Raw genomic sequence first — 57,671 nt, 5'->3', positions numbered from 1 at the left:
GTAAAGACCGTTTGGGTGTCCTGATGGGTAATATTTTAAGCAAACGTCTAACCATAAAAGGCTTTATTATCTTTGAAGAATACGGCGATCATTTCCCAGAATTCTTAGCTACGATGAGCAAATGGCTTGAATCAGGTGATGTTAAAACCAAAGAGCATCAAGTCGATGGTTTAGCCCAAGCACCACAAGCTTTCTTTGACATGCTTGATGGCAAAAACTTTGGTAAGACAGTGATTAAAGTGGCTGACGTTCAATAACGGATAGCTAACATAAAAAATCATGAAAATAACCAGTTAACAACATAACTTGTTAAGACAGCTACTGAAAGTCATTCTTAAAAGATGAATACTGTCAGCAGTCGGTTTTTTAGCGTTAATAATTTTCAATACCGACTGCAACACAGTACTGATAGGCTTTAATAATAAACCTCAATAATAACTTTCAACAATAAACAGGGACAATTATGAATATTTTAATGGTACTAACTTCACACGATAAATTGGGCGATACTGGTAAGAAGACTGGCTTTTGGCTAGAAGAATTTGCCGCGCCTTACTATGCTTTTTTAGATGCCGGTGTCAATATCACGATTGCCTCTCCTGCAGGCGGTCAACCACCACTTGACCCAAGTAGTGACACGCCGGATGCTCAAACCAAAGATACCAAACGTTTTAAAGAAGATTCTGAAGCCCAAGAACGCCTAGCAACGACTAAAAAATTGGCAGATATGAAAGCGGAAGATTTTGATTCAGTATTCTATCCTGGTGGTCATGGTCCAATGTGGGATTTAGCCGTTGATAAAAACTCGATTGAATTAATTGAGACGTTTATCAAACAAGATAAGCCCGTTGCTTTTGTCTGCCATTCTCCTGCCGCGCTCAAAAACGTTAAAATCGATGGCGAGTATCTGGTCAAAGGCAAAACGGTCACAGGCTTTAGTAATACTGAAGAAGAAGCGGTTCAACTCACTGACGTCGTGCCTTTCTTATTAGAAGATGTGCTAAAAGCCAATGGCGGAAACTATGAAAAAAGCTCTGATTGGGAATCGTTTGTGGTCGAAGATGGTTTGCTGATCACGGGTCAAAATCCAGCGTCGTCAGAAGAAGCCGCCAAGCGTTTAATGGCTAAAATACAGGCTTAATAGCATCAAATCCACTGCAAAAAGGCTAACTAAATGATTCGCTTACATCACCTCAATCAATCACGCTCATTACGGACGTTATGGCTTTTAGAAGAATTGGGACAACCTTATGAAATTATTAGCCACCAGCGTGATGCTAAAACGCATCTAGCACCAGATAGCCTAAAAGCGGTACATCCTCTTGGTAAGTCTCCGGTTATTGAGATGGATGGCGAGCTTTATGCAGAGTCAGGTGCGATTACTGAGCTATTGATTGAGCGGTTTGCACCTGATAATCTTCGCCCTGCTATCGATAGCGCAGATTATGGTCATTACTTACAGTGGATTAACTTTGCTGAAAGCTCGCTGATGCTGCCGCTTTTGCTTGAATTATTTACCAATAAAGCAGGTGCTGGTGATAATGCATTTTTAAAAGGGTATATCGCTCAAGAAAAACACAGGCTACTGAGCTATCTAAATGACGAGGTGGCAGGCAAATCCTTTATCGTGGGTAACAAGCTAAGCGGTGCAGATTTTATGCTGTCGTTTGATTTGATTATGCTTCTCAAGCGTGAGGCGTTAGAGGATTATCCTCATATTAAAGAATACGCGCTACAACTGGCAAGCCTTGATAGCTATCAGCGCGCCATGCGTTTGGAAGCAAATTATGATATGACTACTCTGACATAAATTCCACGGTTAAGCGCGTAGATGCGAACGATAATCAAAAACTATGATAAAATAGCTCAAGCTTTTCTTGGGCTATTTTTTCTTATTAGCGCTGATCAGACACCGCCTGATAACTGGGAGCGTTATCATGAATTTACATTATCCGTCGTTACCGATGATAGATAGCCCATGAGTACCGACTATCAGTTTAAGCCTCATGAACAGCCGTTTATGCTGGGCTCTCCTGCCACACCCGATCATCCTACTTATCGGAAAGTATTTTACTTACTAATCGGTATTTTTATCGGTATTACTGCCAGTTTTCAAAACGGTCTATTAGTCGCCAACCTCTCTCAAATTCAAGGTGAGATGGGCTTAACCCCTGTTGAGGGTGGCTGGATATCAGTCGCTTACAATATGACCAATGCCTGTATCACGGTACTGCTCTATAAAATTCGCCAACAGTTTGGTATGTCGTTATTTAGCAAAATCACCCTATTCTTTTTGCTCTCAGCGACCAGTATGCAGTGGTTAGTCAGTAGTCATCTATTGAGCTCAACCACCGGAATTAGCATTGATCCTTATTATTTAGAGCTGATTGCCCGTGGCTTTAGCGGCGTGGTTGCGAGTGCCATGACGGTATTGTCTATCTTTTATTGTTTGCAAGGCATGCCAGCAGCTCGGCGTATTAGTGGACTGATTTTGGGCTTTGGCTTGGTACAGTTTGGGGTGCCTTTATCTCGCATCATCTCGCCTTATCTTGCCGCCGATGGTCAACTTGAAGGCTTGTTTTTATTCCAAGTAGGCTTAGCTTTGATATGCTTTGGCTTAATTAACCTTCTTGAGCTGCCACGCGGTAATATGGAAAGAGTCTTTGAAAAGCTGGATATTGTCAGCTTTGTTTTTTTTGCGACTGGTCTTGCAGCATTGGCAGTGTTTTTGGTACAAGGGCGTATTTTATGGTGGACGACTCCTTGGCTCAGTTATCCACTGATTATTTCCGTCGTCACCATTTCTATTGCGTTGTGGATTGAAACCCATCGTAAAAATCCAATGCTACAAGTACGTTGGATGCGCAGCCGGACGATTATCGCCTTTATGATAACGGGCGCTGTGATGCGTATCTTGCTGTCGGAGCAAAGCGTTGGCGCGGCAGGGTTATTGGCTAACCTCGGTTATGGCAATGATCAGCTGATTGTGTTCTATGCCATTATTTTAGCCGCTAGTGCGCTGGCATTGGTGCTTAGTATTTTTACGACCAATGCGATGGACCTGCGTCGACCGGTTATTTTTGCCGTGGCATTGATTGCGATTGGTGCATGGATAGATACGGGTGTGTCACTGAATTCTACACCTGTCATGTTTTATTTTAGTCAGTTTATCATTGCGTTTGCTGCCGTATATTTTATGGGACCGATGGTATTTGAAGGGATGTTTCGTGCCATTGCTAATGGACCTGCCTATATTATTAGCTTCTCGGTGATTTTTGGTATTTCGCAAACGGTTGGCGGTTTAGCAGGTGCCGCCGGTATTCAAGCCTTTACCACTATTCGCACGCAGATGCACTATGCAGATATGGTCAGCTCGATGACTGCTGGCAACCCTGCTCAAATGACCCAAATGCTGCAAGGGATTCAGCGCCAAGCGACCGTTGCCGCTTATGATGATTTATTCTTTTTAATGGCAGTGAGCGCTACGATTACCGCGATCTATTTATTAATGGTGTATTTCTATTATCTGTATCATAAGCGCAACCCACTTGGTAAAGAGCTTGCCGCGTTAGCAGAAATGATGGGCAAAAAATAGCAGATAGTGCAAATGCTATTGTGTATTCTATAGCGCCTATTCTCCCTTATTATTATTGTAACGTTATCTATTATGTTTATAAAATCCTTTAGGAGTGCGTCATGAACGAAGACAAACCGAACCGCGTTGATGACGCAAGCACACCTAACAAAACAGCTAAAACTGTTGAAAATGCTCAAGCTAGTGAATCACTATCAAATCAAGCGGTTGTGGATACACCATCACAGTCACACATGGCTTCCAATAATGACGCAAATACCAATATAGCAGCCATTCAACCTGAACCGACTATGTCTGCAACTCGGATTCAAACCGACCCTTCTGATGACTTACCTACGAATACCAATGAGCCTATAAACGCCGCTGATACAAATAAAATAGACAGCACTGAGGCAGGCGATGGCAAAGATGATACACCGATGCCACCCACTGAATCTATTCCTGCGCCAGCAGGTTGGTCGCCCAAAAAGAAGTCATTTTTTAATTTAGCCTTACTGATTGCGCTGATTGTTATTGGTGTGGCACTCATTCTCTATGCGTGGAAACTACCACCTTTTACTCCAACCATGCAGCAAACCAATAATGCTTTTGTTAAAGGACAAACCACCATTATCAGTCCGCAAGTGTCAGGTTATGTGACAGAAGTAGCGGTAGAAGATTTTGCGAATGTTGTAGCTGGTGACTTATTGGTAAAAATAGATGACCGTACTTTTCAGCAGCAGCTCGAACAAGCGCGGGCGAATATCGATATTGCGTTAACCAATCGCTCTAGTAATGCGCAAGATACTGGCACCAGCCAAGCACAGATTCAGGCACGTGAGGCAGATGTTTATAGCGCCAAAGTGAGTGTCGACAGTGCCCGAGAGGACGTCAACCGTTATCAGGGCTTGATTGCCATTGGTGCAGTATCAAGTGCAGATGTTGCCCATGCTGAAGCTCAATTAGCAAAAGCACAAGCTGGTGTCCAACAAGCGGAAGCCAATTTACAAGTGGCAGTCGAGGGCAGCAAAAAAACGACGGCTAGCCGCTCTTCATTGGATGCCAATATCAAAAATGCTGAAGCTGCCGCAAAACAAGCACAGATTAACTTGGACAACACCATAATCCGTGCTCCTGAATCGGGACAACTGAGTCAGTTGAGCGTTAAAACAGGACAATATGTCACTGCTGGTACGCAGCTTATGTATATCGTACCAAAAGGCGTATGGATTATTGCCAACTTTAAAGAGACGCAAGTGGCAAATATGACCATTGGTGAAGCGGCCACTATTCATGTGGATGCCTTAGGTGGTACACGGTTTAGCGGACGGGTCAGCAATATATCACCCGCAACAGGCAGTGAATTCAGTGCTGGCGCTGCCAATCCTGCGACAGGTAACTATATTAAAATTGCTCAGCGTATTCCGGTACGCATCGACTTAGACTCTAACCAGCCAGACCTTGCCCGCCTACGTCCTGGTATGTCTGTTTCGGTAGATGTTGATACCAAATAGCTCCACTATTAAAGAAATAAAAAAAGCCACTTTTTTTGCCATATGAATACGACAGGTAAAGTGGCTTTTTTATAAACATGAACTTCTTCTAAGCCCATATCATGCGCTATTGATTACGTTTAAGGCAATAAGCGTTTGGTGCTAAAACTACCATCCGCCTCTTTATGATAGACAATACGGTCATGCATTCGATTGGCGCGACCTTGCCAAAACTCAATCTCATTGACAGTAATCTCGTAACCACCCCAAAACTCAGGCGTTGGTACGGCTGCACCTTCTGGATAGTCTATTTTCAATTGCTCAAACGTCTGCTCCATCACATCGCGATTAGCAACTTCACCGCTTTGTGGTTGGCTAACCCATGCGCCTACTTGGCTATCGTGCGGGCGTTTTTGAAAGTAAGCAGCAGATTTATCAGCATCAATTTTAGCAATACTGCCGCTAATACGAATCTGACGCTCAAGCTTATGCCAAAAAAACAGCGCTTCGACATTAGGATTTTCAGCGATATCTTGACCCTTGGCACTTTCGTAATTGGTATAAAAAACGATACCTTTATCTGTAATCTCACGCAATAGAACAATACGCACGCTAGGCTTATTATCCGCCCCACAAGTCGCTAAGCTCATAGCATACGGCTCTTGCACGTTTTCTTCTATGGCCTGCTGCATCCAAACATTTAACAGCTCAAACGGTGATGCTGGTATTGATTGTTGGTCTAGTTGACCTTTTTCATATGACAAACGCTGATCGCTAAAATCCATACTCATGATTGTCCCTTATTTTGCTATTCTAGTATGTTTATATCAAAGACTATTAACCCAATATGGCTTTTATTTTATCTGCCAAATCATTCGCCATTACATCACACTCTATCTCATCATCTGATTCAACCATGACTCGAATCATCGGCTCTGTACCCGATTGGCGAATAAGCAAGCGACCGCGACCTTCTAAAGTAGCACGAGCTTTATCAAAAGCAACCACTAGCTCTTCATGCTCAAACGGATCTTGCATTTGAGACAAGCGTACATTGACCAGTTTTTGTGGCAATACTTCAAAGCCTTCAGTTAAATCGCTAAGCGCTTTGCCTCTTGCTTGCATGACTGCAAGTATCTGCAAACTTGCAATAATAGCGTCGCCAGTCCGGCTCTTGTCTAAGCATAAAATATGACCTGATGGCTCACCGCCCAATATCCAACCGTTGGCCTCAAGCTCTTGCATCACATAACGATCGCCTACTTTTGCACGTGTAAACTCAATATCAGCCGCTTTTAACGCCAACTCTAAACCCATATTGCTCATTAGGGTGCCAACGACACCTGCCACCTTTGTTTGACCTTGAGTAGCGAGCACATACAAGATACCATCGCCGTCAACCAAATTGCCGGCTTCATCAACCATCACAATACGGTCGCCATCACCATCTAAAGCAATGCCCACATCGGCTTCGTATTTTAGCACTGCTTCTTGCAGACCTTCAGGATGGGTTGAGCCACAATCAGCATTGATATTGATGCCGTCAGGCTTATTATTAATGGCGATGACATTGGCGCCCAGCTCACGCATGACACGAGGCGCCACGCTATAGCCTGCACCATTTGCACAGTCGACGACCACAGTCAGATGATCTAAATCATATTGATAGGGAAAGCTGCCTTTACAGAATTCAATATAGCGACCTTTCGCATCATCGATACGGTTATTTTTACCCAATTGTGCCGGATCAAGAATAGGCATTACGGCATCGTTATTACCGTCGACCGCCATAATAGCGTCCAACTTATCATTGATAGCATTTTGCATTGCATCAGTTAATTTTTTGCCGTCGGCTGAGAAAAATTTGATGCCATTATCATAGTATGGATTGTGTGAGGCAGAAATGACTACGCCTGCATCGGCATTAAAGCTACGGGTCAAATGTGCGATAGCAGGTGTGGGCAATGGCCCTAACATATATACATCGACGCCAGCGGCGTTAAAGCCTGCTTGTAGTGCGCCTTCGATCACATAGCCTGACAACCGCGTGTCTTTACCAATCACAACACTTGGCTTACGCGGCGAATTTTGATTATTTTCTATCAGCACCAATCCTGTGACATAACCCAATTTCAAGATAAAGTCTGGCGTAATTGGCAGCTCACCAAATTTACCGCGAATACCATCAGTGCCAAAGTAGCTCATTATTATTTTTCCTTAAGTCTAAAAGTAAAAGCCCCGACGTGGAAGCAGGCTCAGTAGCTTCAATGATTCACTGTCATCAATGGTTTTGATAAGACAAACAGTTATCAATTATTAGAATAATCTATGATTGTATTTTACAAAAAAAACAGCCAACAATAACAAGGCATTGTTGGCTGTTTGTATCTTAACGTCGCTTGACACTGTACAGCTGCGAGTCATCGCATCCTATAGCGGCAAAGATATAATTAGTCGACTCGATAGTTAGGTGCTTCTTTGGTGATTTGCACATCATGCACATGCGATTCTTTCATACCCGCTGAGGTAACTTTGATGAACTGTGGTTTGCTGCGCATATCTTCAATCGTGGCACAGCCGGTATAACCCATAGATGAGCGCAAGCCACCTACCAATTGGTTGACGATACCAGCGACTGGACCTTTATAAGGTACACGACCTTCGATACCTTCTGGCACCAATTTTTCCACACCGTCTTTGGCATCTTGGAAGTAGCGATCTGATGAGCCGTTTTGACCTGACATCGCGCCCAAGCTACCCATACCGCGGTAAGCTTTATAATAGCGACCTTGGAATAGCTCAACTTCGCCCGGTGCTTCTTCTGTACCTGCCATAAGTGAGCCAACCATGATGCATGATGCACCAGCAGCAATGGCTTTTGCCATATCACCTGAATAGCGAATACCACCATCAGCAATCAATGGAATACTGTCTTGCAAAGCGCTTGCAACACTATCAATTGCAGAGATTTGCGGTACACCGATACCAGCGATAATACGTGTGGTACAGATAGATCCTGGGCCGATACCAACTTTCACGGCATCTGCACCAGCATCACGTAAGGCTTTTGCAGCATCACCTGTCGCGATATTGCCGCCAATCACTTGTACATGCGGGAAATGTTTTTTAATCCAAGATACTTTATCAATAACGCCTTTTGAGTGACCATGCGCGGTATCAACAACGATGATATCGACGTCAGCCGCAATCAAAGCTTCAACGCGTGCTTGAGTATCAGCGCCCGTACCAACTGCTGCGCCCACACGCAGGCGACCTTGCTCATCTTTACAAGCATTGGGATTGTTTTCAGCTTTGGCAAAGTCATTGACCGTAATCAGACCACGCAAACGGAAATCATCATTGATGACAATAACTTTTTCGATACGGTGCTCGTGTAGCAGTCTTTTGATGTTTTCGTTGCTCTCACCTTCTTTAACGGTGACGAGCTGCTCTTTTGGCGTCATGATATGGCTGACAGGCAATGATAGATTGGTCTCAAAGCGCCAGTCACGATGAGTAACGATACCGACTACTTTATCCGTGCCCTTCTCAACCACTGGCACGCCTGAGATATTATTGTCTTGGGTCAGTCTTAATAACTCACCGATGGTCATCTCTGGATGCACAGTAATAGGATCAACCACAGTACCAGCTTCGAATTTCTTGACGCGGCGCACTTGCATTGCCTGCTTATCGATATCCATGCTCTTATGCAAAATACCTAAACCACCAAGTTGTGCCATGGTAATGGCCATCTCAGACTCAGTGACTGTATCCATAGCAGCAGAAATTAGCGGTAAATTTAGCGTGATACTTTTTGTTAGGCGGGTCGTTAGATTAGCAGCTTTTGGCAGTATTTCTGAATAAGCTGGCAATAATAAAACGTCATCAAAGGTTAAGGCTTCATCGACAATTCGCAACATACAGACCCCTAGTAGTGGTTATTTTGATGGGTGGGCAATACAGCATCAAGAAAATCAACGAAAATTCTATCAAAATCATAAGGTTATAAACCTAGCAGAAAATAATAAAACTGTGGGGAACAAATACTAAATACAAACATTCGTTCGGCACATCATCAATTCATCATTGCTCATTAAATCATTGGCTCAGCAGACTGGCTAATACAGCGCCCTTTACCTGCCCCAAAATCTAACTATACAATGCTTAACAACTGAATTATCCCTTAAAAATAACGCCATATTATAACAAATAAGCAAGCAAATCGCATGCTATATTTGTCAATAGGTTTTACCCAAAGCTGTCTATCGATAGTGACGCTGTACATTCAAATTTTTTAAGCGCTAAACCAATAGACATTGACTATTTTTGTCTCAATACAAGGTGCTCAGCTGGTAAATAATGCTTTTGTTCACGGTACAAATAATCAAGCATCTGCTCACGTATCTCACAGGCCAGTGTCCATGCTTCTACAGGGCCTACCGCTGAAACAGCGCCACGCAGTTGAATGGTCTTTTCAGTTACCTCAACGACAAATATTTCAGGCTCAGTCTTGTTGTCCCAAAGCTTGTTGTCTTTCACCACCGAAATAAACTGCTGCCGAATGGCGTCAATATCTGCGCCGTAATCGATATATAAGAACACAGGACAGGTCTGATGTACTTCTGTATGCGACCAGTTCTCTACCATTTCGGTGATCAATTCGCGCATCGGCACGATTAATCGACGTTCATCCCATGTTTTTAGTACCGCATAAGTGTAACGCAGGTCTTCAACGGTACTAAAGTTGCCATCCATTATCACACTGTCGCCAATTCGTACGGGCTGGGTCACTGCTACCTGTACTCCAGCAATGATGTTACCCAATATTGGTTGAGCGGCGATACCAATGACCACGCCAGCAATGCCAGCCGAAGTCAGTAAGGTTTTACCAAAGCCTTCCATGTTGGCAAACTCACTCAGACCTATCCAAATACTGCCCAACACCATGACAAATACGAAGACGCGACGAAATATCGATACGTAAGTTCGACGACGGCGCACTTTGTCAAACTGCTCCTCTCCTAGATTTTCAATCTGCATATCTTGATAGCGGTTGGCAAAAAAGTTGATAACACGTATACCGAGCCACATGGCGCTAAAGACCAATCCAATCCAAATAATCGGACGTATAGAGGAAGCGACTGCATCCAAGTAAGGGAAGCCGCCCGATACCAAGGTAAATACCGATGAGAAGCTGATGGTAAAGGTTAGAGGGACCGTCAGCTTATTGACCAAATCCTCTACACCGTTGTGATGAAGGGTGCCAAGACGGTTGCCTTCTTTATCCATGACATACCAATTGAGGAGCTTGCCAGCGGCAGTACTTAGCAGCCAGCCAATGCCCATGGTAAAGGAGAAGAATATAAATAACGCTAAAAACTCCCAGATAGCAATATTAAAAAGCTTTAGCTTGGTCCAACTAGGCAGATATCGCTCAAACTTTGCCGGATGATATTGTTCATAAAGCTTATCAATATTTGCCACCGTCTGCGCTGAAAATACCCAAAAAGGCGCCCCATTATCAATACGTACACGCTCTAGATGCAAGGGTACTCGGCGCTCGCGATAATCAATATAACCAAGCTGAATAGAACGTCTAGGAATCCCTTGAATGCTGCTCGTACTGCCAAGCGGCGGTTCAATCAAGCCATCAGGACGATCAGGCAACTTATCAAACACATATAGCTGCTTTTCAACCAATAAAAAATCAAGCTGTTTGACCAAATCCATTGCTTGATTCGACTGTGATTCTCTATCAATCAAGTTCATATTTAGTGCATAAGCTGCCAAATCATATTGCTGCTTCATGACTGCCGATTGGAAAAACTCTAATGTGGCAAGTGGGGTTGACAAGTTTGGCGGCTCAGACAAGGGCGGCAAACCTGCATTGAGCTTATCTAACGCATAGTAGTTTTCGCTGTAATCACCAGTGAGACCAGAATCTCCTTGTAGCACACCTGCTTGCTGCACTGTCCTTTTTTCTAGCGGGCTAATTACCTCTGCTGCAACGGCAGAGACAGTCACTCCTTCCTCTTTTAACTTGTCGATTCTTTGCGCAGCATACTCAACCAAATTTTCCGGTTTTGTAGTAACTGTCTCTTCAATATTTCGACTGTCTATTTCCTCAGTACTGCTTGCTGCATAAGCAGAAATGCACGCCATATTTAATAGGATAAATAAGCTGCCAATTATAAAGAGCAGTCGCGATAGAAACTGGGCATGAGACTGTAGAGAGTGAGTCCTGAGAAATCCGAAAGGAGTTTGCATACAAAAACTCTTGCTAATAAGTATGATATTAAGCTAATGCAGAAGACACAAAAAAGCCAGCAGATAGCTGGCTTAATTTATTATTGTTTGTGAATGAACAAGCGTAAAAAACTAATGCTTACATTAAGCACGGCGCCAAGTGGTGCCCGCACGACTGTCTTCAAGCTCAATACCAGCCTCTTTCAACTGCACACGAATCTCATCAGCACGCGCAAAGTTTTTATTGGTTTTGGCATCAGCGCGCTCGATGATTAGCCCATCAATGGCTTCGTCGGTTAAACTATCTTCAGCTACTTCACCAATGACGGCTTGCAAGAACTGCTGCACAGGCTGCTGTAAAATATTAAGCGTTTGCGCCAAAGCTTTTAAGTGCTGCGCTAATTGCCATGCAGTCTCTACATCTTGTGCTTTACTCGCTTTATTGATATCACGCGCCAATCCAAACAGCACACTGATTGCCGTTGAGCTATTAAAGTCGTCATTCATGGCTTTGATAAAGTCTTGTCCCACTGCACTGGCGTAGGCATTATTAATCAAGGCTTCATCGATAATAAGTACTTTACCTTTTTGTTGTTCAGCAACTTTTAATGCTTGATACAACCTGCTTAGGCTATTATGCGATTCGTCCAAGGCACTATCAGAGAAGTTTACTTGACTGCGATAATGACTCGACAATAAGAAGAAACGAACCGTTTCTGGTAAGTATTTTGCCATGACATCACGAATGGTAAAGAAATTCCCCAATGACTTAGACATTTTTTCGCCATCAACATTGATAAAACCAACGTGCATCCAGTTACGCGCGTATTCACAGCCGGTTGCTGCTTCAGATTGGGCAATCTCGTTTTCATGATGCGGAAACTGTAAATCATGACCGCCGCCATGGATATCAAAGGTATTACCAAGGCATTTGGTCGACATCGCTGAGCATTCAATATGCCAGCCTGGACGCCCTTGACCCCACGCTGATGCCCATTGCGGCTCATCCGGTTTCGCCGCTTTCCATAACACAAAATCAAATGGATTGCGCTTGTCGTTCTCGACTTCAACCCGTGATCCTGCCTGCATATCATCAAGGTTACGTTTTGACAATTTGCCATAATCTGCGAAGCTATCGACTGCATAGTAGACATCACCATTATCACCCGCGTAGGCATAGTCATTACTAACCAACGTCTCAATCATCTGCTGCATCTCATCGATATGATCGGTCGCACGCGGTTCTGCATCAGGGGACAAGCAGCCAAGTGCTGTCGCATCTTCATGCATGGCAGTAATAAAACGTTGGGTCAATGTGCCAATCTCTTCACCATTTTCGGCAGCACGGGTGATGATTTTGTCATCGATATCAGTAATATTACGCACGTAATTTACGTCATAGCCCAATTGTGCAAGCCAACGTACTGCCATATCAAAGCCAACCATCACTCGAGCGTGACCGATATGACAATAATCATAAACCGTCATGCCACACACATACATGCCAACTTTGCCCGTGGCAAGCGGCTTGAATGCTTGCTTGCGTCCAGTAAGTGAGTCATAGATGACGAGCTGAGACATCGCGTCTGCAAGAGGTGTGGTCATAGTCATAAAGCCTTTAAATTAAAAGTATAAGAGAAAACAAGCCTAGCAATCATGTACGCTTAGCCAATAAAAAAGCGCTTACATAAGCAAATCATGCATAAATCAAGGGTAAAGAGAACATCAATATAAAACTTAACCCATTATCTTAGCGAAAATGCTCGTAAAATACTACAATGAGCGCGCAAGTAAGACTCTGTAATGATAAAAACATTGATAGTTAAGGATAAAAATATGGGCAATCGTTTAAGCAAAATTTATACGCGTACTGGCGATGATGGCAGTACCGGCATGGCAGATGGTAGTCGCGTCAGTAAGGCGGACAGCCTATTTAGTGTGATGGGTGATATTGATGAGCTCAACTCGCACATTGGCTTGGTACGTGCACAGCTTACTCAAGCGTTAAGTGCGCAAACCAATAATTCAAGTCACAGCCAACAGCTACCTGAACGCTTGCAAACAAAACAAGAAGTCGACTTTGCCCAAGCTTTAGTGATTATTCAACATTTATTATTTAATATCGGTGGTGAGCTTGCTATGCCAGAATATGAAGGCGTAAATACGATTCATATTGATTGGCTTGAGCAGCAGATCGATGCGATGAATACAACGTTACCACCGCTAAAAGACTTTATCTTACCAACAGGCTCATTATTGGTCAGCCAGTTGCATGTGGCACGTACTGTTTGTCGCCGCGCTGAGCGCCAAGCAGTATTACTAAGACAAGCGCAGCCACAAGCCATTCGACCGACAGCGGTCAGCTTTATCAACCGTTTGTCTGATTGGCTCTTTGTCGCCGCACGTTTTTGCACAGACCCTGAACAGGTCTCTGAAGTGTTATGGGACAGCCAAGTATTACAAAAATTCGCTGATAGTTGAGCCATTTAACGAACCATAAAAAAACGCCTGCAATAAATATGTTGCAGGCGTTTTTTTATTGAAAGACTGAATTGAAATATTGAAACGATGCTTATCGATATTTAGTAGCAATAAGATTAATAAGTTGCTTCTTTATCTTCAATAATGACCATATCAATGCTTTCATCTTTAGGCGTTGCTTTTGGTGCTTCTGGAGCAGCAGGTGTAGGAGTTACTGTACTAGGCGCAGTAGTGCTAGGTGTTGGCGCTGACGGAGTGCTACTTGGCGTCTTTGTATTTTGACTACTGTTTTGATTAACAACTGGTGGCTTAGCAGGTTGTGCTGGACGCACAGGCGCAGCTGGCGTTACCGCTCTTGGCTGGCTAGTATTATTATTGCTCTGTGTATTCTGTGCTGGTTCACGGCGGCGTTCAGGTTGCTGAGTGCCACGTTGGGCGCGCTGCTCTTCCATTGCTGACTGGAGCGTTGAGCTGGCGACCACTTCTGATACCACTGTTAATAATGCTGGCTGTCCTGCGATACGTGTACGTACTTGACCGCCTTGCGTACCAACAACATAGGTAAAAGCATCATCAATGAGCATATTGTTATTGATACGAATATTGTCATTGGCTAAGCGCGATTGCAAACTTGGCTGATTATTAGCGGCCTGCACTTGGCTGGCTTGATATAAGTCTTCACTTGGCAGAGTCATGCTGACGCTTGCCTGACAGGTAGTCAGACCATTTTCATTGGTTGCTTGCAACACGGCGGCATTTTGTATATCGATGATAATACCGTTTGCTTTAGTAGAAACCACACCGCTGCCTAAGCCAATCTCTGCATCGTTGGCATAACTGACTGCTAAAGTTTGGGCTTGTTGATTGAGCGTATTTTTCAAAGCGGATTTGAGGCGGTCTTGGACCATAGGATCATCACAGCTCACCGCCGTGGCAGCAGCATTTTCACTAACCTGTGTTTCTTGCTCAGTCACTTCTACCGTTTCGGCATCGTCTTTTTCTGAGCGATCACAACCAGCAAGCGCTAAACCACATACCATGCCGATACCAGCAACTTTATACCATTTGCTCACACTTTTATTTGCTACGCTCATATCTCTTTTGCTCCAATTTACTGATTCGTACCGTCGCTCACGGACAGTATTTGACATTTACACTATAAAACTCAAATCTAGCAGAAACCGGCATTGCGATAGATTTGAAAACCACATTATTATACGGTGTTTGCAGGAGATGGTCATCCATGTAGCCTACTGATGTACAAATAACGTTCAACATTGTGTCCGAAATCTAGCTTTAGTTGCAAAAAAGCTACAAATATATATTTACTTAAACAAATATTAAGATGATGACAGAAAGTTTTATCAGCATAAGATTTTTATAAATGCTCTATTCAATACGCTTTGATACGTGATAGCTTTGGATGCAGTTAATAACAGACGATATAATATTTACATTATAATGCTCAAAATATGTGACGGTCACTGGTTATGATAGATCTTAAGAACACCTTGCTACTTGGTCATCGCGGCGCGCGCGGTGAAACATTAGAAAATACCTTATCAGGTTTTGAATATGCGCAAAATTTGCAAAGCTCTGGCTTAGCAGGTGTAGAGTTCGATGTACAACTTAGCCGAGATGGACAGCTCATCGTTTTTCATGATGAAACGCTTGAGCGCATGTGCGCGCAGCAGTCGCGTCTAGATCAGCTAAATGTGAGCGAAATACAGCGTCATCATCAGTTTGGTCAGCCAATTATCACGTTGCCTGACATTGCTTCTGCTCTAAATACCTATACTTATATTGAGCTTGAGGTTAAAACCCATAGTCGCACTGATTATGCCAAACTCGTAAAAGCCTTGATGCGTGACCTCATTGATAGCCCCCTTGCTAGCCTACCGATTGTGCTAACCAGCTTTGATGTTGAGCTGCATGCCTATTTACAACGCAGTACTTTCATGAGGCATATACCACGTGGGTTGCTTATTCGAGAGCCTAAACTACTGAAACAGGCTCCCAATACTGCCTTACAACTTGGCTGTAAGCAATTAGGTATCCACTATCCGCTTTTGAATCGTGAAGTCATACAGCATTGTCATCGCTATGACTTACCTGTAAGTGCATGGACGGTCAATGATATTGAGACTATTAAGCAGCTTATAAACTGGCAAGTTGATGTGATTATTACAGATTACCCAAGCTATTTATTACTGCCTTAACGCATTACTCCTATTTCTAAAGTCGCTTTGGTGGTGTACATATTTATTGTTTTACTTACATTTTTACCTTATAGCTGATAAGTCACGGCTTATTTGCTATAACACCTACTATAATCCATACAAGTTATTGTTATTTAGCAATATTTTTATAGTGTATAAGTGTTCACTTTACTAAGTATTTAAGGTAATATAGACGCTTAAATTAATACCGTTAGGGATATTATATGATTGCAAAAAAAGCACTTGGCTTACCGCTTAAAGGCTTACGTTTCGCTATCAAATCTGGTGACACATTTGTCAAAAATGCCAGCATTCAAGTCACACGTTTTAAAACACGTTTTGATGAGAATAAAGCAAAAAACTCACTCGATGAGATGCCAGTTGCCAAACGCAACTATGCAAGCGCCTCTGAGCAGACTGAACTGCCTACCGATGTAGACAGTATCGATATGCGTGAATTTGAGTTTACCAAAGCACCGATTAACTGGATTCCAGCAACTATTCTGGTAGCCACGCCTATTGCTGCAGCAATTATTACGCCATGGTATCTGTTCACCCATCAAGTCAGCGCACCGGTTTGGGGCGTATTTGGTGCGTTTATGATTTGGACGGGTATCAGTATCACAGCAGGTTATCACCGTTTACTATCGCATCGTGCTTATAAAGCGCATCCAATCGTCAAAAACTTTTTATTGCTAGGTTCTACCTTTGCGGTACAGGGTTCAGCGTTTGATTGGGTTTCTGGTCACCGTACGCATCATCGTCATGTCGATGATCGCTTAGAAGACCCGTACTCAGCGAAACGTGGCTTTTTCTTTAGTCATATGGGCTGGATGCTACGCAATTATCCTAGCGGAAAATTTGACTATAAAAATATCCCTGACCTGACCAAAGATAGAACGCTGCAAATTCAGCATAAATATTACGGTTTATGGGTCGCTGCATTGAACATCGGTGCAGTCGCCGCGATCGGTTGGTTATTGGGTGATGTTTGGGGTACTTTGGTCATCGTCGGTTTGCTACGTCTGGTACTGACGCATCACTTTACCTTCTTTATCAATTCGCTATGTCATATGTTTGGGTCGCGTCCTTATACCGATACCAACACTGCACGTGATAACTTCTTCTTGGCTCTATTTACGTGGGGTGAGGGTTATCATAACTATCATCACTTCTTCCAGTACGATTATCGTAATGGCGTAAAATGGTGGCAGTATGATCCAACCAAATGGCTCATCGCTGGTTTATCGAAGCTAGGTTTGACTACTGAGTTACGTACTGTTGATGACACCACTATCAAGCATGCTGAAGTACAAATGCAATTTAAAGCAGCGCAGCAGCAGATTGATACGGTCACATCAAGTGGTATTGATATTCCTCATGCCATGAAAAGCTTCCAAGATCGTATTAAGTTTGAATATGATGCCTTTACGCAAACGGTTGAAGAATGGCAAGCATTAAAAGCAAAAACCATTGAGCTGAAAAAGACCGAGTTTGCTGATCGCTTGCATGAAGTTGAAGATGAGTTAAAGCAAGATTATGCCAAGATTGAACAAAAAATATTGGCGCATAACAGCAACCTAAAAACAGCATTTCGCTCTATTGGCGAAAGCGCAAAAGCGGCTTAAGCATTGATCACTGTTTGATTATTTAGTATTTTATTGTGACGTTTCTCCTTCCCTCTATCTGTAAAAGATAGGGGGATTTTTTCGTGCGGTATTAAGTATCATGTCTATTAATAAATAATAGTGTGATAAACAATGATGTGATAATTAATCATGATTTACAAGAGACGGACAGAGTGCAATGCTGCTATATCAAGGCTATGTTATAGTGAGTTTATTCTATTCATATCTTAAATCTCCTCTCCCAGCTTTTATCTTTAAATTGGAACAGCTCTTATGCGCTATCAAAACACCTATGCTCAATTGGACACCCGTCTTTATAATGAGCAACTGCCAAACCCATTAGACAATCCTCGTGTCGGTCATTTTAATATTCAAGTTGCTGAGCAGCTGGGCTGGACGGAAGATACAGATTTGATGAATCGTTGGGTTGAAATACTTGGCGGACAGTATGTGCCAGCTGAATTTCAGCCTTTATCAATGGCGTATGCCGGTCACCAGTTTGGGCAATGGGCGGGGCAATTGGGCGATGGTCGCGGCTTATTGATGGCGCAAGTACTCGATAAAAACAATCAATTACAAGATTTACATCTAAAGGGTGCAGGCTTGACGCCCTACTCACGCATGGGCGATGGGCGTGCAGTATTACGCAGTACCATTCGTGAGTATTTATGTGGTCATGCGCTCACTCAGCTTGGTATTGCCTCATCTAATGCCTTGGGATTTGTGGTATCAGATACCAAAGTGCGCCGCGAACGAATAGAAGCAGGAGCGGCTTTAATGCGCGTCGCTGACAGTCATATTCGCTTAGGTCATATTGAGTGGATTGCCAGCTTTGCGCCCGACTTACTCGCTGAATTTACCGATTATATGATTGATACTTATTATCCAGAGTGCCGTGATAGTGACACGCCAGTCTTAGCATTTTTGCAGGCGGTGGTTGAATGTACTGCACGGATGATAGCTGATTGGCAACTGATTGGATTTGCGCATGGTGTTATGAATACTGATAACTTGTCTATTACCGGCAGTACTCTAGATTTTGGTCCATTTGGTTTTATGGAACGCTTTAACCCTGCTTGGATCAACAATCACTCTGATCATAGCGGACGCTACGCTTATCAAAATCAACCTGCTATTGGTCATTGGAATCTAAATATTTGGTTACCGCACTTTATGCGTCTAGACGGTGTGACGCGCGAGACGTTAGCAGATTGTCTAGCGCCTTATGAGGCGACCTTTATGCAGCATTATCAGCAAGGGCTATGCCGTAAGCTTGGGTTGCCACATCAGCGTGAAAGTTTAAGCTTAGCGTTTGAATGGTTGACACTGCTAGAGGATAGTTTACTCGACTATACCAATAGTTTCCGAGCGTTATTAGGATTAATCGCACCGGATGAGCATCATTATGAGCAGCAGTTGCTTGCAACCCTGACGGCCGAGCTGAATCCTGAAGCACAGCAAGTCTGGCAAGCATGGTCGATCCGTTATCTGGCACAAGTAAAGCAGGTATCGATTACTCAAGCAATTGAGGATATGCAAGCCAGCAATCCTATTTATGTATTGCGTAACAGCATGGCTCAGCGTGTTATCGTTGCCGCAGAGCAAGGACAGTTTAAAGAACTAAATAGAGTATTCGAGTTGCTTGCTAGCCCTTACACGCTACATGATAGCGCCATTGACCTTGATACCTTACCGCCTGCGCCTCATGCACCGCAAATGCCAATCAGCTGTTCATCTTAATATATATTTATTCTGTAATATTTTGAAATATTTTGCATTTAGGGTTGATATTTGGGTCATTTTTTTGGCATTATCAACTAGCTAAATAATGAATATCAATTTATTATATTGTGTGCGCAGTTCATAGTCCTTAGCTAGGCAAATTATTGGCGATAATGTAGACTATCTATTTTGCGCTATTGTTGTTTTTTGCTGATATTTAAGCGCCGCATAGTACCCTTTAACAATCAATGTACACTCATGATCATATTCAATGGTTATTGAGAATTAGGCATTAGTTTTTATCACCATTTAATTTATTCCAATTTATCCTAACCATGGCAATTATTATGAATGACGATATCACTTTGAATACGGACACCCCTAGTACGGAAAAAGAGCAGTTTGAACAAGCTGCCTTACATTACCATGAGTTCCCTCGCCCTGGTAAAATCTCAGTTACTCCTATCAAGCAATTGGCAAACCAACGTGATCTGGCGCTCGCCTATTCACCAGGCGTGGCAGTACCTTGTCTTGAGATTCAAAGAGACCCATCTCTTGCGGCAAAATATACCGCACGTAGCAACTTAGTTGGTGTTATTACCAATGGTACAGCGGTGTTAGGTTTGGGAAATATCGGTCCATTGGCATCAAAGCCTGTTATGGAAGGCAAAGGGGTTCTATTCAAAAAGTTCGCTGGTATCGACGTTTTTGATATTGAAATTGCACAAAACGATCCGGACAAATTCATTGAGGCTGTTGCTTCTTTAGAGCCTACGTTTGGTGGGATTAATTTAGAAGACATCAAAGCACCAGAGTGTTTCAAAATCGAGCGCGAACTGCGTAAGCGTATGAACATTCCAGTATTCCATGATGACCAACATGGCACGTCAATCATTGTTGCGGCGGCGATGCTTAATGCATTAATCATCACGAACAAAAAAATTGAAGATATTAAAATCATTTGTTCTGGTGCCGGTGCTGCAGCGATTTCTTGCTTGGATATCATTTGTGCCCTTGGTGTGAATAAAAACAATATCTACGTATCAGACTCACGTGGCATTATCTCTACTACCCGTGAAAACCTTGATGAAACCAAACAGCGCTATGCTCGTGAAACCACTGCTACGACTATTGAAGAGCTGATGGATGATGTCGACATGTTCCTAGGCTTATCTATGCCGGGTACATTGACAGAAGACATGGTTCGCCGTATGGCAAAAGACCCTATCATCTTTGCGCTTGCTAACCCAACGCCTGAGATCATGCCAGAAATCGCCCATGCCGTCCGTCCAGACGTTATTATGGCAACCGGTCGCTCTGATTATCCGAACCAAGTAAACAACGCATTGTGTTTCCCTTATATCTTCCGCGGTGCATTAGATGTAGGCGCAACGACTGTCAACGAAGAAATGAAAATTGCATGCGTACGCGCCATTGCTGCCATGGCACATGTTGAAGCGACGCCAATGAGCAACGTCAAAAACGTTGAAAGTACGCCAAGCTTTGGTCGTGATTACCTGATCCCAGGACCACTTGAGCCAAACCTAATCATTGAAATCGCCTCTGCAGTCGCAAAAGCGGCTATGGATTCAGGCGTTGCAACGCTTCCTATCGCAGATATGAAAGCCTATCGTCAGCGTCTGTCTGAGTTTGTCTATAACTCAGCGTTTGTAATGAAGCCTATTTTTGCTCGTGCAAAAGCAGATCCAAAACGTATCGTTTACTGTGAAGGCGAAGACAGCAACGTACTATTAGCGGTACAAGTGGTCGTCGATGAGCAGTTGGCTTATCCAATCTTGGTCGGTCGTCCCTCAGTGATCGAAAATAACATCGCCAAGCTAGCATTACGCTTGAAAGACGGCGTGAACATTACTATTGTCAATGTTGATGATGATCCGCGCTATAACGATTACTGGAAAGGCTACTACGAGAAAAACAAACGTACTGGGGTCAGTATCGAGCTTGCTCGCCGTGATGTGCGCCGCAAGACCTCTTTAATTGGTGCTCTTTTGGTTGAAAATGGCGATGCCGATGGTATGATTTGTGGTACATTCGGTCACTATCAGCTGCATTTAAAATATGTTGGCGGAGTAATCAACAAAAAAGAAGGTATTAATGATTTTTATGCGATGAATGCGGTGCTTATGCAGGATCGTAATATTTTTATTGCTGATACCTATATCCATGAAGATCCAACGGCTGAGCAATTGGCTGAGATGACTGTATTGGCAGCTGAGCAATTGTGCCGCTTTAGCATTACCCCACGTGTGGCTTTGGTGTCGCATTCAAACTTCGGAACTTCTGATCGTGCCAGTGCTGTCAAAATGCGTAAAGTACATCAACTGCTGACCGAGATGAATGTCGATTTTGAGTTTGACGGTGAAATGCAAGGTGATGCTGCACTTGACGAACATATCCGTGCCAATGACTTGCCTTCGAGCAACCTTAAAGGTTCAGCAAATCTACTTATCTTGCCAACGTTAGATGCGTCGAACATTGCCTTTAACCTGCTTAAGACAGCAACCGGTAGCGCGTCTATCGGTCCTATTTTGTTAGGTGCAAGCAAACCTGTACATATTCTAACGCCATCAGCCACAGCGCGCCGTGTGGTTAATATGACGGCACTTGCGGTCACTGAAGCTCAGGATTTAGACAACGAGAAACAGTAATTGATTATGCTCTGTAAAGTGCGCAATTTACACGGTCTCTTGCATTTTTTATAGAGACCGTCTGCTATACTAAAACCAGCCAATGCTTAAAGTATTGGCTGGTTTTTTTTGAAAAAATTTAGGTTAATTGGTAGTAAATATAAAGAGAATATTATGCAAGTGTATCTCGTCGGCGGTGCAGTACGTGATCAGCTATTAGGGCGCCCTATTAAAGATAAAGACTTCGTTGTCGTTGGGGCAACAGTTACTGAGATGCTTGAAGCAGGTTTTCAGCAAGTAGGTGCAGATTTCCCTGTATTTTTGCATCCGGTGAACCGTGAGGAATATGCTCTCGCACGAACTGAGCGTAAGCAAGGTCTGGGCTATCAGGGCTTTAGCGTGCATGCCAGTATTGACGTTAGTTTAAAAGACGATTTGCAGCGGCGCGACTTGACGATCAATGCCATGGCCATAGAGGTTACTAGCTTAACCGACGATACACCGATAAGTGGTGACGTGATTGATTACTACGGCGGATTGCAGGATATTGAAAATAAAACCCTACGTCATGTCTCAAGTGCCTTTAACGAAGACCCTTTACGGGTGCTGAGAACGGCGCGCTTTTATAGCCGCTATTACGATTTGGGCTTTACTATTGCTGATGACACGTTAGTTTTGATGCGTGAGTTGGTTGCTTCAGGAGAGCTTACCCATTTAAGTAGCGAGCGTATTTGGCAAGAATCGAGCCGTGCAATGATGCAGCTCTCCCCTCAGGTATACTGGCAACAGCTATTTGATATCGGCGCCCTTGCAGAGTACTTTGCACCGTTACATCAGGCTTGGAATGATGATCAGCTACGAGAGACAGTGCAAACATCGCTATATTTCGCCGGTCAGATGCACTTGAATCTATCGCAGCGTTGGGCGCTAGTAATGGTTAGCCTTAAGCCATCATTATTTCAGAACAAACATACTGAAGCCATAACAGCGGTCAAAAGTATTAACGATATAGGTAATATGGCTAAAGTACCAAAGGCACAAACACAATTTGCTAGTTTGTTCGTACAACAAGCTGATAAATTAAGCGTTATAACCCAACTCAGTGCTGCCGAGAAAATTGATCTTATTCAAGCCTGCAGCGCCCATAAAGAGCCTGAAAAACTCTCGCAGCTCTTGGTCACAAGCCAAGTATTGCAGTTATCTATACAGCACCGTCAGATGATGTTGGCATTAAATAGCTTTCACAGTATTGGTATGAATGATATTGATCAAAGTCTCAAAGGTCCAGCGATTGGTAAAGCCTTGCGTCAATGCAGAATTGAGCATTTACAAACGCAAACAGCCTGACTAAAAATAGAGTAAATGACCTTTTAAAACTTAAAAATATATCCTGATTAAAATGCTACTATGAATCAAAAAACTAAAACTTCTCAGCCAATTGATACTCATGCCCCTGTTATGCTTGTGACTGGTAGCGCTAAGCGTATCGGTGCTGCAATTGTTCGTGCGGCTCACAAGCAAGGCTATCGCGTCATTATCCATTGTCATCATAGTGAGCAAGAGGCACATGCATTAGCAGACGTGCTGAATGATACTTGCGCTCATAGTGCTGTGGTTATTGTCGCGGATTTGGCAGTGGTAAATCAGGCAGACACTCTCAAGCACCTGACCCAAACTATCATGCAGGCATTTGGGCAACTAAACGTACTGGTACATAATGCCTCTCGCTTTTACTCTACTCCCCTTGGCAGTATTAATTATGACCAGTGGGATGAGCTGCTGTTGACCAATGCCAAAGCGCCTTTGTTGTTAAGCCAAGCACTACTACCTTATCTTAAGCAACAACAAGGTTGTATTATTAGTTTGCTCGATATTCATGCACAGGATAAGCCGTTCGCCAATTATACGGTTTACAATATGGCAAAAGCGGCCCATCGGATGATGGTGCAGTCTTTAGCACTGGATATGGCGCCTGATGTACGCGTTAATGGGGTCGCGCCTGGGGTCAATATTTTACCCAATACAGATAGCGATCAAGCGCTTGATAGTCAACAGCAAAGTAAGATTATAGGTTCCATTCCTATGCAGCGAATAGGTATCCCTGCTGACATTGCGCATAGCGTGCTCTATTTGGCGAATGCCAGTTATGTGACGGGTGAAATAATAACCGTAGATGGAGGCCGAAGTTTGACGCTGGCTGGTGGTAATTAGTGATAATTCATTAAATAGTATGCCCTATCTGCTAACTTTTACTTGAAAATATATAAAAATCAGGTATCATTGTGCGTCTAAAGGGCCCATAGCTCAGTTGGTTAGAGCAGAGGACTCATAATCCTTTGGTCGTAGGTTCAAGTCCTACTGGGCCCACCAAATTCAAACCCCGTAAACGCAATGTTTATGGGGTTTTTTGTTGTCTAGTGTTTTTAGCTGGCTTGTTAAAGTGTGCGATAAACCTCTGAGGGTGGATTTGCCTATCCCCAATGAATCAGCACCGTCAGGTATTTTACGTTTGTGTTCAACGACTAAGCTGATGGCTTCTAATTTGAATTCTCGGGTGTATTGATTGCGTTTGTTGGTTATACTATGTTCCGTCTTTTGTTTAGTACAACCTCTTAGCAGCTGTCCGAATTTATTATGCCACTACATGCTGGCATGTCTTAGCAAGTCCTTGCTGCTTTTATGAGTACTCAATTGGCTTAATTAATATCGGGGTTTGCTTTGCAAGCACCCTTATTTACGCTTTCTGAACTTAGCAGCCCACTTCTTTCAATGTAATCGTTTTAATCCTCTTAGACTAGACACTTATGGTGCATAGAAAATCATAAAAACCATCATGGTGCGAAAAAAGTGCAATATCTCCTAAAAAGACCGATATTGGTGCGTTTATTGTGTATTTTGGAATGGCATAAATATTGAAGTATTAATAGCAGTTAGGAATGGTTTGTTAACTCGGCCTACCAAGCTGCTACTTTATCTTTTTGGAGAAATATATGTCTTTATTGCCAACGCTTATCACTGCTACTCCTATTAATACAAACCATCGTATCGACTCAAAATTGACGTCACGTTTGTCTCTGCTAGCAGTAGCTGTTGTCGGCAGCTTAAGTCTTATAGGTTGTCAAAAACCTGCAGAAACTAGCGCTGAGACCAATTCTACAGCTACAAAAACCGAAACGGCCGAGACCGCTACTACCCCTGCGGCAGATGGTGACACCATCAAAGTTGGCATCTTGCATTCTTTATCTGGAACGATGGCCATCTCTGAAACATCCTTAAAAGATACTGCTCTCATGACCATTGATGAAATTAATGCCAATGGCGGTGTGTTGGGTAAGCAGCTAGAGCCAATCGTCGTAGATCCCGCTTCTGATTGGCCGTTATTCGCTGAAAAAGCACGTCAGCTATTAACTCAAGACAAAGTGGATGTCATATTTGGAGGTTGGACATCGGTGTCACGTAAGTCCGTGCTGCCTGTCGTTGAAGAGCTAAATGGTCTTATGTTCTACCCTGTGCAGTACGAAGGTCAAGAGCAGTCAAAAAATATTTTCTACACTGGGGCGGCACCCAACCAGCAAGCTATTCCTGCCGTTGAATACTTAATGAGTCCAGAGGGTGGTAGTGCAGAACGCTTCGTTTTACTTGGGACCGATTATGTCTATCCTCGGACTACTAACCAGATATTGCGTGCTTTCTTGAAGTCTAAAGGCGTCGCTGAAAAAGACATCATGGAAGAGTACACCCCTTTCGGTTTTAGCAACTATCAGACCATCGTGGGCAACATTAAAAGCTTCTCGACCGGTAAAAAGACGGCAGTTATCTCTACCATTAATGGGGATTCAAACGTACCCTTTTATCGTGAACTTGCCAACCAAGGTATTAAAGCATCTGACATCCCAGTCATGGCATTCTCAGTAGGAGAAGAAGAACTTCGTGGTATCGATACCAGCTTATTGCAAGGGCATTTGGCGTCATGGAACTACTTTATGTCGGTTAAAAATCCTGTCAACAGCGGCTTCACCAAAAAGTATAAGAAATATGCGCTAGATCATAAGCTACCGAATGCTGAAAAGGTCGTGACCAATGATCCTATGGAAGCCACCTACGTAGGTATCAATATGTGGAAACAAGCAGTCGAAAAAGCAGGTACCACTAATGTCGACAAAGTGCGTATTAGTATGGGAGGTCAGACTTTTGACGCGCCATCAGGGTATACATTAAAAATGGATGAGGAAAACCATCACTTATGGAAGCCTGTCATGATCGGTCAAATCCGTTCCGATGGTCAGTTCGATGTGATCAGCAAAACGCCAAAAGTCATTCGTGCTGAGCCATGGAGTCAGTACATTCCTAAATAAGGTTGTGGTCACCCAAGCCTTAGCCTTAGTCCCTAGCCCCTTAATGGTATCAATACCAGCAACCCTTTAGCTCCTCTACTGATAAAACAGTTTTCAGTAGAGGTTAGAGGAGTGTTGACTGCAAAAAAGGAACCATCATGTCACATTACCCTTCCTATTATAAAAGTGACGCGCAAGCCAATTATTCTAATAAGATTTTTATCATCGCCTTACTATCTTTACTCCTTCTCATTGCTATCACATCACCTGCTCATGCTCACGAGACGCCAGTAGTACACAGCCATGGCGACAAACTATCGACTAATACTGTGGCAGCGACATCCACTGATGTAAGTGAAGAGACCTTATTTGCTCAAAAAAAGCAGTCTCTAACTACGCCAGCTAATCTTGCGATAAGTAAAGGGGATGCTATCGAGCAGTTCGTTGCTGCTGACTTCACCAAGCGCCAAACCATGCTCAACCAGTGGCCGGGATCAGTTGAGAGTTTGGATACTTTAGTTGAGCTGATAAAAAACGATGAGCTATACCAAGGCAATGGTGGGCAAACTTATCTACTTAACAGCGAAGATGAGCTATTTACTTATCCTGCTAAGCAGCTGACCACCGAGTGGCCTAGCGACTTGGCGCAAGTGACTTTGACCAATACGCTACGCTCAGCCTTAGTATTTGGACAAGCCAAGGTTAAGCTTGAGTCAAATGATCCTACGCAACGTGTGCAGGCAGTCGCCATCTTAGCGGACAATATCGAACAGCTAGATCCAGCACTCATAAGTACTGCTGCCACTAATGAGGAAGACGACGACGTCAAAACAGCGTTGAGTACTTTACAAGCGAGGATTGATTTTAGAGACGGCGACGTTACTACCCAAATTGCCGCGCTTACCGTGCTTGCTGATAGCGATAGCCCGCAAGTCTTAGTTGATGTCAAAAAAGCATTGGCGGCAGATGATATCGATCCTGTACTCAAATCCGCGCTGTTAGACGCTGAAGAAAGTATTGAGCAGCGCATTACCCTCAGTACTTGGATAGGTCATCTGTTCACGGGGCTTAGTACGGCAAGTATCTTACTACTGGCGGCATTAGGGCTGGCCATTACTTTTGGGCTACTGGGTGTCATCAATATGGCTCATGGTGAGCTCATTATGATTGGTGCTTACGCCACTTATATGGTGCAAAATCTCTTTCAAGCGTATTTTCCTAGTATGACTGGATGGTATCTGGTTGCTGCTATACCCGTCGCTTTCTTAGTTAGTGCCATTATTGGCATGGTTATCGAACGAATCATTATTCGCCCGCTTTATGGTCGTGAGCTTGAAACCTTACTGGCAACCTTCGGTGTCAGTCTGATTCTCATGCAGTTGGTTCGGATGATATTTGGCGCGCAAAACGTCGAAGTCAGCAATGTCGACTGGTTGAGCGGTGCCTATCAAGTCTCCTCGATCCTTGTGCTTCCCTTCAATCGTATCGCTATTATTGGCTTTACCATCATTATTCTTATGCTACTGGTGTACTTACTGAACAAGACTCGCTTTGGGTTGTTTGTGCGCGCTGTCACTCAAAACCGGCAAATGGCACGTGCAGTTGGTATCTCATCTGCTCGCATCGATATGTTGGCTTTTGGACTTGGCTCGGGTCTCGCAGGTCTCGCTGGCTGTGCTTTGGCGCAAGTAGGCAATGTCGGACCCGACTTAGGTCAAACTTATATTATTGATGCGTTCTTAGTCGTCGTGGTTGGCGGTGTTGGGCAAGTATGGGGCGCGGTCTTGGCATCTTTAGGTCTTGGTGTCAGTGGTACGGTGCTTGAAATCGGCATTGGTGCTGTGATGGCTAAGATTGTATTACTGGTTCTTGTGATTTTGTTTATTCAAAAACGTCCACAAGGTTTATTCGCCCTCAAAGGCCGTTTTGTGGATTAAGGAGAACCTCATGCGTTTGACTCAATTATTATCTGATTCCCCACGTAATGCCATTTTGATTGGTTTGTGTTTTTTAGTGCTACTGATATTGCCTTGGCTCCATCTACTACCTGAAACCTCTAGTTTTCACCTGTCTGCTTACTGGATAACTTTGATTGGTAAAATAATGGCGCTCGCCATGGTAGCACTGGCTTTAGACTTGGTCTGGGGCTATGCTGGCATCCTAAGCTTAGGTCATGGTCTTTATTTTGCGCTAGGAGGTTATGCCTTTGGCATGTACTTGACGCGTGAAACTGCTGGCACGGGCTTGCCAGATTTTATGCGTTTCTTAAGCTGGACCGAGCTGCCGTGGTATTGGGCAGGCACTCAACATTTCTGGTGGGCGATGGCTCTAGTGGTATTAGTTCCCGGTCTGGTCGCTTTCATCTTTGGCTATTTTGCTTTTCGCTCAAAAATCAAAGGGGTTTATTTTTCGATTATTACTCAAGCCATGACCTATGCGGCAGCCTTATTATTCTTCCGTAACGAAACAGGCTTCGGTGGTAACAATGGCTTCACAGGTTTTACCACGTTATTAGGCTATGACATCACTGCCTCTTCAACGAGAGCTGTGCTGTGTTTTACGACTGCTTTGGCGCTGCTACTGTCCTATCTTGGACTACGCTATCTGATGAGCCAGCCTTATGGGCGCGTGCTCGGTGCCATCCGTGATAGTGAAAATCGCTTGCAGTATTTAGGCTATCGCACGCTTTGGTACAAGCTTTCTGCTTGGGTATTGTCTGCAGTCATTGCTGGTATCGCTGGTGCTCTATATGTACCGCAAGTTGGCATCATTAATCCGGGCGAGATGAACCCCGTCAACTCTATCGAGATGGCAGTATGGGTAGCTGCGGGAGGTAGAGGTTCACTCATTGGTGCTATCGTAGGCGCAGGTGCAATCAATGCGATTAAGACTTATTTTACTGTCGCCTACCCTGAGTTTTGGTTGCTTATCCTCGGTGGATTATTTGTGGTGGTTACTTTATTTCTCCCTAACGGCATCATTGGCGTACTTGATCGTTTTAAAAAGGAAAAAGAATAATGTTAATAACTAATGCTGATACTTCTAATGTTGCTACTTCCCAAAAAGTTACTAACGATGCGCTTGTTAAAAACAATCCTAGTATCAATAATCCAATGAAAAACTCTAAAAATACACCACACATAACGGTCGCAGAAAACACGCCTACCCGACCAGTCACTAGTTTGGCTGAAGATTGCGGAGATAGCGGAGGCTTGGCGCATCCTGTTCCCAAATCAGGGCCGGATATGAGACATGGTATTGCGCTGTATTTAGAAGGCGTTAGCGTGTGGTTTGACTCATTCCGTGCACTCAATGATCTATCTTTATACATTGAGGCAGGCGAGCTACGCTGCATCATCGGCCCTAATGGCGCAGGTAAGACGACTTTAATGGATGTTATTACGGGTAAAACGCGTCCTACTAAAGGCAGTGCATTTTTCGGTCAAGTACATAATTTAGCCAAATTATCTACCGAAGAAATAGCGGAAGCAGGCATTGGCCGTAAGTTTCAAAAACCTACCGTATTTGAGAAATTTACTGTACTCGATAACTTAATGCTGGCCGCGCCAAAGGACAAGCGAGTGTCAAAAAGCTGGTTTACTCGTATTGATGCAGAAATCCAAGATACCCTTGACTCAACGCTTGAGCAAATACGCCTAAAAGAGCTGATTAACAAGCCAGCAGGACTATTATCTCATGGTCAAAAGCAGTGGCTAGAGATTGGGATGTTATTGATGCAAAGACCAAAACTTATCTTACTTGATGAACCAGTGGCAGGCATGACAGATGCCGAAACCGAACATACCGCTGAGTTATGTCTGCGCCTTAAAAAAAATCATACTTTAATCGTGGTTGAGCATGACATGACTTTCATTGATGCCATCAGTGAGAAAGTAACGGTCTTAGCAAATGGCGCTATTTTGGCTGAAGGCACGTTGAGTGAAGTACAGAATAATGAAGCCGTCATTGAGACTTACTTGGGTCGATAATTGATAGTAGTGCTTAGAAATAGACCTAAAAAATAGAGGTGCTTATATGTTAGAAATTAATGCCATAAATCAATATTATGGTGGCAGTCACATTTTACGTGATGTCACCCTCGCCGCCCCGGTAGGAGAATGTAGCGTGGTACTGGGTCGTAATGGCGTCGGTAAAACCACCTTGCTTAAATGCTTGATGGGCATCCTACCAATAAAATCAGGTGAAATTTTATTAGACGGTAAGGACATTAGTCAGATGACGCCTGAGCAGCGTGTACGCGCAGGACTCGCTTATGTACCGCAAGGACGTGATATCTTTTCCACTTTGACCGTTGAAGAAAACATTCTGATTGGCATGGCGAAATTTTCTCAACGAAAAGCAAGCAAAGTACCTAAACACTTGTATGATATATTTCCAGTGCTGGACGAGATGAAGCATCGCCGCGGCGGCGATCTATCTGGCGGTCAGCAGCAGCAGCTCGCTATTGCTCGTGCGCTTGCCTCCGAGCCATCTGTGCTGGTACTCGATGAGCCGACTGAAGGTATTCAGCCCTCTATCATCAAGGACATCGGGCGGGTCATTAGGGATTTGGGTTATCAAGGTGAAATGGCAATTATACTGGTCGAGCAGTTTTATGAGTTTGCAGAAGAGCTTGCCGATAACTATACCGTGCTCTCTAGAGGACAAGTAGTTGCTCAAGGGGCTGGAGTTGACATGGCAAAAAACAACATTCAAGAGTTGGTGGCAATCTAAAAGGACACTTTATAAAAAGACACTTTATAAAAGGGAATACAATTTTGACTTGGCAATCCTCACTACAGCTTCATTTCGACTGCGCCTCTAATGCTGCAAAAACTCGGCTGTATCATCGTGCCCATACTGGGGCATTAATGGTGCAGCGTGCGCTGTATCCTGAGCCTGATAGTACTGATAGTAGCCAAGCAGGAATTTGCCATATTTATGTGTTGTATCCTCCTGCTGGTATCGCCGATGATGACCGCTTAACACTGGAATTTGACCTACACTCTAACAGCCATGCGGTGATTACCACCCCTGGAGCCGGCAAATGGTACGGGCAACGCAAATCATTACGATACTCTAGACCTAGCGACTCATCAAAATTTACCAACGGTACTCAATCGGCAAATAGCAACACTTCTAACGACTGTTTTAATGATGTTGTCAGCGCAGAACAGCATATCGACGCCCGCCTCGATGACCACGCTGTCCTTGAATGGCTACCACAAGAAAGCATTTATTACGATCATTCTGTCTCTACTGCCAATAACCGCTTTTATTTAGCTAAGACGGCAAGTTTATTGACTTGGGATATTGCTGTGTTCGGACGTCAAGCGTATCAAGAGACTTTTGCTAATGGTCATTATGCCAACCGCTTAGAGATATGGCGTGAGAGTGATCTATTGGTCAGTGAGTGCACCGCCCAACAAGCCAATACGCGCTGGTTTACCTCACCATTAGGATTGAATGATCAACATGTGCATGGCTCTTTTTGGGCAATACCTAGCACAGAGGTCATTGCGCCAGAACTACAGAATAATCCGCTCAAGCTCGGCCAATATTTAGATGCCACTATTACCGAGATACGCAATCTCATTGATACGCAGTCACTACCCATTCACTGTACTCACAATTTTCAAGGTATTAATTGCCGTTATTTAGGGGCAGATGTGCGTGCCTGCTTTGAGGCCTTTTACCAAATTCGCGAGCTTATCAGGTCTAAATGGTACAAGCTTGAGCCTCATCGACCGAGAATTTGGGACACTTAATATCATGTGCTCCCACTTAATCTCATCCTTGAACAATGCTGAACCAAACCAGAATGACTTTACTTAGCACATCTAACTTGGCACATTTACTTTATAAAGATTAAAAACGGTTCATAGTCTTTAAAGCACAATAATTATTAAGGAAGCTTTATGCAATTAAATCCTACAGAGAAAGATAAACTCTTACTATTTACCGCCGGTATGGTGGCGGAACGTCGTAAAAATCGCGGCGTCAAGCTCAATTATCCTGAGTCTATCGCTTACATTAGCATGTTACTAATGGAAGGCGCGCGTGATGGCAAAACCGTGGCGCAACTGATGAGTGAAGGAGCCACTTATCTCTCTGCCAATGACGTCATGGAAGGCATTGCAGAGATGATACACGATGTCCAAGTTGAAGCCACTTTCCCCGATGGCACTAAGCTGGTGACGGTACATAACCCCATCGTATAGCTTGTTTGCTATAAAGTCGTATACAACGATATTGAACTAGAGCCATTGCCGTAAGACGATTAAGGATAATAAAAATGACGATGAAAGTAGGCGAATATAAGATTAAAGCAGGCGATATGGCATTGAATGCTGGTCGCTGCGTTCAAACCATAGCAGTAATCAATACCGGCGACCGCCCTATTCAAATCGGTTCTCATTATCACTTCTATTAAGTCAATGCAGCACTGAGCTTTGATCGAGAGTCGACGCTTGGCTATCGACTCAATATCCTATCTGGCACTGCGGTACGCTTTGAGCCGGGACAAGCGCGCGAAGTGGAACTGGTTGCCATCTCAGGTAGACAGCATATCTATGGGTTTGCTGGCAAAGTTATGGGCGTTGTAGACCCTAAAACCTCTCAAAACACCTCGAAAAAACGCATTGACCGACGTATTTATGCCGAACATTTTGGCCCTACCACAGGGGATAAGGTACGCTTGGCCGATACGAATTTATGGCTTGAGGTTGAATATGATTTGACCAGTCATATTGATCACCAGCCTGACATTGATAGTGTTAACATCGGTGAAGAGGTTAAGTTTGGCGGCGGGAAGGTTATCCGCGATGGGATGGGTCAATCACAGCTGCTGGGTGAGCAAGTTGCCGATACTATTATTACCAATGCTTTGATTGTGGACTACAGCGGTATCTACAAGGCAGATATCGCTATCAAAGAGGGTCGTATCAGTGGCATTGGTAAAGCTGGCAACCCTGATATTCAGCCTAATGTGACGTTACCTATTGGCGCGGCTACCGAAATTATCGCAGGAGAAGGTAAAATCTTGACTGCTGGCGGTATCGATAGTCATATTCATTTCATTGCACCGCAGCAATGTGAGACGGCATTGATGTCTGGTGTAACCACGATGTTAGGCGGTGGTACGGGACCTGCTGAAGGTACTCTTGCCACAACGTGCACTCCTGGTGCTTATCATATTCACAGCATGCTAAAAGCCACTGATGCTATTCCGATGAACATCGGATTCTTAGGTAAAGGCAATGTTAGTTTACCAGCGCCAATTGTTGAGCAAATCGAAGCGGGTGCTATCGGTCTTAAACTTCATGAAGACTGGGGCTCCACGCCCAAAGCCATTGATAACTGCCTTAGCGTGGCTGAAGAATACGATGTGCAAGTGGCTATTCATACTGATACGTTAAATGAAAGCGGCTATTTAGATAGCACTCTAGGCGCGTTTAAAGACCGTTGTATTCACACCTTCCATACCGAAGGCGCTGGCGGTGGTCATGCTCCAGATATCTTAAAAGCTATTGGCGAAACCAATGTTTTACCCTCATCAACCAACCCTACACGCCCTTTCACCATTAATACCATTGACGAGCATCTCGACATGCTCATGGTTTGTCACCATCTAAGCCCAGCCATTGCTGAAGATGTCGCTTTTGCAGAAAGCCGTATTCGTAAAGAAACCATCGCCGCTGAAGATATTTTACAAGATATGGGCGCTATCTCCATGATGAGTAGTGATTCGCAAGCGATGGGACGTGTGGGAGAAGTCATTATTCGCACATGGCAAACGGCTGATAAAATGAAAGCCCAGCGTGGTCACCTTGCTCCTGATCAATCAGCTAAAACTGAGCAGTCCTTAGACAATATCATGCTAAGTCCTACGGATTCTGATAGCGGCAATGACAACTTTCGTATCAAACGCTACCTCGCAAAATACACCATCAATCCCGCTATTACCCATGGCATCAGTGATGAAGTAGGATCACTTGAGTTGGGAAAATGGGCAGATTTAGTGTTGTGGTCGCCTGCATTTTTTGGTGTAAAGCCTGATTTAATTATAAAAGGCGGCTTGATTGCAGCGGCACCTATGGGTGACCCCAATGCTTCCATATCCACCCCCCAGCCTGTGCACTATCGCAGCATGTTTGGCAGCTTCCCCAAGACAGTAGCGCAGACTTGCATCACCTTTATGTCAAGTGCGGCTATTGATAAGGGTGTTGATAGGCAATTAGGATTAGAAAAGGTCATCAAAGCGGTACACAACATTCGTAAGGTACGCAAACAAGACATGAAGTTTAACAGCTACTGTCCTCAGATGGAGGTCAATCCTGAGACTTATGAAGTGTATGCCGATGGTGAGCTGCTGACCTGTGAGCCTGCCGAGCATCTGCCGATGGCACAGCGCTACTTTTTATTCTAGATGCTCTTTATTATCGTGCTGATAATCCACAATCAGCTGTGAATCATCTATTTTAACGGACTATAAACATACTTATGAAAATTTATACGCAACGCCTCGATCCATCAACCCTTAGCGCTGAACAACAAGCCGTGATTGAAGGCCAAAAACAGGCAGAAAACTTTTTATATTTAGATTTCGACACCCGTCAGCGTAGCCGTTTTAAAGCAGAAACTCAGCATCAAGAATCCATTGGTGTTGATCTACCGCGTACGGAAACTATTAAGAATGGCAGTGTTTTAGCAGACCATCAAGGCAACCTAATACAGATTATGGCCGCCAAGCAAACCTTGATAGAAGTGACTGCCGATAATGATTTTGACCTTATGAAAGGCGCTTACCATTTAGGCAACCGCCATGTGCCTTTAATGCTGACCCCTACTGCCCTCTACTTTGAGCCTGACCATGTTTTAGAAGCGATGTTACATCAACTTGGCCTACATACCCAAGCCGTACAAGCACCGTTTGAGCCAGAAACGGGTGCTTATAAAGGCAATCAAGGCGGACATTCTCACTCCCATGGTCATGGTAATAATCATAATCACAGTCATCACAATCACGACCATTCACACACCCATGGCAACTCTCATGACTAATCATGCCACGCACTATCCTACCAGTACCGCACAAGGTATGAATGATCTGAATAATGCAGATGTGACCGGACGTTTGCTCATGCTGGCGTCAAGCAACTTACCTATTGGCAGTTATACCTACTCGCAAGGTATAGAACCGGCTATTGAGTCAGGGCTTATTCATGATGAAAGCAGTAGTATGGATTTTATGAGTGATTATCTGGAGCTGGCATTATGTCGTTATGAGCTACCGCTACTAGCACTCATTATTGAAGCCCTTATGATTGAGGACGTCGCACTTGCTGATGCTATAGGTGCAGATTACCACGCTAGCCGCGAAACCAAAGAGTTCGTCTATGAATCAAGTCAATTGGCTCTGTCTTTATCCGCATGGCTTGATAATGTCCTTGAGCTTAATGTGCCTGATAGCTTACTCGCTCATGGGTTTTTGCCACTGTTTGCCCATATCAGCTCGCACTGGCAATTTAACCCTGTACAAGCCATGACCACTTACGCTTTTGGTCAAATCGAAAATATGGTGCTGGCTGCGGTCAAGACCGTACCGCTTGGACAAATGGCAGGACAGCGAATCATTTGGCAGCTGCAACAGCTATTAAGCCAACAAATACAGCCACTGGCTGCTCGCGTCAAGCAAAGTTTTTTGTACGCTCAAAGGCTGCCGTTAGTGGCAGATACGCCTGACATAGCGATATCAAAGCTAAATCTACTTTATCAACAGCTACAAATATCAGCTAACTTACCAAATTTAGCGCTCCTGTCTTGCCAGCATGAAAGGCAATATAGCCGCTTATTTCGCTCTTAATGGCTGAAAACCCTAACACTTATTAAGGAACTTTATTTATGGCACTAACTCCTAAAGTCGAAAACAAACATTCAGACACGACATTATCACCACTACGCTTAGGTATTGGTGGCCCTGTAGGCTCAGGAAAAACAGCATTAACGCTGAGATTGTGTCAACGCCTGCGCGATGACATCAATATGGCAGTAGTAACCAATGATATTTATACCAAAGAAGATTCTGAATTTTTAACGCGTCATGAGGCCATGCCAGCCGAGCGCATTCGCGGTGTCGAAACGGGTGGCTGCCCGCATACTGCCATCCGTGAAGATGCCTCGATTAACCTATCTGCCATCGCCGAATTACAGCAGCAGTTTGCAGGTCTTGAGCTTATTATCATCGAGTCTGGTGGCGATAATTTGGCAGCCACCTTTAGTCCTGAATTATCCGACTTGACACTATATGTCATTGACGTCTCAGCAGGCGATAAAATCCCTCGTAAAGGCGGGCCTGGTATCATGAAATCGGACTTACTCATCATCAATAAAACCGACCTTGCCCCCTTCGTAGGCGCGTCACTTGAAGTGATGGCACGTGATGCCAAAAAAATGCGTGGCGATAAGCCTGTGGTCTTTAGCAACATGAAAACGGGTGAAGGCGTTGATGACATTGTTGCCTTTATCCTTGATAAAGGCATGATAAGCATAGCGTAAGACTGTGCCTATAATGCCACATGCTATGGCATAAATAGCCGTTCTGCAAACTACTGAATGATAAGCAGATTATCAGACAGTGATCATATCGATTGGCTTACACATTAAGGATTTATCATGACCATAAAAACCTCACAAACCATGATATAGTCAATTCCAAATAAAACAGATACGTTATGTTCCAACGCAGTACTGGTATAAATTTTTTAGCATGCGGTGCCTACGCCGACAGAGGCTGCGTAAAATTCATCCCAGTCCTATTGTATCGCTTTAATACTGAATTCACTATACGTAAAAATTTCACCAGCAAAACGTCAACGGCTAATGGATTAGCATTGTTATCATTAAAAAAGCCGAATGCTACTTTTAATCGTAGCATTCGGCTTCTTGGTCGGATTTTCTAACCGTTAGAAAGAAGTACGGCGATAGTCGCGGTATTTAGGTAACCAGAAGTTAGCTTTTAATCGACGCTCTAAGTTTTCTGCCGTGACTGGTAATGCCAATTTATCTTCAATCGCTTGCAAGGCAACTGCATAGGCTATTTTTTCACTGATTTCTCTAATGAATTTAATGGGCGGCAATATGGCACCTGGCGCTTTTTCATATTCTACTGAGATATCTGCAAGTGCTTGGCTTGCTGCCGTCAGCATATTATCGCTGATACCCGTCGCACGTGCTGCTAATACACCTAAACCAATGCCTGGGAATATGTAGCTATTATTACACTGCGAAACCTCGTAAGACTGGCCTTCAAAAGTGGTATTAGGAAAAGGACTGCCCGTTGCAACAATGGCCTTACCACGACTCCAGTTGGTCACTTCTTGCGGTGTTGCTTCAACACGCGACGTTGGATTTGATAGCGGCAATACAATAGGATGTTCAGTATTAGCACATAAAGCTTCGACGACCTCTTGCGTAAAGAGACCTTTTTGTCCGCTTACGCCAAACAAGACAGTTATTCTTGCTTGTTTAACCACTTGTGCTAACCCAAGTTTTTGACTCTTATCCCAATGTTCAATATCTGATTCTTTTTGCACTAACGGTGTTTGGAATTTTTGTAGCTCTGTCATGCTATCGGTTAGCAGACCATAACGGTCAACCATAAATACCTGTCTGCGAGCTTGCTCTTCTGTTAACCCTTCACGCTGCATCTGACGAATAATGTGCTCAGCGATACCGCAGCCTGCAGATCCTGCACCCAAGAAAGCAATATTTTGTTGACTAAGTTTCTGGCTTTTATTTAAACATGCTGCAATCAATGTACCGACTGAAACAGCAGCAGTTCCTTGAATATCATCATTAAAGCAACAGAGCTGATCACGATATTTATTCAATAATGGGGTCGCATTTTCCTGTGCAAAATCTTCAAATTGCAATAACACCTCGGGCCAACGACGCTTAACAGCCTGAATAAATAAGTCTACAAATTCATTGTACTCATCGCCAGAGATGCGTGGATTTCTCCATCCCATATACATAGGATCGTCAAGCAACTGCTGATTATTGGTACCGACATCTAACAAAATAGGTAAGCAATAAGCTGGACTAATACCACCACAAGCGGTGTATAAAGCCAATTTACCAATTGGAATTCCCATACCGCCAATACCTTGGTCACCTAAGCCCAAGATACGTTCGCCATCAGTGACCACGATAACTTTTACGTTTTGTTTGGTGGCGTTTTGCAACATGTCATCGATTTTATGACGTTCAGGATAAGAAATAAATAAACCACGTTTACGGCGATAAATTTGAGAGAATTTTTCACAAGCTTGCCCAACCGTAGGGGTATAGATGAGCGGCATGACTTCCTCAATATGCTGCTCAATCAAATGGTGAAATAATGTCTCATTAGTGTCTTGTATATTACGCAAATAAATATGCTTATCCATATCACTGGTAAATGAGCGTAGTTGAAGATAAGCACGTGATGACTGCTCTTCAATCGTCTCAATATTATGAGGTAATAGACCGGTTAAATTAAAGCTATCGCGCTCCTCTGATGAAAAAGCACTGCCCTTATTCAATAAAGGGGTTTCTAATAGTGCAGGACCTGCAAAGGGGATATATAACGGACGTTGGTTTAACATGATAAAATCTTCTTATTAAAAGTATGGGGTGGTACAAGGTTAATGGGTTAAATATTTTTATCGATTCATTAAACAAATGAAATTATTTAAATTTATGGTTTGCTCTAGCTTGCTCAAATTCGTTCAAGCTGACATTCTTAAGGAATTGATATCTATAATAAATACAATGTCTTTTGTAAACCCTCAACATTGATAATGAAGGATTTTTTATCGTATTTTCTTAATTGAATAAGTTGTTTTTAGCAAGTTAGAAATTGAGCGATGCTGAAGAAACTGTAAAGATAAACTTAGTAAACTAACCACTGGACGAGGCGCTTACCATGACCAAAAAATTGCAGAGATATAGTACAGAATGTAAAGCAGAGGCTATCTAACAGATAACTTAAATGTGATGGCTTAGTAATCAAGAATAGCGATACAAACGTTATCCAATTGATATAACCCATCAAGGCAAAGTTGTCGGCAAGAATCCCTATTATACTGAAGTTATAGCAGCTCTTGAAGACATCATACAACTGAAATAGCAATCATGAATTATTGCGGTCAAAGCATAAAAGAATAAATAGAACTAATATCGGCTATTTACACAAAACAATCACTGTAATAGTCTTGAGAAGTCTAGCACAAAGGTTATTTAAAAACACCTTGTTACAACTTACTATTAGTGCTATATTTTAACCAGTTGATGAGTATCTACACTTTTTCAACCAAAACCTCTTATTTTATCCTTCGTAAAAATCGTTACCGCAAGAACACCATAATAAGAACGCAGTAAGTAGTAAAGTGACCAATCACCTGCAACTCCTTTCTTTGACATGGTTAATTTTTTAAATCTTAAAAACACAAACTGTATGAGTCAGGAAGACTCTTGCATTAAATTCGCATGAACCCCTGCTTATACAACAATCGTGCCCCTTTATATGCACTTACAAGGATGTCAATCATGTCGCTACAAAACCCAATTTTTATTCCTGGCCCTACCAATATTCCTGACAGATTACGTCGCGCGATGAACGTGCCGACGCAAGATCACCGTGCGCCTGATTTCTCAGACACGTTCTTACCAGTGCTTGCTGATTGTAAAAAAGTATTTGGCACCCAAGATGGCGAAATCATTCTATTTACCTCTAGCGGCACAGGTGGCTGGGAAGCTGCTATTAGCAATACCTTGTCACCTGGTGATAAAGTTCTGATTGCACGCTATGGTATGTTCTCGCATCGCTGGATCGATATGTGTCAGCGCCACGGACTTGATGTGCAAGTTGTAGAATGCGATTGGGGAACAGGCGCACCTGCTGATAAATTTCAAGCGATTTTAAACGAAGATACTGCACACGAAATCAAAGCCGTCATGGTCACCCATAACGAAACAGCAACAGGTGTTTTAAGTGATATTGGCGCCGTTCGTAAAGCCATGGATAGCAGTGACCACCCTGCTTTATTATTCGTAGATGGTGTTAGCTCAATTGCTTGCGTTCCTTTTGAGATGGATGCTTGGGGCGTAGACGTTGCTGTTGCCGGCTCACAAAAAGGCTTTATGCTCGCAACGGGTATGGCAATATTGGGCGTCAGTCAAAAAGCTTTGAGTCATATGGATGAGGCAAAGCTTCCACGTACTTATTTTGCTTTTCGTGATATGTTAAATGCCAATGCCAACGGCGGCTTCCCTTATACACCACCATTAAATCTCATCTATGGCCTAAGAGAAAGTCTTGAGATGTTGTTTGATGAAGGCCTTGATAATGTCTATGCACGTCATTACCGTCTAGCCGAAGGTGTACGACAAGCGGTTAGCGCTTGGGGTATGAAACTGTGTGCAAAAACACCTGACCTTTATTCTAATACCGTCAGCGCCATCTTTGTTCCTGAAGGCTTTGACAGTAACAAGCTGACCGATCATGCTTTTAATAAATATGGTATCTCATTTGGTATTGGTTTGGGCGAGATGAATGGTAAAGCATTTAGAATCGGTCATCTAGGTTCATTAACTGAAGTTATGGTACTAGCAGGGCTTGCAACGATTGAGATGGCAATGGTTGATTTGGGCTACCCTATTAAACTGGGTCAAGGCGTTGCTGCTGCGCAAGAGTATTATCGCCACAGCGCACCAACTAAATAAAATTTATTAGATAACAAGCTATTAAATAACAAGAGTTAAACAAAAGATGAAGGACTATTTTTTATGATAACAAATGATAATGGATTAGTGATTCCAACCCTTGATGATATGTTAGAAGCGCATGAGCGCATCAAACCATATATCCATCGCACCCCTGTTCTGACCTCTCGCTTTTTAAATGAGCTGGCTGGCTGTGAGATGTTCTTTAAATGTGAGAACTTTCAAAAAGCGGGTGCATTTAAAGTACGTGGCGCCTCAAATGCAGTGTTTGGCCTCTCTGACGAAGATGCCAAAAATGGCGTTTGTACACACAGCTCAGGTAACCATGCCCTATCTTTATCTTATGCTGCAGGCCAGCGTGGTATACCATGTAATGTGGTGATGCCGCATAGCGCGCCTGAAGCTAAAAAAGCCGCGGTACGTGGCTATGGCGGTATCATCACCGAATGTGAGCCATCAACCACATCGCGTGAAGAAGTCTTTGCCAAAGTTCAAGCAGAAACAGGCGGCGACTTTGTCCATCCGTACAATGATCCACGCGTTATCGCTGGACAAGCCACTTGCTCACGTGAGTTTTTAGAACAAATGGAAGAGATTGGTGAAAAACCTGATATGGTTGTGGCACCCATTGGTGGTGGCGGTATGATTTCAGGTACTTGTTTGACGTTGTCGAACCTAGCACCAGATGTCAAAATCTATGCAGCAGAGCCATTAAACGCTGATGACGCTGCACGCTCATTTAAAGCCGGTCATATTATCGCTGATGATGCACCAAACACGGTTGCCGATGGTTTAAAAGTACCGCTGAAGGATTTGACTTGGCATTTTGTTAGCAATTATGTGACTGATATTTTGACCGCGACTGAAGAAGAAATCGTTGAAGCGATGAAACTGACTTGGACGCATATGAAAATCATCATCGAACCAAGCTGTGCCGTGCCGCTTGCTGTCATCCTGAAGAACAAAGACGTTTTTGCCGGTAAAAAGGTTGGCGTCATCATCACTGGTGGTAACGTTGATCTTGACAAGTTGCCTTGGAATTAATGATCGGCAACTAAATATCAGTAATTAGGTATCAATAACTGATTACAAATGAAGCGTTAACTAAGCGCCAGTAATGCGCAAGTTTAAACGGCTTTTTATAACACTAACTAATAACATGGAAGAATTACAATGACAATGACTGCCGAATTAGAAGTAGGTTACAACGTACCCGCCGCTGTTGGTATGGACGAAGCTGACATTCAAACCCCTTGTTTGATCTTGGATCTTGACGCCCTTGAGCGTAACGTCAAAAAAATGGGCGATTATGCTAAAGCGCATAATATGCGTCACCGTAGCCACGGTAAAATGCACAAATCAGTTGATGTACAAAATTTACAAGAAGAGCTTGGCGGCGCTATTGGCGTTTGCTGTCAAAAGGTCTCTGAAGCAGAAGTATTCGTACGTGGTGGCATTAAAGACGTATTGGTATCAAACCAAGTCCGTAATCCAGCCAAAATTGAGCGCTTAGCGAATCTACCTAAGTTGGGTGCAACCATTACCGTTTGTGTCGATGATGTCGATAACGTCGCTGAGCTATCAGCTGCTGCGACCAAAGCAGGCACTGAACTGAACTGCTATATCGAAATCGACTGCGGTGCTGGGCGTTGTGGTGTAACGACGACTGAAGCGGTTGTTGAGATTGCCAAAGCAATTGATGCCGCTGAAAATCTAAAATTCACTGGTATCCAAGCTTATCAAGGTGCGATGCAACACATGGACAGCTTTAGCGATCGTAAAGCGAAAACACAAATCGCTATCGATCAAGTACAAGAAGCAATCGATGCATTAACTGAAATCGGGCTAAAACCAGAATTTGTATCGGGTGGCGGTACAGGTAGTTATTACTTCGAAAGTAATTCAGGTGTTTTCAACGAATTACAGTGTGGCTCTTACGCGTTTATGGATGCCGATTACGGTCGTATTCTAGATGAAGACGGCAACCGTATCGATGCTGGTGAGTGGGAAAATGCATTATTCATCCTAACGTCTGTGATGAGCCATGCCAAAACCGACAAAGCCATCGTTGATGCTGGTCTAAAAGCTCAGTCAGTTGATAGTGGCCTACCGTTCATCTATGGTCGTGACGATGTTGAATATGTTAAATGTTCAGACGAGCATGGCGTAGTCAGCGATCCAAATGGCGTACTGGAAATCAATGAAAAACTAAAACTGGTACCTGGTCATTGTGATCCTACTTGTAACGTTCATGATTTCTATATTGGTGTGCGTAATGGTAAAGTTGAAACCGTATGGCCAGTATCTGCACGCGGTAAAATGTACTAAGCACTGTATTAGGAACTATAAGCTAAATTAGTATGATTCTATCCGTTTAGTTTAGATGGGCTGTTGTAGCTTTAGCCTACAGCAGCCCTTATTCATTTAAAGTATTCAAGAATTACAAATCAAAAAGTATAAAAAGGAATTTATAATGAGTGAAGCAAATAGTGTTAATAGTGACGAAGGTTTATTGATCGTATCAGAAGACGCTTGCAAATCGGTGATTGATCGCCCTTCTGCATTTATCGCCGTTGAAAATGTTTTTGCGTCAATGTCACGAGGGGACGCCTATAACTTCCCTGTTATCCGCGAAGCCATTGGCTATGCTGATGCGTTATACGGCTTTAAATCAGGTTTTGACCGTGCAGGAAAATCACTAGGTCTAAAATCAGGTGGCTACTGGCCAGGTAATGCGGCTAAAGGCTTGACCAATCATCAATCCACGATTTTCTTATTTAATCCAGATAATGGTAAATTGCGTGCACTGGTCGGCGGCAATTATTTAACTGCTGTACGTACCGCCGCCGCATCGGCAGTATCAATCGCCCATCTAGCACGTAAAGACAGCAAAGTACTTGGTATGGTCGGCGCCGGTCATCAGTCTACTTTTCAGCTGCGTGCCGCTCTTGAGCAACGCAATTTCGAAAAAGTAGTCGCTTGGAATAAGAATAAAGATCGTCTCAAAAACCTACAAGCCGTCGCTGAAGAATTAGGCGTACCGTTTGAAGCCGTTGAGCGTGAGCAGTTATGTAGCGAGGCGGATGTAATCATTACTATTACTTCAGCGTTTGAGCCATTACTGATGAAAGAGTGGATCAAACCCGGTACACATATCGCCTGTATGGGTACCGATACCGTTGGTAAGCAAGAAGTTGATGTCAATTTAATAGCTGCTGCTACTGTATTTACAGATGAGATCACGCAATCAATCAGTCTTGGTGAAACCCAGCATGCGATTAAGTCTGGTGCTATCAAAGAGAGTGATATTACCACGCTTGGCGATGTCATTAATGGTGAGCATCCGGGTCGCAGCTCAGACGATGAGATTACCTTGTTCGATGGTACGGGTGTTGGTTTACAGGATTTAGCAGTAGCCTCTGCTGCCACTAAGCTTGCCCTTGAAAAAGGTGAAGCCCAACACATCTCGTTATAACTATTGTTATAATGAGCAGCCTAGAGATTGTATTGTAGAGCCGCCAAATAATGAGTGTATTTGGCGGTTTTTTATAATACTGATATAAGCAGAGGAAGATTATCACTGCTTTCTTCTATATCACTTTAAAATTTGTCTCAAGCCATCCACAATATTATATTTGAACAATCGCTCAATAACGATTACAATGGATAAATGTCATATTTTACGTATATCTATGACTAGATTTTGAACAGTCATTTATAATATAACTATATGAAAAACTAGCTTATAGTAGGAATACAGCGTTATTCTTTGCTAAGTGATTCTTTATTACATGATGTTTTATATTATTTATCTGGATAATCCATGATTAAAAAAATAGTTTTGATATTCGCGGTCTTGATTGGCGTCATTGGCTTTTTTTATTTTGACCTCAATGAATTATTAACACTTGAGGGCTTAAAAGGCTCGATGGATCAGTTTGAGCAATACAAAACACAGTCGCCATGGTTAGTCATCGGCGGCTTTTTTTTGGTCTACATCTTAGTTACCGCATTATCTTTACCCGGCGCCGCTATTTTAACTTTGGCAGCCGGTGCTTTATTTGGTTTAGTACAAGGTGTATTGGTCGCCTCATTTGCCTCCAGTATCGGTGCCACCCTCGCCTTTTTGACTTCGCGTTATTTGTTACGCGATACCATTAAACAGCGTTTTCCTGACCGTCTTGCTTCCATCGATGCTGGGGTAAAAAAAGAAGGCGGATTTTATTTATTTACGTTACGTTTGGTACCGATATTCCCCTTTTTCCTTATCAACTTATTGATGGGTCTGACTGCTATCAAAGCAAGGACCTTTTATTGGGTCAGCCAAATCGGTATGCTTGCCGGCACTTTTGTATTTGTGAATGCTGGTACGCAATTGGCACAAATCGAGCAGTTATCTGGCATTTTGTCTTTTAATCTTCTGGCTTCATTTGCATTATTAGGATTATTTCCGCTAATAGCGAAAGGCATATTAACGATACTAAAAAAACGCCGTGTCTATAAGAACTATAATAAACCAAAAAAATTCGACCGGAATATGATTGTGATTGGTGCTGGTGCTGGCGGACTTGTTACCAGCTATATTGCTGCGACCGTCAAAGCAAAAGTCACCTTGATTGAGGCAGGTGAGATGGGCGGCGACTGCTTAAACTATGGCTGCGTCCCCAGTAAAGCGCTGATAAAAAGTGCAAAAGTAGTCGAACAGATACGCCATGGCGAACGTTATGGACTCAATAATAGCCAACCGGATTTTGCATTCAAGAACATCATGTCTCGCATTCATAAAGTCATTGCTGATATCGCCCCAAATGACAGTGTTGAGCGTTATACAGATTTGGGTGTCGAGGTATTGAAAGGCTATGCAAAGCTCATTGATCCATGGACGGTTGAGATTGCCCTCAATGATGGTAGCACTCAGACATTAACCGCGCGCTCTATCGTTATCGCGACGGGCGCACGTCCCTTTGTCCCAGATCTACCGGGTTTAGATGAGACAGGTTATGTGACAAGCGATACTCTCTGGGATAAGTTTGCAAAACTTGATAAAGCGCCGAGCAAGCTGGTCGTACTTGGCGGCGGACCCATTGGCTGTGAGCTGGCACAAGCCTTTGCTCGTTTAGGTTCTGCTGTGACCCAAATCGAAAGAGGCACGCGACTGATGAAAAAAGAGGATGTCGAGGTTTCTGTATTTGCGCAAGAAGCACTGACTGAGAGTGGCGTTACTATCCTAACCTCACAGCAAGCAATTCGCTGTGAAACTCGTGATGGCAAAAAACATATTATCGTTGCACCAAAAGGCAGCACTGATGATCAACAAGAAACTGCCATTGAGTATGACGAGTTGATTTGTGCAGTCGGTCGTAGTGCGCGCTTAGAAGGTTACGGGCTTGACACCTTGGGCATCGATACTGAGCGTACCATCAGTACAGATGAGTATCTTGAAACGCTTTACCCCAATATCTATGCGGCAGGTGATGTCGTAGGTCCCTATCAATTCACCCATGTGGCTGCCCATCAAGCATGGTACGCTGCGGTCAATGGCTTATTTGGTCATCTTAAAAAATTCAAAGTAGATTATCGGGTGATTCCATGGACGACGTTTATTGACCCAGAAGTAGCACGAGTGGGCTTAAATGAGCAAGAAGCGATTGATAAAGGCATCGATTTTGAAATCACACGTTATGACTTTAAAGACTTAGATCGGGCGGTAACCGAAAGCGCCAATCATGGCTTTATCAAGGTCATTACCCCAAAGGGCAAAGATAAAATATTGGGTGTGACCATCGTCGCTGAACATGCCGGCGACTTGATGGCTGAGTTTGTATTGGCCATGAAACACAATCTAGGGCTGAATAAAATACTGGGTACCATTCATATCTATCCAACATGGGCGGAAGGCAATAAGTATGCAGCTGGCGAATGGAAACGCAATCATGCGCCTAAAAAAGCGCTACAGTTGCTTGAGAAGTATCATACTTGGCGTCGAGGTTAATTCATGCAACCTCCTAGCTTGCCAGCAGCCTTTACAATACCAAAAAAACTGAGCCGCTATAGCGCCTTTATCATAGTGCTTGGTATATGTGTTGGCATCTCTGCAAGTACCGCTTCGACTCCCACTGCTATGGATAATAAAGATACCTCGCAGTGGCAGCAGACAGTACAAGCTGGTGAAAATCAGGATGTTTACTTTCATACCTGGGGCGGGGATCCGCAAATTAATGCCTATATTCAGTGGACTGCAAAAGCGGTCGATAAAAAATATAATATTAACTTGGTTCATGTCAAATTAAGCGACACCAGTGAAGCTGTCAGCCGTGTCCTTGCAGAAAAATCTGCCAATAATAATAAAAAAGGTAGCGTTGATTTAATTTGGATCAACGGTGCGAACTTTGCCGCTATGAGTGAGAATAAATTACTATTAAAGGACTGGGCATCTACTCTGCCAAACTTTGCGCTGACTGATCCTGATAACAACCCCTCTGTCACGCTTGATTTTGGTTTACCTACTGACGGTATGGAAGCGCCATGGGGACAAGCATCACTGACTTTTTATTATGATAACTTAGCGATAGATAAACCGCCTGCTACCTTGCAGCAATTAAGCGCTTGGGCACAGCAGAACCCCGGACGTTTTGGCTACCCAAAGCCGCCTGATTTTTTGGGTATGAGTTTTTTGAAGTATGCTTTGGTCATGCTGCATGAGCAAAACGATAGTAAGAATGGAACCACTCTCAGAGCAGAGCTTAACCAGCCGGTAAATGCACAAAACAAAGATTTGATACTCAATCCGCTGTGGGACTTTTTGGATGAGCTGCATCCCATGCTATGGCGAAAAGGTGAGCAATTCCTGCAAAGCGGCGCACAAATGCGCCGTTTGGTAGATGATACGGAGCTAAGCTTGGCCTTTACCTTTTCAGGACCCGAAATACCAGCTGCCGTTCAGCGCTATGATTTGCCGCCCAGTATTCGCAGTTATGCCATGACAGATGGCAGTTTGAGCAATACTCACTTCGTTGCTATTCCTTATAACGCAAGCCATGCAGCCGCAGCACAATTGGTGGCAAACTTTTTATTAAGCCCAGACGCACAGGCGCATAAACAAAACCCAGCTGTCTGGGGAGATAAAACCGTGCTGGTTCAATCGACACTGAGCGCCGAGCAGCAAGCACTCTTTAAAGCCAATAAACCGCATGCAAGCGCCCTACCTTTTGATGCTATCAAACGAACCGTCAGTGAACCACACCCCAGCTGGGTTGACGCCATTATGCAAGGTTGGCAAGCACGCTACGGGGTTAGCGAATGAAAAAATCCGTTCATAAAAGCAAGGTTAATACTGATAACAACAATATTAATGGCGTGAATACTGATACTCTTAATGCTGCTATCATTCATTCTAATTTAAGCCATCAAATAGCCGCGACTTGTAAAACTGACCTTTTTACTCGTTTAGTGACCCTAAGCCCCAGTCTTTTACTAATACTCCTTATTTTGCCTGTATTAGGAGGTTTGATAAGCGTCATCCTGCCAGCGTTTGGCTGGGTGCCTGCTCTAGAAACAACGACCTTTGGTCTACAAGGATTTAAAGCGCTGGGTCAAACACTGGGGCTTGAGCAAATGGTTGCGCTTAGTGTGGCGACCGGATTTCTCAGCACCCTACTCGCCTTTGTCATAGCGATTATGATATTGGCGACGTTTTTTAATAGTCCTTGGCTCACACGTATTGAACGTTTGCTTAGCCCTATTTTAGTGATCCCGCATGCCGCAGCGGCGATTGCCGTTGGGTTTTTGATTGTACCCTCTGGCATGATGGCACGAATGATATCGCCATGGCTCAGTGATTGGGAGCTGGCACCACAGGGGATACTACCGCATGACCCTTATGGCATTAGTATCATCTTAGGTCTAGTACTCAAAGAGCTGCCTTTTCTATTGTTAATGGCACTTGGCGTATTCGCACAGCCTGAGCTTGGTAAGAAGCTGCGCCAACAATATCAAGTTGCCCTAAACTTAGGCTACTATCCCATTACTGCCTTTTTTAAAGCAGTATTTCCTATTTTGTACCCCTTCTTGCGTTTGCCTATATTGGCAGTCCTCGCTTACGCCAGTGCCAGTGTTGAGATGCCATTAATTTTAGGACCCAATACCCCACCCACGCTTGCTGTCACTATCATGCAGTGGTTCAATGATGTTGATTTGAACTTACGTATCAAAGCCTCGGCTGGGGCAATATTACAGCTACTACTGACAGGCAGCTTAATTGCATTATGGCTGGGCGGTGAGCGTATGGTCAAAGCGCTATGCAGTGACGCATTGGTTAATGGAAAACGCCAGTATAAGGATGTTATTTGGCAGAAACTCACTGCAAGCGCCACAGTATTCATCATAGGGTTTATCGCCCTCTCGCTCATTGGTCTGCTGATGTGGTCTTTAGCTGGCTATTGGCGCTTCCCTGCCGCCCTGCCAGAGCAGCTCGTACTATTACACTTTCAAAGCGCCTTGATGCAAATAAGCACACCATTATTTAACACCCTTGCCCTTGGTATCGTCTCCACCCTTTTTGCTATTGCCATAACGGTACTGTGCTTAGAGGCAGAGCAGTTAAGCAATAAACCCATCTCAAATTTTACCAGCTTGATTATTTACCTGCCACTTCTGGTGCCGAGCATTGCTTTCTTATTTGGCTTGGTGTGGTTACAGCAACTTGTCCATAACCAAGCGGCATTTTTTAACGTCGCTTTTACCCACTTCTTATTTGTACTGCCCTATGTATTTTTATCCCTTGCCAGCAGCTATAGAAGGTTAGATAAGCGCTTTGCCACTGTAGCAGCCAGTCTTGGAGCGCCGCCTATGAGAGTATTCTTCCAAGTTAAGTTACCGCAGTTATTTGCACCGCTACTCATCGCAATGGCACTAGGATTGGCGGTGAGTTTTGGTCAATATCTGCCAACGTTACTCACGGGCGGCGGACGTATTGCTACCATTACGACCGAAGCGGTGACGCTTGCTAATGGTGCCAGCCGCCGTACCAGCGCCGTATATGCCATTATACAAATGGGGTTACCACTGATTGGCTTTATGGTGGCATGGCTGCTACCGAAGTATTTTTTCAGAAGTGGCGTGCGTTAGAATGTTCAATCATAAAAAAATTTTTAAACTTCATTTATCTGTGTCTCTTTTATTTTGAACTGAAGATTTTTTTAACTGGCTATATTTTTAATTGACTACATAAAGGCTCTTTAATGCAATCATCTTTAGAGATAAAAAATCTACAGCTCTTTCGAGAAGATAAATTGCTCCTTCAGTTAGATGAACAGATTGAAGGTGGTGACATTCTCACTATCATGGGTCCATCTGGTAGTGGCAAGTCAAGTTTGTTAAATTGGATGACTGGCACCTTGCCGAGCGGCTTGAGTGCCACGGGTGAGGTTTGGCTACATGGTCAAAACATCAGTCACCTGCCCGCGCATTTACGCCATATCGGCATTTTGTATCAAGATGCGCTGTTATTCTCGCATTTATCGGTTGCAGGAAATATTGCTTTTGCAATGCCTAAGGGCAATAAAGAGCAGCACTTTGAACAAATAGCAGACGCACTTGATCAAGTGGGTTTGGCAGGTATGGAAAATCGACATCCCGATAGTTTGTCTGGGGGTCAGCAAGCCCGTGTTGCGCTGCTGCGTACTCTGTTAAGCGAACCTAAAGCGATATTATTGGACGAACCTTTTAGCAAACTTGATAGTCAGCTTAGAGCGGAAACCCAACAATTGGTATTCAGTCAAATCCGTCAGCATAAGTTACCTACCATCATGGTTACCCACGACCATAGCGATGCTGAAGCAGCAAACGGCAAAATCATTCGCCTTTGATAAGAAATTGTTTGTCTGATAAACAGCCTTTAGCTTTTGATAAAATAAAAAGCTTGATAAACAATACTTAGAAACCAGTATAAAAAGTGCGACTGCTTGCTTCTAAAAGAATGACGATACAAAAGGCAAAAATATGCTCGATAAGTTTATTACCCCCATCATCAAGCCTCTATTAGAGCCATTGGTCGTACTATTTTATAAGGGTGGTATTACCGCAAATCAGTTGACTGTCACTGGTTTTCTCATTGGTATGTTGGCGTTGCCATTGATTGCTTTTGAGCTGTGGAATGCAGCACTAATTGCTATTATATTGAACCGTGTTTTTGATGGATTAGATGGTGCACTGGCACGTTATGCTGGCCAAAGCTCAAGTGCGGGCGGCTATTTAGACATTACCCTAGATTTTTTATTCTATGCAGCGGTGCCACTCGGCTTTGTATTGGTTAATCCCGAGCAAAACGCTATTGTAGGCGCATTGTTATTAGCCGCCTTTATTGGCACTGGCTCTAGCTTTTTGGCCTTTGCTATTGCAGCTGAAAAATTCCAATTAGATAAGCCGCAATTTAAATATAAGAGCTTTTATTATCTAAATGGTCTCACTGAGGGTACTGAAACCATTGTTTTATTTATCGCCTTTTGTATTTGGCCACAGCACTTTGTGGTATTAGCAAGTATTTTTGCAGCGGCCTGTGCGGTTACTATTATGACTCGTATATATGGCGGTTATCATACGCTTAAACGGCTCGAAACCGATATACATAAGCCCATTAAGGAGGTCAGTAATGGCGAATGAGATGTGGTGGCGTTTGGGCTTTTTCTTTAGCATATTGGTCATTATGATGCTCATTGAGCATAGGCATCCCGCACGTCAATCACCAATTAAGAGTAGCACACGTTGGTTTGCTAATCTTGGATTGGTATTTGCCTCTTCTTTTGTTGCGCGTTTGGCAGTCCCCATTGGGCTGACAACGGTCGCCATTTATAATCAAGAAAACGGTATCGGTTTATTTAATTTAATTGAGATACCGAATATCGCGGCTATTATTTTAAGCTTATTGTTGCTTGATATGGTTATCTACTGGCAGCATCGTTTATTTCATCGAGTGCCGATTCTCTGGCGCTTGCACCGTGTCCATCACGCTGATTCGCATATCGATGCCAGCACTGGGCTTAGATTTCATCCTATCGAAATTGTCTTAAGCATATTGCTTAAGCTTGTTGTCATTAGTGTGCTTGGTGTCCCTGCTATCGTGGTACTTATATTCGAGATTGCCTTAAATGGGTTGGCTATGTTTAATCATGCCAATATTCGTCTGCCACCAGTGATTGAGAAGCCTTTACGCATGATTCTAGTCACGCAAGTCTTACACCGTATTCATCACAGCCAACGGGCCAGTGAGACCAACTCCAATTATGGCTTTAGTGTGACTTGGTGGGATTGGCTTTTTGGTAGTTATAAAAGCCAAGGATTCAAACCTGATCAAGCATTAGATATTGGTTTAAAAGAGTATCCCGATGCCAAGCAAAATGCCTCGCTATGGGGATTGTTGCTCATGCCTTTTAAAAATAAACCTTCTATAAATCAATCCAATCAAAAATAAATGCAGCATCTAACCATCACTAAACGGGTAATATGGACTATTAATTGCTAGCAAAACCTTTAATTGTTAACCAGCGTTACAAATATTTGAGCAATCATTCAATTTATATTTGAGTGATTGCTCAAAATCATTTATAGTGGTGTCAGTTATCAAGTAGAAGGTAATACCTTTACGATAATAAGTTTTAACTTTAATCACATATCATCATTGTTTTTCAACCTGAATGATTGAATAAAATTTTAATACTGTTACTAATACCAAATAGGAATTATATATGACTGACTTTACATTACATGACAAACAAAGCGCGCCAGCAGAAAGCACAGCATTACTTGATGTCTCAATCAATGCATTTGGTATGGTTCCAAACTTACATGCCGTAATGGCTGAAGCGCCTGGATTGCTTGAAGGCTACCAACGTCTACATCAACTGTTCTTAGACAGCAGCTTTGATGACGAAGAGACTACGGTAGTATGGCAAACCATCAACGTCGAGCATGAATGTCATTATTGTGTGCCAGCTCATACTGGTATTGCCAAAAGCATGAAAGTCGATGATGCTATCACTGATGCATTACGTGACGAGACGCCACTACCAACTGCAAAACTAGAAGCTTTACGTGACTTTACTCTATCTGTGGTTCGTGATCGTGGCAACGTCAATGATGACACTGTACAAACGTTTTTGGACGCAGGATTTACTAAGCGTCAAGTGCTAGAAGTGGTATTAGCAACAGCACAGAAAGTAATGAGTAACTACACCAACCATCTCGCTAATACACCAATCGATAAGCCTTTTCAAAAATTTGAATGGCACAAAGCAGACTAACAGCACAGACTAGTTGAGCAAAGAATTTCGTATAAAATCGAAGGAGATATTGTGATGAGTATAATAGCCCCACTGCGCATCGATATTGTATCGGACGTGGTTTGCCCTTGGTGCGCTATAGGCTATGGACAGTTGGCCGAAGCACTCAAAAAAACCAATACTGAGTACGAGATTCATTGGCATCCGTTTGAGCTTAATCCTGATACGCCGCACGAAGGACGAAACTATCGTGAGCATATCGCTAAGAAATACGGCTCAAGTCGAGAAGAATCTGATGCCAGCCGCGCTAAAATGACTGAGGCTGGTCGTGAGGTTGGCTTTGCATTTAACTTTACTGAAGAGAGTCGCACTTATAATACCTTTGCTATGCATCAACTACTGCACTGGGCCGATCAGCAAGGGTACGCGCATGATTTAAAGCAAGCCTTGTTCGCGGCTCACTTTACTCACGCTAGAGATATTTCTAACAAAGAAGTCTTAGCCGATATCGTGGCAGAGATTGGTTTAGATCGTAGTGAGGCGCTAGCGGTATTAGCAGACGAGCGCTTTGCTGAAGACGTCCGCCGTGCTCAGCAACAGTGGAGACAGCAAAGTATTCAAAGCGTACCTTCTGTTATCTTTAACCAAAAGCATCTGGTTAGCGGTGCTCAAGGGGTCGAGAACTTCAAAAGTATTTTGCAGCAATTAGCGGACATGCCACAATAGATGTATCTCTAATTAATAATAAAAACACACTGCAAAATTTAAAACTAAAAAGGCTACTTAATCTTTCAAGTAGCCTTTTTTTACACCTGCTATTATACAAATGACCGTTAATATCCATACTCATGTTCGATTTTTAGCTTAAATGACCATCATACTAGCGAACGTAAGCTTGGCCACTAGGCATCGTTTTAACCAACAGACTCATTATTGCGCAAGCTTTCTATAGAATACGCCATATCCTCTGCAAGCGCATGAACCGCCGCACTGTCAACATCGCGCTGAGCAAAAGCACGTAACCCCATAACCTCGGCTTGTAATCGACGGGCCAACCTCAGTGGATCGAGTGTGTCATCCAGCTCTCCTAGCTGCTGCGCTTCCACAAAACATGCGGCAAAACGCGCCTCCATACCCGCTAGTAATTTTTCAACTTTCTCTAGCGCTAACTGTTCACGGGCACCAAGCTCAAGTAAGCTTTTGACCAACATACATGCCCGACTGGGCAGGTTTTTTTCGCGGATACCGCCAAGCTGACGCATGTAAGCTGCCAATCCTAATAAAGGGGATTCATAGCTGGCTAATGTACGCTCAAGCTCCTTTAGCCCTGCCTGCGCATAGTAATCAAGCGCTTCTTGAAACAATCCGTCTTTATTACCAAAAGCGGCATAAATACTGCCTGGTCGCATGTCAAGCGCTTGCTCGATATCCTTTAAAGAGGTTGCATGAAAGCCTTTTTGCCAAAACAGCTGTATGGCCCGCTCTAATGCTTCATGACGATTATATAATGTGGTACGTGACATAATATTCCAATTTTTATCCCATGATTTTAGACAATAAAGTAAACATGGTTATACAATTTGAGTGACTACTCAATTTTATCTTGAATGATTACTCAAGTCCAGCTAAAGTAAGTTTACCGAATGTCTTTATTATATTATCAAACCTCACTATAGTCGGTCCTAAATAAAAGAAATACAAATGTTATAAGGTACTACTGGGGTTACTTTTTCTTGCTTGCTGTGCCTACGCAGACAGAGGCTGCGAATAATTAACCCCAGTAGCTCTGTACCCTTTTAAAAGTGGATTAGCTATAGTAAGGCTTACTTTTATTGCAAAAGGAACTTTTATGTCCTATATCTACTCAGCTCCGATTATCGTATTCGATGTCAACGAAACCTTACTCGATATCGATACGCTCACGCCCTTATTCACGCGTTTATTTGGGGATAATAACAGACTCCGAGAGTGGTTCGCGCAATTGGTACTTTATTCGCAAACCATGACTTTATCTGGTCTTTATACACCTTTTGGCGAGCTTGGCGTTGGTGCTTTACAAATGACCGCAGATATTCATGCCGTTACGCTAACAGAAGAAGATGTTCAGGAGTTTAAGCAGCGCATGAGTGAGATGCCAGCTCACCCTGACGCTATCCCTGCTTTGACCAAACTACGTGATGCAGGATTTAGATTGGTGACCTTGACCAACTCAGCACCCAGCGCCTCTCCGACACCGCTTGAAAAAGCAGGACTGAGTGAATTCTTTGAGCGGAATTTTAGTGTTGCAAACGTCAGCCAATTTAAACCTGCACCGGCGACATATCAGATGGTCGCTCGCGAGCTGTCCGTTGAGACCTCAGAGCTATGTCTTGTCGCCTGTCACCTCTGGGATGTCATCGGTGCTCAAGCTGCTGGCTGCCAAGGGGCTTTTATCACTCGACCTTATAACGCGCTACTTTCGGCACCCAATGTACCAAAACCCGACTTTATCGCTTCAGACCTCATCACCCTCGCTGAACACATTATTAAACATCAAAGCTCTTAAGCGGGTGAACAAGAATCTACGGCAATTATTCTAAAAAGGTATGTGACTCAATTATCTGACAAACGATTTTTCAATAAAAACTTTGGGATTGCCGTATTTGATGACATCTCTTGGCAGAATTTGTTACCATGACTGAAGACAATTTAGATCATTTCACTTAGTTAGTTTCATTTAGGTAATGCAGATATGGCAAAAAACGCCCTACAGGCTCAACTTCTAAAAGCAGGCTTGGTTGATAGTAAGAAAGCCAACAAAATAAGTAAACAGACGCAGCACGCTAAGCGCACTGGCGATGCATCGAATATCGAAGCTAAACAAGCCTTGGCAGATGCTCAAGCTAAGAAGCTAGAAAAAGACCAAAAGCTCAATCAAGAAAAGCAGCGCATTTTAGAAGAAAAGATGCTAAAAGCCAACATCATCCAAATGATTAAGCAGCATAAACTGACTGAGACAAACGGCGATATCAGCTATCAGTTTGTCGACGATGCCAAAGTCAAAAAAATCTCTATCACTCAAAAGCTATATGATCAAATCGTGGCAGGTCACGTGGTCATTGCTCGCTTAGATGACAGCTATGCCCTACTACCGCGCCCACTTGCTGATCGTATCGATTCAAAGATGACAGGCTTTATGGTGGTATCAAACGATACTGCAGAAGATGAGCTGGCAGAAGACGATCCATATGCCGCTTATGTGATTCCAGATGACTTGATGTGGTAATCACTGCTGTAGATAATACTATTGAAAAGCGCTATTGATTATCAATAGCGCTTTTCAATAGTCATCCCAGTCCCACTGTATCGTTTTAATACTGAAGTCACTATAGCAAAAAATCAAATCGCTTTAGCAAACTCCAAGTGCTTTAAACCAATCGTTCTTAGCTTTCCTTTATCGTCCACTTCTTTGATGACCAATGACCACTCATCACTGATAGCAACCGTATCGCCTGATACTGGCTTCATATCCAAATTGTCTATGACATACTCAGCGACCGTCTGCTCCCACATAATTTTTGAAGTATTTTCAGGTTTTGCCTTTAGCTTATCTACAAGAGACTCAGACGCCATGATATCGGTAAAAAAAGGCAAATCTCCAAGCTTCACACTGGGTGATAGCAACCAGTCGCCATAAAAGTCATCAATGGCTTTACGATCGAGTGTCGTATCATTGAAAATCTTGGCAATTTGACTGGCATGATTACCTCTCATCGCATACCAGACTCTATCCCCACATTTGAGCTTGGTCGTTTCTTCAACCATCACAATGTGTTGCCGACGTACCAAAGCAAAGATACTAATCTCATCAGGGCTGACACGGTTAGAGATGCCCATCGGATGACGGTCAATCGCAAATGCACCAGACTTTACTTCAAATTCATATAAGGTAATGCTCGCTTTATCAGATACCCAAACTTCATGTTCTTCTTCTGGGTCTTTATTATTCGGAATACGTACTTTAAACAAATTTGCCATAATAGGAATGGTCGTGCCTTGCAAAATCAAAGACAACACCACTACACCAAAGGCAATATCGAATAGCATAAAGGCACCATCTATGCCTGCCATAACTGGCAATATCGCAAGGGTAATAGGTACTGCCCCGCGCAGTCCTACCCAAGAGATAAAGCCAATTTCTCTGTCTTTGAATTTAAAAGGTTTAACGCTAGTATAAACTGCAATAGGACGAGCAACTAAAATCATAAAGGCGGCAATCGCCACTGAATAATACCAAACATCG

General features: G+C 43.4%; 47 protein-coding genes, 1 tRNA gene and 1 pseudogene (2 of these 49 running past the window's edge). 39 read left to right on the top strand and 10 right to left on the bottom strand.

Going from position 1 to position 57,671, the window contains the following annotated elements:
* From PCRYO_RS05220 to PCRYO_RS05200, 5 genes are all read left to right on the top strand, one after another.
* Positions 1-257: the 3' end of an NADP-dependent oxidoreductase gene (locus PCRYO_RS05220; protein ID WP_011513351.1), read on the top strand. The gene continues 793 nt to the left of window position 1, outside the view; only the last 257 of its 1,050 coding nucleotides appear in the window; its start codon lies off the left edge, out of view; the stop codon is at positions 255-257.
* Between the two features lie 206 nt (positions 258-463).
* Positions 464-1,141 carry a type 1 glutamine amidotransferase domain-containing protein gene (locus PCRYO_RS05215; protein ID WP_011513350.1) on the top strand — a complete coding sequence of 226 codons (678 nt, stop codon included), beginning with the start codon at positions 464-466 and terminating at the stop codon, positions 1,139-1,141.
* A 33-nt stretch (positions 1,142-1,174) separates the two neighbouring features.
* Positions 1,175-1,810: a glutathione S-transferase family protein gene (locus PCRYO_RS05210; protein WP_011513349.1), complete on the top strand. Its 636-nt coding sequence runs from the start codon at positions 1,175-1,177 to the stop codon at positions 1,808-1,810.
* A gap of 168 nt (positions 1,811-1,978) precedes the next feature.
* Positions 1,979-3,595 carry an MFS transporter gene (locus PCRYO_RS05205; RefSeq protein WP_011513348.1) on the top strand — a complete coding sequence of 539 codons (1,617 nt, stop codon included), beginning with the start codon at positions 1,979-1,981 and terminating at the stop codon, positions 3,593-3,595.
* A gap of 101 nt (positions 3,596-3,696) precedes the next feature.
* Positions 3,697-5,088 (top strand): HlyD family secretion protein, encoded by a 1,392-nt coding sequence (locus PCRYO_RS05200; protein ID WP_011513347.1) that lies wholly within the window; start codon positions 3,697-3,699, stop codon positions 5,086-5,088.
* Between the two features lie 119 nt (positions 5,089-5,207).
* On the opposite strand, the gene pdxH is transcribed toward PCRYO_RS05200, so the two are convergent.
* From pdxH to cysS, 5 genes are all read right to left on the bottom strand, one after another.
* On the bottom strand, positions 5,208-5,858 hold the full coding sequence (gene pdxH / locus PCRYO_RS05195) for a pyridoxamine 5'-phosphate oxidase (RefSeq protein ID WP_011513346.1): 651 nt from the start codon (positions 5,856-5,858) through the stop codon (positions 5,208-5,210).
* Positions 5,859-5,904: 46 nt separating this feature from the next.
* Positions 5,905-7,272, bottom strand: a complete 1,368-nt coding sequence (gene glmM, locus PCRYO_RS05190; protein WP_011513345.1) for a phosphoglucosamine mutase — start codon at positions 7,270-7,272, stop codon at positions 5,905-5,907.
* A gap of 245 nt (positions 7,273-7,517) precedes the next feature.
* Positions 7,518-8,990 carry an IMP dehydrogenase gene (guaB, locus tag PCRYO_RS05185; protein ID WP_011280629.1) on the bottom strand — a complete coding sequence of 491 codons (1,473 nt, stop codon included), beginning with the start codon at positions 8,988-8,990 and terminating at the stop codon, positions 7,518-7,520.
* Between the two features lie 400 nt (positions 8,991-9,390).
* Entirely contained in the window at positions 9,391-11,232 is a 1,842-nt protein-coding gene (locus tag PCRYO_RS05180) for a mechanosensitive ion channel family protein (RefSeq protein WP_041753052.1), read from the bottom strand.
* A gap of 228 nt (positions 11,233-11,460) precedes the next feature.
* Positions 11,461-12,927 (bottom strand): cysteine--tRNA ligase, encoded by a 1,467-nt coding sequence (gene cysS / locus PCRYO_RS05175; RefSeq protein ID WP_011513343.1) that lies wholly within the window; start codon positions 12,925-12,927, stop codon positions 11,461-11,463.
* 225 nt (positions 12,928-13,152) lie between these two features.
* On the opposite strand from cysS, the gene PCRYO_RS05170 reads away from it, so the two are divergent.
* The gene (locus PCRYO_RS05170) at positions 13,153-13,797 is read left to right on the top strand and encodes a cob(I)yrinic acid a,c-diamide adenosyltransferase (protein ID WP_011513342.1); all 645 of its coding nucleotides are present in this window, start codon (positions 13,153-13,155) and stop codon (positions 13,795-13,797) included.
* Positions 13,798-13,913: 116 nt separating this feature from the next.
* On the opposite strand, the gene PCRYO_RS05165 is transcribed toward PCRYO_RS05170, so the two are convergent.
* Positions 13,914-14,891 (bottom strand): hypothetical protein, encoded by a 978-nt coding sequence (locus PCRYO_RS05165; protein WP_011513341.1) that lies wholly within the window; start codon positions 14,889-14,891, stop codon positions 13,914-13,916.
* Between the two features lie 396 nt (positions 14,892-15,287).
* Between PCRYO_RS05165 and PCRYO_RS05160 the strand changes: the two genes are divergently transcribed.
* From PCRYO_RS05160 to PCRYO_RS05130, 7 genes are all read left to right on the top strand, one after another.
* Positions 15,288-16,016, top strand: a complete 729-nt coding sequence (locus PCRYO_RS05160; protein ID WP_011513340.1) for a glycerophosphodiester phosphodiesterase — start codon at positions 15,288-15,290, stop codon at positions 16,014-16,016.
* 449 nt (positions 16,017-16,465) lie between these two features.
* Positions 16,466-17,644 carry an acyl-CoA desaturase gene (locus tag PCRYO_RS05155; RefSeq protein WP_192941349.1) on the top strand — a complete coding sequence of 393 codons (1,179 nt, stop codon included), beginning with the start codon at positions 16,466-16,468 and terminating at the stop codon, positions 17,642-17,644.
* Positions 17,645-17,917: 273 nt separating this feature from the next.
* Positions 17,918-19,384, top strand: a complete 1,467-nt coding sequence (locus tag PCRYO_RS05150) for a protein adenylyltransferase SelO (protein WP_011513338.1) — start codon at positions 17,918-17,920, stop codon at positions 19,382-19,384.
* A 329-nt stretch (positions 19,385-19,713) separates the two neighbouring features.
* Entirely contained in the window at positions 19,714-22,035 is a 2,322-nt protein-coding gene (locus PCRYO_RS05145) for an NADP-dependent malic enzyme (protein ID WP_041753050.1), read from the top strand.
* 153 nt (positions 22,036-22,188) lie between these two features.
* Positions 22,189-23,361 (top strand): tRNA nucleotidyltransferase, encoded by a 1,173-nt coding sequence (locus PCRYO_RS05140; RefSeq protein ID WP_011513336.1) that lies wholly within the window; start codon positions 22,189-22,191, stop codon positions 23,359-23,361.
* A 60-nt stretch (positions 23,362-23,421) separates the two neighbouring features.
* Positions 23,422-24,225: a pteridine reductase gene (locus PCRYO_RS05135; protein ID WP_011513335.1), complete on the top strand. Its 804-nt coding sequence runs from the start codon at positions 23,422-23,424 to the stop codon at positions 24,223-24,225.
* Between the two features lie 82 nt (positions 24,226-24,307).
* Positions 24,308-24,384: transfer RNA gene (locus tag PCRYO_RS05130), tRNA-Ile, on the top strand.
* Between the two features lie 3 nt (positions 24,385-24,387).
* On the opposite strand, the gene PCRYO_RS13480 is transcribed toward PCRYO_RS05130, so the two are convergent.
* Positions 24,388-24,594 (bottom strand): transposase, encoded by a 207-nt coding sequence (locus PCRYO_RS13480; protein WP_226939379.1) that lies wholly within the window; start codon positions 24,592-24,594, stop codon positions 24,388-24,390.
* 464 nt (positions 24,595-25,058) lie between these two features.
* On the opposite strand from PCRYO_RS13480, the gene urtA reads away from it, so the two are divergent.
* The 12 genes and pseudogenes from urtA to ureG all read left to right on the top strand — a co-directional run bounded on the left by urtA (position 25,059) and on the right by ureG (position 36,905).
* Positions 25,059-26,369 (top strand): urea ABC transporter substrate-binding protein, encoded by a 1,311-nt coding sequence (urtA, locus tag PCRYO_RS05125; RefSeq protein ID WP_041753445.1) that lies wholly within the window; start codon positions 25,059-25,061, stop codon positions 26,367-26,369.
* Between the two features lie 137 nt (positions 26,370-26,506).
* Positions 26,507-28,285, top strand: a complete 1,779-nt coding sequence (gene urtB, locus PCRYO_RS05120; RefSeq protein WP_011513333.1) for an urea ABC transporter permease subunit UrtB — start codon at positions 26,507-26,509, stop codon at positions 28,283-28,285.
* Between the two features lie 10 nt (positions 28,286-28,295).
* Positions 28,296-29,366, top strand: coding sequence for an urea ABC transporter permease subunit UrtC (urtC, locus tag PCRYO_RS05115; protein WP_010200558.1), 1,071 nt, complete (start codon positions 28,296-28,298; stop codon positions 29,364-29,366).
* On the top strand, positions 29,366-30,337 hold the full coding sequence (gene urtD, locus PCRYO_RS05110; RefSeq protein WP_011513332.1) for an urea ABC transporter ATP-binding protein UrtD: 972 nt from the start codon (positions 29,366-29,368) through the stop codon (positions 30,335-30,337). Before urtC ends, urtD begins: the two co-directional genes overlap by 1 nt.
* 46 nt (positions 30,338-30,383) lie before the next feature.
* Complete coding sequence (gene urtE, locus PCRYO_RS05105; protein WP_011513331.1) at positions 30,384-31,082, top strand: urea ABC transporter ATP-binding subunit UrtE; 699 nt, start codon at positions 30,384-30,386, stop codon at positions 31,080-31,082.
* Positions 31,083-31,126: 44 nt separating this feature from the next.
* The gene (locus tag PCRYO_RS05100; RefSeq protein WP_041753046.1) at positions 31,127-32,116 is read left to right on the top strand and encodes an urease accessory protein UreD; all 990 of its coding nucleotides are present in this window, start codon (positions 31,127-31,129) and stop codon (positions 32,114-32,116) included.
* 150 nt (positions 32,117-32,266) lie between these two features.
* Complete coding sequence (gene ureA / locus PCRYO_RS05095; protein ID WP_011513329.1) at positions 32,267-32,569, top strand: urease subunit gamma; 303 nt, start codon at positions 32,267-32,269, stop codon at positions 32,567-32,569.
* A gap of 80 nt (positions 32,570-32,649) precedes the next feature.
* Positions 32,650-32,955, top strand: a pseudogene (locus PCRYO_RS13300) (urease subunit beta); the annotation flags it as partial.
* Positions 32,941-34,776 carry an urease subunit alpha gene (gene ureC / locus PCRYO_RS05085; protein WP_049751829.1) on the top strand — a complete coding sequence of 612 codons (1,836 nt, stop codon included), beginning with the start codon at positions 32,941-32,943 and terminating at the stop codon, positions 34,774-34,776. The pseudogene PCRYO_RS13300 and the gene ureC, both read left to right, overlap by 15 nt.
* A 74-nt stretch (positions 34,777-34,850) precedes the next feature.
* A complete protein-coding gene (gene ureE / locus PCRYO_RS05080) occupies positions 34,851-35,411 on the top strand; it encodes an urease accessory protein UreE (RefSeq protein ID WP_011513326.1) in 561 nt (186 codons plus the stop codon).
* A complete protein-coding gene (locus tag PCRYO_RS05075) occupies positions 35,404-36,213 on the top strand; it encodes an urease accessory protein UreF (protein ID WP_011513325.1) in 810 nt (269 codons plus the stop codon). Before ureE ends, PCRYO_RS05075 begins: the two co-directional genes overlap by 8 nt.
* A 38-nt stretch (positions 36,214-36,251) precedes the next feature.
* On the top strand, positions 36,252-36,905 hold the full coding sequence (ureG, locus tag PCRYO_RS05070) for an urease accessory protein UreG (protein ID WP_011513324.1): 654 nt from the start codon (positions 36,252-36,254) through the stop codon (positions 36,903-36,905).
* A gap of 407 nt (positions 36,906-37,312) precedes the next feature.
* Here ureG and PCRYO_RS05065 read toward each other — a convergent pair whose 3' ends face one another.
* Positions 37,313-38,995 (bottom strand): NAD-dependent malic enzyme, encoded by a 1,683-nt coding sequence (locus tag PCRYO_RS05065; protein WP_011513323.1) that lies wholly within the window; start codon positions 38,993-38,995, stop codon positions 37,313-37,315.
* Positions 38,996-39,938: 943 nt separating this feature from the next.
* Between PCRYO_RS05065 and bhcA the strand changes: the two genes are divergently transcribed.
* The 12 genes from bhcA (at position 39,939) to PCRYO_RS05005 (ending at position 54,115) form a co-directional block, all read left to right on the top strand.
* Positions 39,939-41,114, top strand: coding sequence for an L-aspartate--glyoxylate aminotransferase BhcA (bhcA, locus tag PCRYO_RS05060; protein WP_011513322.1), 1,176 nt, complete (start codon positions 39,939-39,941; stop codon positions 41,112-41,114).
* Between the two features lie 63 nt (positions 41,115-41,177).
* Positions 41,178-42,158 (top strand): beta-hydroxyaspartate dehydratase BhcB, encoded by a 981-nt coding sequence (gene bhcB / locus PCRYO_RS05055; RefSeq protein ID WP_011513321.1) that lies wholly within the window; start codon positions 41,178-41,180, stop codon positions 42,156-42,158.
* 129 nt (positions 42,159-42,287) lie between these two features.
* Positions 42,288-43,442, top strand: a complete 1,155-nt coding sequence (gene bhcC, locus PCRYO_RS05050) for a 3-hydroxy-D-aspartate aldolase BhcC (protein WP_011513320.1) — start codon at positions 42,288-42,290, stop codon at positions 43,440-43,442.
* 145 nt (positions 43,443-43,587) lie between these two features.
* Entirely contained in the window at positions 43,588-44,589 is a 1,002-nt protein-coding gene (bhcD, locus tag PCRYO_RS05045) for an iminosuccinate reductase BhcD (protein WP_011513319.1), read from the top strand.
* A gap of 348 nt (positions 44,590-44,937) precedes the next feature.
* Complete coding sequence (locus PCRYO_RS05040) at positions 44,938-47,106, top strand: FAD-dependent oxidoreductase (protein WP_011513318.1); 2,169 nt, start codon at positions 44,938-44,940, stop codon at positions 47,104-47,106.
* A 3-nt stretch (positions 47,107-47,109) separates the two neighbouring features.
* Positions 47,110-48,417: an ABC transporter substrate-binding protein gene (locus tag PCRYO_RS05035; protein WP_011513317.1), complete on the top strand. Its 1,308-nt coding sequence runs from the start codon at positions 47,110-47,112 to the stop codon at positions 48,415-48,417.
* On the top strand, positions 48,414-50,240 hold the full coding sequence (locus PCRYO_RS05030) for an ABC transporter permease (RefSeq protein ID WP_011513316.1): 1,827 nt from the start codon (positions 48,414-48,416) through the stop codon (positions 50,238-50,240). The genes PCRYO_RS05035 and PCRYO_RS05030 overlap by 4 nt, the downstream gene beginning before the upstream one ends.
* Positions 50,241-50,353: 113 nt before the next feature.
* Positions 50,354-50,980 (top strand): ATP-binding cassette domain-containing protein, encoded by a 627-nt coding sequence (locus PCRYO_RS05025; RefSeq protein ID WP_011513315.1) that lies wholly within the window; start codon positions 50,354-50,356, stop codon positions 50,978-50,980.
* 133 nt (positions 50,981-51,113) lie between these two features.
* Positions 51,114-51,773, top strand: coding sequence for a CDP-alcohol phosphatidyltransferase family protein (locus tag PCRYO_RS05020; RefSeq protein WP_011513314.1), 660 nt, complete (start codon positions 51,114-51,116; stop codon positions 51,771-51,773).
* On the top strand, positions 51,763-52,581 hold the full coding sequence (locus tag PCRYO_RS05015; protein ID WP_011513313.1) for a sterol desaturase family protein: 819 nt from the start codon (positions 51,763-51,765) through the stop codon (positions 52,579-52,581). Before PCRYO_RS05020 ends, PCRYO_RS05015 begins: the two co-directional genes overlap by 11 nt.
* A 274-nt stretch (positions 52,582-52,855) precedes the next feature.
* Complete coding sequence (locus PCRYO_RS05010; protein WP_011513312.1) at positions 52,856-53,410, top strand: carboxymuconolactone decarboxylase family protein; 555 nt, start codon at positions 52,856-52,858, stop codon at positions 53,408-53,410.
* Positions 53,411-53,464: 54 nt separating this feature from the next.
* Positions 53,465-54,115, top strand: a complete 651-nt coding sequence (locus tag PCRYO_RS05005; RefSeq protein WP_011513311.1) for a DsbA family oxidoreductase — start codon at positions 53,465-53,467, stop codon at positions 54,113-54,115.
* Between the two features lie 188 nt (positions 54,116-54,303).
* Here the strand turns inward: PCRYO_RS05005 and PCRYO_RS05000 are convergent, their stop codons facing one another.
* Positions 54,304-54,912 (bottom strand): TetR/AcrR family transcriptional regulator, encoded by a 609-nt coding sequence (locus PCRYO_RS05000; RefSeq protein ID WP_011513310.1) that lies wholly within the window; start codon positions 54,910-54,912, stop codon positions 54,304-54,306.
* A gap of 326 nt (positions 54,913-55,238) precedes the next feature.
* Here PCRYO_RS05000 and PCRYO_RS04995 point away from each other — a divergent pair, with 326 nt between their 5' ends.
* Together PCRYO_RS04995 and PCRYO_RS04990 are read left to right on the top strand one after the other, a co-directional pair.
* Positions 55,239-55,934, top strand: a complete 696-nt coding sequence (locus tag PCRYO_RS04995; protein ID WP_011513309.1) for a haloacid dehalogenase type II — start codon at positions 55,239-55,241, stop codon at positions 55,932-55,934.
* Positions 55,935-56,120: 186 nt separating this feature from the next.
* Positions 56,121-56,654 (top strand): DUF2058 domain-containing protein, encoded by a 534-nt coding sequence (locus PCRYO_RS04990; protein WP_011513308.1) that lies wholly within the window; start codon positions 56,121-56,123, stop codon positions 56,652-56,654.
* Positions 56,655-56,767: 113 nt separating this feature from the next.
* Here the strand turns inward: PCRYO_RS04990 and PCRYO_RS04985 are convergent, their stop codons facing one another.
* Positions 56,768-57,671 carry the 3' portion of a potassium/proton antiporter gene (locus PCRYO_RS04985; RefSeq protein WP_011513307.1) on the bottom strand. It continues 887 nt past the right edge of the window, so only the last 904 of its 1,791 coding nucleotides appear in the window; its start codon lies beyond the right edge, outside the window — the gene reads right to left on this strand; it ends in the stop codon at positions 56,768-56,770.

This window comes from Psychrobacter cryohalolentis K5 (assembly GCF_000013905.1).
GTDB lineage: Bacteria > Pseudomonadota > Gammaproteobacteria > Pseudomonadales > Moraxellaceae > Psychrobacter > Psychrobacter cryohalolentis.
This window is presented reverse-complemented; position numbering and strand designations above follow the sequence as displayed.

Excerpts from the sequence above, each read along its gene's own strand:
- PCRYO_RS05215 (WP_011513350.1), top strand. The coding sequence starts at position 464 with ATGAATATTTTAATGGTACTAACTTCACACGATAAATTGGGCGATACT.
- PCRYO_RS05210 (WP_011513349.1), top strand. The coding sequence starts at position 1,175 with ATGATTCGCTTACATCACCTCAATCAATCACGCTCATTACGGACGTTA.
- PCRYO_RS05205 (WP_011513348.1), top strand. The coding sequence starts at position 1,979 with ATGAGTACCGACTATCAGTTTAAGCCTCATGAACAGCCGTTTATGCTG.
- PCRYO_RS05200 (WP_011513347.1), top strand. The coding sequence starts at position 3,697 with ATGAACGAAGACAAACCGAACCGCGTTGATGACGCAAGCACACCTAAC.
- pdxH (WP_011513346.1), bottom strand. The coding sequence starts at position 5,858 with ATGAGTATGGATTTTAGCGATCAGCGTTTGTCATATGAAAAAGGTCAA.
- glmM (WP_011513345.1), bottom strand. The coding sequence starts at position 7,272 with ATGAGCTACTTTGGCACTGATGGTATTCGCGGTAAATTTGGTGAGCTG.
- guaB (WP_011280629.1), bottom strand. The coding sequence starts at position 8,990 with ATGTTGCGAATTGTCGATGAAGCCTTAACCTTTGATGACGTTTTATTA.
- PCRYO_RS05180 (WP_041753052.1), bottom strand. The coding sequence starts at position 11,232 with ATGGCGTGCATTTCTGCTTATGCAGCAAGCAGTACTGAGGAAATAGAC.
- cysS (WP_011513343.1), bottom strand. The coding sequence starts at position 12,927 with ATGACTATGACCACACCTCTTGCAGACGCGATGTCTCAGCTCGTCATC.
- PCRYO_RS05170 (WP_011513342.1), top strand. The coding sequence starts at position 13,153 with ATGGGCAATCGTTTAAGCAAAATTTATACGCGTACTGGCGATGATGGC.
- PCRYO_RS05165 (WP_011513341.1), bottom strand. The coding sequence starts at position 14,891 with ATGAGCGTAGCAAATAAAAGTGTGAGCAAATGGTATAAAGTTGCTGGT.
- PCRYO_RS05160 (WP_011513340.1), top strand. The coding sequence starts at position 15,288 with ATGATAGATCTTAAGAACACCTTGCTACTTGGTCATCGCGGCGCGCGC.
- PCRYO_RS05155 (WP_192941349.1), top strand. The coding sequence starts at position 16,466 with ATGCGTGAATTTGAGTTTACCAAAGCACCGATTAACTGGATTCCAGCA.
- PCRYO_RS05150 (WP_011513338.1), top strand. The coding sequence starts at position 17,918 with ATGCGCTATCAAAACACCTATGCTCAATTGGACACCCGTCTTTATAAT.
- PCRYO_RS05145 (WP_041753050.1), top strand. The coding sequence starts at position 19,714 with ATGAATGACGATATCACTTTGAATACGGACACCCCTAGTACGGAAAAA.
- PCRYO_RS05140 (WP_011513336.1), top strand. The coding sequence starts at position 22,189 with ATGCAAGTGTATCTCGTCGGCGGTGCAGTACGTGATCAGCTATTAGGG.
- PCRYO_RS05135 (WP_011513335.1), top strand. The coding sequence starts at position 23,422 with ATGAATCAAAAAACTAAAACTTCTCAGCCAATTGATACTCATGCCCCT.
- urtB (WP_011513333.1), top strand. The coding sequence starts at position 26,507 with ATGTCACATTACCCTTCCTATTATAAAAGTGACGCGCAAGCCAATTAT.
- urtC (WP_010200558.1), top strand. The coding sequence starts at position 28,296 with ATGCGTTTGACTCAATTATTATCTGATTCCCCACGTAATGCCATTTTG.
- urtD (WP_011513332.1), top strand. The coding sequence starts at position 29,366 with ATGTTAATAACTAATGCTGATACTTCTAATGTTGCTACTTCCCAAAAA.
- urtE (WP_011513331.1), top strand. The coding sequence starts at position 30,384 with ATGTTAGAAATTAATGCCATAAATCAATATTATGGTGGCAGTCACATT.
- ureA (WP_011513329.1), top strand. The coding sequence starts at position 32,267 with ATGCAATTAAATCCTACAGAGAAAGATAAACTCTTACTATTTACCGCC.
- ureC (WP_049751829.1), top strand. The coding sequence starts at position 32,941 with ATGGGCGTTGTAGACCCTAAAACCTCTCAAAACACCTCGAAAAAACGC.
- ureE (WP_011513326.1), top strand. The coding sequence starts at position 34,851 with ATGAAAATTTATACGCAACGCCTCGATCCATCAACCCTTAGCGCTGAA.
- PCRYO_RS05075 (WP_011513325.1), top strand. The coding sequence starts at position 35,404 with ATGACTAATCATGCCACGCACTATCCTACCAGTACCGCACAAGGTATG.
- ureG (WP_011513324.1), top strand. The coding sequence starts at position 36,252 with ATGGCACTAACTCCTAAAGTCGAAAACAAACATTCAGACACGACATTA.
- PCRYO_RS05065 (WP_011513323.1), bottom strand. The coding sequence starts at position 38,995 with ATGTTAAACCAACGTCCGTTATATATCCCCTTTGCAGGTCCTGCACTA.
- bhcA (WP_011513322.1), top strand. The coding sequence starts at position 39,939 with ATGTCGCTACAAAACCCAATTTTTATTCCTGGCCCTACCAATATTCCT.
- bhcB (WP_011513321.1), top strand. The coding sequence starts at position 41,178 with ATGATAACAAATGATAATGGATTAGTGATTCCAACCCTTGATGATATG.
- bhcC (WP_011513320.1), top strand. The coding sequence starts at position 42,288 with ATGACAATGACTGCCGAATTAGAAGTAGGTTACAACGTACCCGCCGCT.
- bhcD (WP_011513319.1), top strand. The coding sequence starts at position 43,588 with ATGAGTGAAGCAAATAGTGTTAATAGTGACGAAGGTTTATTGATCGTA.
- PCRYO_RS05040 (WP_011513318.1), top strand. The coding sequence starts at position 44,938 with ATGATTAAAAAAATAGTTTTGATATTCGCGGTCTTGATTGGCGTCATT.
- PCRYO_RS05035 (WP_011513317.1), top strand. The coding sequence starts at position 47,110 with ATGCAACCTCCTAGCTTGCCAGCAGCCTTTACAATACCAAAAAAACTG.
- PCRYO_RS05030 (WP_011513316.1), top strand. The coding sequence starts at position 48,414 with ATGAAAAAATCCGTTCATAAAAGCAAGGTTAATACTGATAACAACAAT.
- PCRYO_RS05025 (WP_011513315.1), top strand. The coding sequence starts at position 50,354 with ATGCAATCATCTTTAGAGATAAAAAATCTACAGCTCTTTCGAGAAGAT.
- PCRYO_RS05020 (WP_011513314.1), top strand. The coding sequence starts at position 51,114 with ATGCTCGATAAGTTTATTACCCCCATCATCAAGCCTCTATTAGAGCCA.
- PCRYO_RS05015 (WP_011513313.1), top strand. The coding sequence starts at position 51,763 with ATGGCGAATGAGATGTGGTGGCGTTTGGGCTTTTTCTTTAGCATATTG.
- PCRYO_RS05010 (WP_011513312.1), top strand. The coding sequence starts at position 52,856 with ATGACTGACTTTACATTACATGACAAACAAAGCGCGCCAGCAGAAAGC.
- PCRYO_RS05005 (WP_011513311.1), top strand. The coding sequence starts at position 53,465 with ATGAGTATAATAGCCCCACTGCGCATCGATATTGTATCGGACGTGGTT.
- PCRYO_RS05000 (WP_011513310.1), bottom strand. The coding sequence starts at position 54,912 with ATGTCACGTACCACATTATATAATCGTCATGAAGCATTAGAGCGGGCC.
- PCRYO_RS04995 (WP_011513309.1), top strand. The coding sequence starts at position 55,239 with ATGTCCTATATCTACTCAGCTCCGATTATCGTATTCGATGTCAACGAA.
- PCRYO_RS04990 (WP_011513308.1), top strand. The coding sequence starts at position 56,121 with ATGGCAAAAAACGCCCTACAGGCTCAACTTCTAAAAGCAGGCTTGGTT.